The sequence below is a fragment of the Serratia sp. K1WW1 genome (assembly GCF_055790865.1).
This window is the reverse complement of record NZ_CM147697.1, coordinates 1,035,665-1,093,335: the sequence shown is the minus strand read 5'-3', so window position 1 is coordinate 1,093,335 and position 57,671 is coordinate 1,035,665. Positions and strand designations below refer to the sequence as shown.

Here is a 57,671-nt window from a genome sequence, read left to right as displayed (position 1 = left end):
ACCTTCGCCGGTTTGTCGACGATCACGTCAAAGCCAAAGGTTTCGGCACGGGTACGCACCACGTCCAGCGTTTGTGGGTGCACATCGTCAGCCACAAAGAAGCGGTTGGCGTCTTTCAGTTTGCTGGCACGTTTGGCCAACGCCATCGCTTCTGCGGCAGCGGTAGCTTCATCCAGCAAGGAAGCAGAGGCCAGATCCAGCCCGGTCAGATCGAGGGTCAACGTCTGGAAGTTGAGCAGCGCCTCAAGGCGGCCTTGCGACACTTCCGGCTGATAAGGGGTATAAGCGGTGTACCAGCCTGGGTTTTCCAGCATGTTGCGCAGGATCACCGGCGGCGTCAGCACCGCGCTGTAGCCCATACCGATATAGGATTTGTAGCGCTGATTCTGTGAGGCAATCGCCTTCAGTTCGGCCAGCGCCTGATGTTCCGTGGCCGCATCGCCTACCGGCGGAGGCCCTGGCAGTTGGATATCGGCTGGCACAATCTGTTGGATCAGCGCGCTGAGCGAGCGAGCGCCCACGGCTTCCAGCATCTGCTGCTGTTGCTCTGCGGAAGAGCCGATGTGGCGCTCGATGAACGCTTCGCTGTGTTCAAGTTGGCTGAGTGTCTGAGTCATTGCTACAAATTCCTGAATGCTTGCGGGGTACGGGATATAGCCTGAACTGCAAAACGCCCCACAGGGTGGTGGGGCGTGATAGTGATTATTCGTCGATGGAGGCTTGGTAAGCACCTGCATCCAGCAGCTTGTCCAGTTCTGCCGCATCGGATGCCTTGATGCGGAACAGCCAACCTTCGCCGTATGGCTCGCTGTTGACCAGCTCCGGGGAGCTTTCCAGTTCGCCGTTCACCGCGATGATCTCACCGCTGATTGGCGCGTAAATATCGGAAGCGGCCTTGACCGACTCTGCGACGGCACAGTCATCACCCGCGGAAACCGTGGTGCCGACTTCCGGCAGATCGACAAACACCATATCGCCCAGCAGTTCCTGCGCGTGTTCGGTGATACCAACAACGTATTCGCCGTTGCCTGCGTCACGCACCCACTCATGGGAGGTGGCGTATTTCAATTCTGTTGGCACATTGCTCATTGGCCTGCTACTCCTTCGAAGAATAAAAACTAATTGATCAGTGACTTACCGGCACGTACAAAACCTGGCTTACAGACTTTCACTGGCATTTCACGGTTGCGGATCTGTACGATAGCCTGCTCACCGATACCGGCCGGAACCCTTGCCAGCGCAATGCTGAAGCCCAGGGTCGGTGAGAAAGAACCGCTGGTGATCACCCCAACCTGGGGTTGACCGTTCGCATCGGTGAAATGTACCGGCAGCTCATTACGTAATACGCCTTTTTCCGTCATGATCAAGCCGACCAGTTGTTCGGTGCCTTTTTCGCGCTGCTGTTCCAACGCTTCACGGCCGATAAACTGGCGATCCTGCGGTTCCCAGGCAACGGTCCAGCCCATATTGGCGGCTAACGGTGAAACGCCTTCGTCCATTTCCTGGCCGTAGAGGTTCATACCGGCTTCCAGGCGCAGAGTATCGCGGGCACCCAGACCTGCAGGTTTCACCCCGGCTGCCAGCAGTTTCTGCCAGAAATCCACCACCTGCTCTTTCGGAAGGGCAATTTCATAGCCCGCTTCGCCGGTATAGCCGGTGGTAGCAATAAACAGATCCCCCGCCTGCACGCCGAAGAACGGCTTCATGCCTTCCACTGCCTGCTTCTGTTCTGGGGTAAATAAGGTGGCGGCGCGCTCTTTGGCCTGTGGGCCTTGCACCGCAACCAGCGCCAGATCGTCACGCACCGTCAGCTCAACGTTGTACGGAGCCGCATGCTGTTCGATCCAGGCCAGATCCTTTTCGCGGGTGGCGGAGTTCACCACCAGGCGGAAATAGTCTTCGGTAAAGAAATAGACGATCAGATCGTCGATCACGCCGCCGGAGGCATTCAGCATGCCGGTATACAGCGCTTTACCAGATTGAGTGAGTTTGGCGACATCGTTCGCCAGCAGGTAACGCAGGAATTCACGGGTACGAGCACCGCGCAGATCCACGATGGTCATATGGGAGACATCGAACATGCCGGCATCCTGACGCACGGCGTGGTGTTCATCAATCTGGGAGCCATAGTGCAGCGGCATCATCCAGCCATGAAAATCAACCATGCGCGCACCGCACGCCACGTGCTGGTCGTACAGTGGGGTTTGCTTTGCCATCTTTTCCCTCTTTCCACTCAAGTAGCCGAAGACAGGGTGTTATTACGCAATAAGGCGGGTGTAGCTCGCGGGCCTGATTGCGCGAAACACGCTGGCTGCTCAACACAAGTTGCCTCGCCAATGATCAACGACGCAAACGATACCTTTGCCCTGACGTTAACACCGAACGCCCCTATTAACCATAAGTTAAAATAGGTTCGACCGGGTTCAGGGTCGGTAAAATGCCGCGTTAGTTTGCAGAGTTTTTCACTGGAAAAATGCGCTTTGAGGCACAAAATTAACAATTAAAGCGGCAAAAATCCGAAGTTATATAACAAACAGAGGCTGGGATGGAGAATTTCGGTTTTTGATAACCGACCATGGAATTAGAAAAAGTAATGAGAAATTCTGCCTGAAATTAGAATTTCTCAAACGAAGAGAGGTATAAGGGAAATTGATGATGGGTAAACATGCAGATTAGTGGGCGCAGCATGCCGCGCCCCATAATGAGGTTTGTCAGCCCCAAGCTGACTAGGCGAGCCAGTCCGGCAGATCGTTAAGCCCCATGGCCTGACGCACCAGCTTCGGCTTCACGCCCGGCAGGCTGTCGGCCAGCCTTAAGCCCACGTCACGCAGCAGTTTTTTTGCCGGGTTATGGCCTGCAAACAGTTCGCGGAACCCTTGCATACTCGCCAGCATCACTGCGGCACCGTGCTTGCGGCGGCGCTCGTAACGGCGCAGATACAGATGTTGGCCGATATCCTTGCCCTGACGTTGCAGGCGTTTCAGCTCGGATATCAGCTCGGCGGCGTCCATAAATCCCAGGTTTACGCCCTGCCCGGCCAGCGGATGCACGGTATGTGCCGCATCCCCCACCAGCGCCAGACGATGGGCAGCAAAGCTGCGGGCATATCGCCCGGTAAGCGGGAAGGTCAGACGCTCGCTTTCGAGCTGGCAGTTGCCCAGACGCATATCGAAGGTCATCGCCAGTTCGCGGTTAAAGGCTTCCGGTTCCAGCTGTTGCAGCCGTTCAGCTTCTTCTGGCGCAACCGACCAGACGATCGAACTCAAATGTGGATCGCTAAACGGCAGGAAGGCCAGGATCCCTTCGCCATGAAACACCTGGCGGGCCGTGGCCAAATGGGGCTCTTCGGTGCGAATGGTGGCCACCAGCGCGCTGTGGCGGTAGTCCCAGAAGGTCAGCGGGATATCGGCGTGTTGGCGCAGCCAGGAGTTGGCTCCGTCGGCACCGATCACCAGCCGGGCGGTTAACATGCGGCCATCTTCCAACGTGACGAAGGCGTCGTTTTCCCCCCAAGCCACCTGTTTCAGCGCGGCCGGAGCGAGCAGCGTTACGTCGGCCAAGGTGGCCGCCTTATGCCACAACGCCTGCTGGATCACCTCGTTTTCAATGATATGGCCGAGGTGGCTGAAACCACATTCGTCGCCGCGAAACGCGATCTTGCCGAAGCTGTCACGATCCCAGACTTCCATCGCGTTATACGGGCTGGCGCGCAGGTTGCGGATCTCATCCCACACGCCAATGCTTTGCAGCAAGCGCTCGCTGGCGGCGTTAATGGCAGATACGCGCAACGCTGGTTGTTCTGGCAGCGGCGATAATTCCGGCTGCCGTTGTTCCAGCACCGCGACGCGCAGGCCACTGCCCTGCAAGCCGCAGGCCAGTGCCAATCCCACCATACCGCCACCGGCGATAATCACATCAAATGATTGCATGCTGCTTGAGTTCCTTAAATTTGCCCCTCACCCCAACCCTCTCCCACAGGGAGAGGGAGCTGATTTGGTGACTTTTATCAAAATATTGCCCCACATCGGCAAGGCAGGTAAGGCAAAAATTAGTGTTCATCCCAATTTAGGCCCAACCCTATCCCACTAGGGAGAGGGAGCTGATTTGGTGACTTTTATCAAAATATTGCCCCACATCGGCAAGGCAGGTAAGGCAATAATTAGTGTTCATCCCAACGTCGGCCTAACTCTATCCCACTAGGGAGAGGGAGCTGATTTGGTGACTTTTATCAAAATATTGCCCCACATCGGCAAGGCAGGTAAGGCAAAAATTAGTGTTCATCCCAACTTCGGCCTAACTCTATCCCACTAGGGAGAGGGAGCTGATTTGGTGACTTTTTCAAAATATTGCCCCACTTCGGCAAGGCAGGTAAGGCAAAAAATAGTGTTCATCCCAACTTCGGCCCAACCCTCTCCCAAAGGAGGGGGAGTTGGTACGGTGACAACAGTCAACATTCTGGCCGACTTCAGCAACATAGCTAAGGGAAAAATTAGCGTTCAACCCAACCTAACGTGCGTTTGGCAAAGGCATCGCGCATGGACGGTAGCTGCTCCATTGCCATCAGCCCCAGATTACGCCCGACTACCAGCGGCGCGTAGCTATTGGCAAACAGGCGGATCAATCCGTCGGTGACGCCGATGGTCGCCTGCTGATCCTGTTGCCGACGTTGCTGATACTGGCTCAATAGCGCATAGGCACCCAGATCGGTGCCAGCCTGTGCGGCTTCTGCCAAGGTTTCTGCCAGCGACATCACGTCTCGCAAACCCAGATTGAATCCCTGCCCGGCGATCGGATGCAGCGTTTGTGCCGCGTTGCCAACCAGCGCCAGACGGTGGCTAACGTGCTGATTGGCCCTCAGCAGGCTAAGGGGATAACTGTGGCGCTTACCCGCCTTCAGCATCTTGCCCAAGCGCCAGCCGAACGCCTGTTGCAGCTCACTGAGAAAACGCTCGTCACTCCAGCTATCGACCTGCTGACGAGTCTCCCGCGCGTGGCACCACACCAGCGAGCTACGCCCGCCAGACATCGGCAACAGCGCCAACGGCCCGTAGCGGGTGAAACGTTCAAACGCCCGCCCTTGCGGAGCCTCGGCAGTCGAAACGTTGGCAATGGTGGCAAACTGCGGGTAATCACTCTGCTGCCACTGGATATTGCAGGCCTGCGCCAGCGCCGAACGTGAACCGTCTGCCGCCACCAGCAACTGGCCCGTCAGGTGCTGCCCGTTATCCAACTGCACTTCAGCGCGATCGGCGGTGCGCAGCACGTCGACCACTTTGGCCGGACAATGCAGGGTAACCCCAGGGGCCTTCGCCAGCAGAGCAAACAACCGCTGCCCAGCGTCGTGCAGTTCAATCACCTGCCCCAACGCCTCCACCTGATAGTCCTGCGCGTGCAGGTTCACAAAACCGGCATGCCCACGATCGCTGACGTGGACGTGAGTGATCGCCGTGGCACAGTCCCGTAGCGCAGCCCAAACGCCGATGCGCGCCAGCTGTTGGCAGGTTCCCTGCGCCAGAGCGATAGCCCGTGCATCAAAGCCAGGATGCGCACGATCGTCTGGCCGAGTGGCCTCCACCAGATCGACGGCCACCTTGCCCTGAGTCAGTGATGAAATCGCCAGCGCCAACGTAGCCCCTGCCATCCCACCGCCCACAATGATTACGCTCATGTTATCTGGCCGCCGCCATCAGGGCTTCAATCTCGTCCGCATCCTTCACCACGCTGGCAGTCAAATTCTCATTGCCGTCTTGGGTGATCAGGATGTCATCCTCGATGCGAATACCGATACCGCGATATTCCTGCGGCACATCGGCATCCGGTGCGATATACAGGCCAGGTTCAACCGTCAACACCATACCAGGCTCCAGCACGCGATCGCGGCTCGCTGAGCCATAGTGGCCCACGTCATGCACATCCAGCCCCAACCAATGGCTCAGGCCGTGCATAAAGAACTGGCGGTGTGCCTGCTCGGCAAACAGCTGTTCCACGTCGCCCTTCATGACGCCCAGCTCAACCAACCCGGCGATCATGATGCGAACGACCTGATCGTTAACTTCGCGAATGCTGATACCCGGTTTAAACATTTCCAGCGCCTTGTTGATCGACGCCAGCACGATGTCATATACCTCACGCTGCGGCTTGCTGAACTTGCCGTTAACCGGGAAGGTGCGGGTGATATCGCCGGCATAACCACGATATTCACAACCGGCATCAATCAGCACCAAATCGCCGTCACGCATTTCACATTCGTTTTCGGTGTAATGCAGGATACAGCCATTTTCGCCGCTACCGACGATGGTGTTGTAAGACGGGAAGCGGGCACCCAAGCGGTTAAACTCGTGCAGGATCTCCCCTTCGAGCTGATATTCGAACATGCCCGGGCGGCACTTTTCCATCGCGCGGGTATGCGCCATGGCGCTGATCTCACCGGCGCGGCGCATAACAGCAACTTCTTCTGCCGATTTGAACAGGCGCATGTCATGCAGCCACGGGCGATAATCCGTCAGGGTTGCAGGGGCTTCCAGGTTCTGACGGAAGCCTTTACGCAGTTTATCCAGCGCGCCAAACAGAATTTCATCGGCATAGGCATATTGCCCCTGCGCGTGATACACCACGTCCAGGCCGTTGAGCAGCAGGTGCAGTTGATCGTTGATTTCGTCGAAGGCCAGCGCGCGGTCTACCCCCAGCTTGGCCGGAGCAGCGTCTTGCCCCAAACGGCGACCAAACCAGATTTCTGCCGTCAGATCGCGTACGCGGTTGAACAGCACACTGTGGTTATGAGTTTCATCACTCTTCACCAGGATCAACACCGCTTCCGGCTCGTTGAAACCGGTCAGATACCAGAAATCACTGTTCTGACGATAAGGATATTCAGAGTCTGCACTACGCGTCGCTTCCGGTGCGGCGAAAATCACTGCCGCGCTGGCCGGAGCCATCTGTGCCAACAAAGCCTGACGGCGTTTATGGAATTCCTGCTGGGTCATCACATCTCCTGAAATCGGTTTATGCCACCTGCTGAACGCAGTCAGTAGGGGTTATCAGCGCTCTCGGCCAACGGACGGATCCAATGGTCAGTGCAACGTCGGCCTTTTATTTTCCGGGGCCGTCGGTTTCTGGCGGGTAAATTCAGTATGGCAAAGCAGCGCAGCAACGCGCACGTACTCCACCACTTCTTCCAGCGACTGTTCCAGTTCTTCCTGGTCTTCGCCTTCGTCATAGCCCAGTTGAGCGATATTACGCAGATCGTCGATCGCCTCGCCCACTTCATCTTTCACCTGCGCCAGCTTCGGCTGCATCATGCCCAGTCCCAACAGGAAGTGGTTTACCCACCCCGCCAAGGCATCCGCACGGTCAAACACGCTGACGGTTTCGCCTTCCGGCATCATCAGTTGGAACATGAATTCGTCATCTTCCAGCGTATCACGGGTGATTTCATGCAGCTGCTGTAACGGTTGGCTCAACGCCTGCGGGAAGGCAATGCCTTCGTTGGTCAGATCAAACACCAGGGTCTGCCAGCTGGCGTCACGGTTGCCACCGCACAGCAGGCCACTGATCAAACCGTGCATCTCGGCTGCGGTCAAAGCAACCGCCTGCTGGTTAAGAGCCACGGTCAAAGATTGGTAACTTGGAAATGTATTCTGTATAGACATGCGCATTCGTCATCGTTGGCAGGATAAGTTCGTGTTATGCTACCACCAAGGTCCGTTGGTATACCAGTTGAGGCAACACCTCAGTGGCTAGTTATAATCAGCGCAGTCCGGGCAAACGTACGGTAAATACGCATTTTGCAACCGTTTTTTGTCTGGTAATGTTAGGCGCGGTAGATTACAACCAGGTACTGAAAAAGTGTTGAATCTTGGTACCCAGGTATATATAGTGACGCCCGCTTCGGTAGCCCGGCAATGGCTGACCGGTGCTGGCGCGAAATTTAGGCAGGAAGGTGGCATGTCTGCACAACCGGTAGATATTCAAATTTTTGGCCGCTCGTTAAGAGTCAATTGCCCGCCAGAACAACAAGATGCGTTGAACATGGCAGCAGAAGATCTTAACCAACGGTTGCAAGATCTTAAAGTTCGCACTAGAGTCACAAATACAGAGCAACTCGTATTTATCGCGGCATTGAACGTCTGTCACGAACTTGCTCAAGAACGCTTGAAAACGCGTGACTATGCGGCCAATATGGAACAACGAATTCGTATGCTGCAACAGACCATTGAACAAGCGCTGCTTGAACAGGGTCGCATCTCTGAACGTCAGGATGCACAATTCGAATAACTTAAGTTGCTGGAGTTGAAGGCTCCGGCAATGAGTGAAAAATTTCTCTGAGATGTTTGCCAGCGGGCCAGTCCCCTGAGCCGATATTTAGTACCAACAGAATGTGATGATCCATGATCGGTGTGCATGCTCGGCCCGTCCGAGAAGCCTTAAGATTGTGACAGCACGTTCACCTTGAACCATGGGTTCAAGGGTTACAGCCTGCGACGGCATCTCGGAGATCCCTTCACCTGCGTTTTCAGTGTGTTAACTCACCACTACTGGCGAATCTCACACTATGTCTTTGCAACCTCAGTTCGCTCATCAACGCCAACTCATCCGTAACGAAATACGCCAACGACGCCGTGCCTTAACGCCCGTTCAACAGCATGATTTTGCCCAGCAAATGGCCAGCAATATTGCGCGACATCCCCGCATTCAGGCAGCCAGACACATTGCGGCGTTTCTCTCTTTTGATGGCGAACTAGATACAGGCCCTCTGATCGAGCGGCTGTGGCAACTGGGTAAACAGGTTTATCTGCCGGTGTTACATCCCTTCAGCCCCGGTAACCTGTTGTTCCTGCATTACACCGCGCAAACGCCACTGGTTAGCAACCGCTTCAAAATCCTTGAGCCAGCGCTCGATGTCCGCCACGTCTTGCCGGTGTCACTGTTGGATGTGGTATTGACGCCGCTGGTCGCCTTCGATTCGGCAGGGCAACGTCTGGGGATGGGCGGCGGATTTTACGATCGCACCTTGCAGAACTGGCAGCACGCAGGCCCCTATCCGATGGGGGTTGCGCACGATTGCCAACAGGTTAGTGCTTTGCCGGTGGAGCAATGGGATATCCCTCTGCCAGAGATTATCACCCCGTCACAAAGCTGGGCCTGGCCAGTCTGCGCATAGCAAAAGGCCGGATTGCTCCGGCCTTGATGTTTTCCGTCGGTTACCGATTACAGCAGTAAGCGGGCGCGGATGGTCCCTTCAATCGCTTTCATGCGTTGCAACGCCACTTCGGCACGTTCGGTTTCCGCTTCGATATCGATAACCACGTAGCCGATTTCCGAGCTGGTCTGCAGGTACTGGGCCGCGATGTTCACCCCTTCTTCGGCGAAGATCTGGTTAATCTGCGTCAGGATGCCTGGGCGGTTTTCATGAATGTGCAGCAAACGGCTGGCATTCGGGCCATGAGCTGGCAGCGACACCTCTGGGAAGTTGACCGCAGACAGCGTTGAGCCGTTATCGGAATACTTCGCCAGCTTGCCAGCTACTTCATCACCGATGTTCTCCTGCGCTTCCTGGGTTGAACCGCCGATATGCGGCGTCAACAGCACGTTATCGAACTCGCACAGTGGAGAATTGAACGGATCGCTGTTGGTTGCCGGCTCTTCCGGGAACACGTCGATGGCCGCACCGGCCAGATGGTCGCTCGCCAAGGCGTTACACAGTGCCGGGATATCCACCACGGTGCCGCGTGAAGCGTTGATCAGGATCGCACCTGGCTTCATCAGCGCCAGCTCTTCGGTACCGATCATGTTCCTGGTCGACAGCGTTTCCGGCACGTGCAGCGTGACTACGTCGCTCATATTGAGCAGATCGGACAGATGGCGCACCTGTTGGGCATTACCCAGCGGCAGCTTGTTCTCGATGTCGTAGAAGAACACCTTCATCCCCAGGCCTTCCGCCAGGATGCCGAGCTGAGTCCCGATATGGCCGTAGCCGATGATCCCCAGCTTCTTGCCCCGCGCTTCATACGAGCCCACGGCCAGTTTCTGCCACTGGCCACGGTGTGCCTTGGCGTTAGCCGTTGGGATCCCGCGCAGCATCAACAGCAGCTCACCCAGCACCATTTCGGCCACGGATCGAGTATTGGAGAAAGGTGCGTTAAACACCGGAATGCCGCGTTTGGTCGCCGCTTTCAAATCAACCTGGTTGGTGCCGATACAGAAACAGCCCACCGCGACCAGCTTTTCTGCGGCCGCGAAAACTTCCTCGGACAGATGCGTACGCGATCGGATACCCACGAAGTGTGCATCACGGATCGATGCCTTCAGCGCTTCGGTGTCTAACGCACCTTTGTGATATTCGATGTTGCTATATCCGGCAGCACGCAGGTTATCTACGGTGCTCTGATGAACCCCTTCTACCAACAGGAACTTAATCCTGTCTTTCTCCAATGATACTTTTGCCATTTACCCGACCCTATGTTCAGACTTCAGAAGCGGCTGTTTTCCCCTTTATACCCGTCGTCTTTCAAGCTGCAGCGTTGTTACCTGCACTATCTCACCCCAGTCACTTACAAAAACGTAAGCTCCTGGGGATGAAATAGCTTGTCGCCTAGCTGCAACTTGAAATCCATAGGGTATAATTTCGAAATTACCGCCAGACCGGCAGCAACCCAAAATCAACAGCACGTCCCTCCAACATAACAAAAATAACGCGCCCGGCAATACAAACGATTGCCTGCCCGTTAGCACAAGGCTCAGCGATGTCGGTGCTTTCTGGTGGAAAATGCCATTGGGAAAGATTTAGGCAGAAGCTTAACGGAGGTTATTAACGGAATGTGACATATGTCACCAAATTCGTCGATTTTGAGAAAAGATATTTTAAGACAAGAATTATGCGTGGTGGGCCGTTAGCCCGTAAAAAGCGGCGAACCGGCTGAGGCTTTGTCAGCAGGCTCGCCGGTTTCATGGCCAGATTATCTGACCACTTTTTTTACGCCATCCGGCGTGCCGACCAGTGCAACGTCCGCGCCACGGTTGGCAAACAGACCCACGGTAACCACACCAGCGATGCTGTTGATCTTATTTTCCAGCGCGATAGCGTCAAGGATTTCCAGGTTGTGCACGTCCAGGATCACGTTGCCGTTATCGGTTAACACGTTCTGGCGGTATTCCGGCAGGCCGCCCAGCTTGACCAACTCACGCGCCACGTAGGAGCGGGCCATCGGGATCACTTCTACCGGCAGCGGGAATTTACCCAGCACATCAACCTGCTTGGTGGAGTCGACAATGCAGATAAACTGGCGGGCAATGGCAGCAATGATCTTCTCGCGGGTCAGAGCTGCACCACCGCCTTTGATCATCTGCATGTGGCCGTTGATTTCATCGGCACCGTCCACGTAGATATCCAACGAATCCACTTCATTGCTATCGAAAACGTGGATCCCCAGGCTTTTCAGCTTGGCGGTCGACGCGTCTGAGCTGGAAACCGCGCCTTCGATCTGGTGTTTGATCGAACCCAACGCATCGATAAAGTGAGCCGCGGTAGAGCCGGTGCCCACGCCCACGATAGTGCCAGGCTTCACGTATTCCAATGCCGCCCAGCCTACCGCTTTTTTCAGTTCATCCTGAGTCATGATGTGTTCATTGCCTATATACGAAAACGTGTGCGTATTATAGGGTAAATCACTGACGGCAACTTAGGCTAAAACGCACTTATTTAACCTGACGCACATTTCTGCCCCTCCCTACGACGCCCGCGCTGAAAAGAGCGGCGGGATTTTTTCACCGGAGAAAGTGCAAAAATGTGGCATAGTGCCTGAATCAATTTACTAAAAGGGATCTTCTCTCCGATGAAACGCCCAGACTATAGAACGCTGCAAGCGCTGGACGCGGTGATCCGTGAGCGTGGCTTTGAGCGCGCGGCACAAAAACTTTGCATCACCCAATCGGCGGTATCCCAGCGCATCAAACAGTTGGAAAACCTGTTCGGCCAACCGCTACTGGTACGCACCGTGCCACCGCGCCCAACCGAGCAGGGTCAAAAACTGCTGGCCTTGCTGCATCAGGTCGAGCTGCTGGAAGAGGAGTGGTTAGGGAATGACAATGGGGTCGATACGCCGCTGTTGCTGTCACTGGCGGTCAACGCCGACAGCCTGGCAACCTGGCTGTTACCGGCGCTAAAACCGGTGCTGGCCGATTCCCCAGTGCGCCTGAATTTGCAGGTGGAAGACGAAACCCGCACGCAGGAACGCCTGCGCCGGGGGGAAGTGGTGGGTGCGGTGAGTATCCAGCCGCAGCCGCTGCCGAGCTGCCTGGTCGATCGGTTGGGCGCGCTGGACTATCTGTTCGTCGCCTCAAAAGCCTTTGCCGATCGCTACTTCCCCAACGGGGTGACTCGTTCTGCCCTGCTGAAGGCACCGGCGGTGGCATTCGATCATCTCGATGATATGCATCAGGCGTTTTTACAGCAGAACTTCGATCTCTCGCCGGGCAGCGTTCCCTGCCATATCGTTAACTCGTCAGAGGCGTTTGTTCAGTTGGCACGGCAAGGCACTACCTGCTGTATGATCCCGCATTTGCAGATTGAGAGAGAGCTGGATAGCGGAGAACTGATCGACCTGACACCGGGCCTGTTCCAGCGCCGTATGCTGTTCTGGCACCGCTTTGCACCGGAGAGCCGCATGATGCGTAAGGTCACCGATGCGCTGCTGTCTCACGGGCATCAGGTATTAAGGCAGGATTAAAGGCGCGGCATAACACCGCGCCCCGGCAAGAGATTGCTTACTGCGCGGCGTTGGTTTTCAGCTCGAATACCACGTCCACCTGATCGTCAAAGTGAATGCTTTGCTGTTCGTAAGTCTGAGCGGCATCGCTTTCCGGTGCCGCAGAAGCGGCCTTAAACATGCGCGCAACCGGCATCGGCTGGTAGTTGGCTACGTGATAGCGAATGCTGTACACCGGCCCCAGCTTGGCCTGAAAGCCCTGCGCCAATGAGGCGGCTTGCTGAGTGGCGTTTTCAATCGCTTTCTGACGCGCCTGCTCGCGATAAACCTCTGGCTTGGCCACCCCAAGCTCAACCGCACGAATTTCGTTCAAACCCGATTTCAGCGCACCGTCCAACAGTTCGTTGAGCTTATCCAACTGGCGCAAGGTCACCTGCACCTGGCGCACGGCCTGGTAGCCCTTCAGCTGCGATTCACCGGTTTTCAGATAGTCATATTCTGGCTGAGTCCGCAGGTTGGCCGCATTGATATCTTTCTTTTCAATGCCGTTTTTTTGCAGGAAGTCGAAATACTGCGCTACGCGCTCATCAACCTGTTTTTTCGCCTGGGCGGCATCTTTGGCAGAGACGCTGACTTCGATCGCCAGGGTGGCAATATCCGGGGTGGCGTCCACGCTGGCCGTACCGGAAGTGACCACGTGCGGCCCTTCAGGTACTTCTGCTGCCTGCAGCGCCAGAGGTAACGTGCCTAATCCAATCATTGCGGCCATGGCCAATGCTTTAAGCTTCACAGTGTCTCCTTGAATGACTAAATGCTTACCTTCAAAGCTAACACATCCCACGGCCTCTTAAATTCGGATTAGTGACAAAAAGCTATAAATTAGCGCCATGCCACGCCAGTTGCAGTGCAATGACCCACATCACCAGCCCGACCAGAACGTTGATAATCCGTTGTGCCGTTTGAGTTCTCAGCCACGGAGCCAGCCACGAGGCCAGCAATGCCAGGGCAAAGAACCAGACAACCGAAGCGCTGACCGCGCCAAGGGCAAACCAGGAACGAATGTCTGGCGTCAGTTGCCCTCCCAGGCTGCCGAGCACCACAAAGGTATCGAGGTACACATGCGGGTTCAGCCAGGTAACGGCCAACATGGTCACCACAATGCGCCAGCGGCTTTGCTTCATCTCTTGCGCCGCTGCCAGCTCCAGATGTTGGCTAAACGCGGTGCGGAAAGCCCCCCAGCCGTACCACAGCAGGAAAGCAACGCCGCCCCAGGTCACCAGCGCCAATAGCATAGGTGAACTGCTGAGCAAGGCGCTACCGCCAAAAATACCGGCGCAAATCAGAACGATGTCGCTCAACGCGCACAGCGAGGCGGTCATCAGATGATAATGGCGGCGGATCCCCTGGTTCATCACAAACACGTTTTGTGGGCCAAGCGGCAGGATCATCGCGGCGCTCAAGGCAAAGCCTTGCAGATAGATGGCTAACATGGTGTTCCTTCTGGAAATATCAGCGCCGGTCAAGCGGCGTGTGCTGTTCAACACGCGCATCATACGAAGACAAAATTATTAGGGGAAATGGATATTTCTAATCAGGCATCAGTAATATTAATGCTCAATCGTGACGGCGATGATCGATCCACTCTTCAATCTGGATCGGGAAGACATCCGGTGCCTTTCTCAACATCCGCCGCACCAGATCCAGCACGGTATGTTGCGATAGCGCCTCTTCCATACGTTGCTGGGCAATATTCATCACCTGGCGCACGCCGCAGATACCTTCACAGGCCCAATCAGGAGCGGGTTCATCAAAGACGGCCAAGCGTTGGCGGATCTCTTTGCAGTCGAAGATCGCCTTTTCACCGTCGATAGCTGCCACGATATCCAGCACGGTGATCTGATCGGCCGGTTTGGCCAGCCGGAAGCCGCCGCCCTTACCCTCGCTGCTTTCAACCAACTTCGCCTTGGAAAACTTGGTGAATATCTTGGCCAGGTAGTCATAAGGCACGCCCTGCAATTCGGCGATTTCACGCACGCTCATCTCACGCCCTTCGCCTTTGCTATCGACCATACACATCAGGCTATGGATGCCATACTCCACCCCGGAACTGTAGAACGCCATGTTTTCTCCGCACGATTAACTCTGAGTTAAATAGTAATTTCTTCCCCTCAACGATGCAATGCCAGCTGACACCCACACCAAATAAAATTAAAAAAACATAAAATTCAAACAATTAAATTAAACCTGTCAACGATTAAGTGTAAAAGGCTTGATGATCTTAACTGCGATCAATATAGTCGTAGTTAAAGATTGAGCCAATTTACAGATGAAACAACAGCGGAGTGACTGCATGAAACAACAAATTCTTATCCTGGGTGCCGGTTTTGCAGGGATGTGGGCGGCATTGAGCGCGGCGCGATTAACCGATCTCCACGATCGTCACGATATCGAGATCACCGTGCTGTCCCCTCAGGCAGAGCTGCGTATTCGCCCCCGTTTCTATGAGTCCGAGGTGGAAAACTACGCCGCTCCGCTGCTGCCATTATTCGCAGTAACCGGAGTAAAATTCATCGCCGGGGTTGCCAGTGAGATTGATAGCGCCAGCCAGCAGGTTTGGTACCACAACGAGCAGGACCAACTGACTGCCGTACGTTACGATCGCCTGATCATGGCGACCGGTAGCCACATCGCTCATGCCTTGCCTGGAGCACAGCAGTACGCCTTCGACGTTGATCAAATGGAGAACGCAGCCCGCCTGGAGCAGCATCTTGCTGCGTTGGCCGAGCAGCCTGAGAGCGCCGCACGTAATACCGTCATCGTTTGTGGCGGCGGCTTTACCGGTATTGAAGTGGCCACCGAAATGCCTGCACGCTTACGGGCGATCCTAGGTGACTCTGCTGCAATTCGTGTGATTGTCGTCGATCGCAGCCCGGTGGCGGGAGGCCGTTACAGCGAGCAACTACGCGACGTGATTAGCCAAGCCTCGGTAGAGTTGGGCGTCGAGTGGCGGCTGAATAGCGAGATTAAGGCCATTGACGAGAGCGGGCTGACGCTGAAAAACGGCGAACATATCGCCTCCAGCACCGTGATTTTAACCGTGGGCGTACAGGCCAGCCCGTTAACCCGGCAAATCCCGGGTGAGCGCGATCCGCAAGGCAGGCTGCACGTCGATCAGCACTTAAGAGTAATTGGGCAGAACGCGGTTTATGCGACCGGCGATGTCGCCTTCGCCAGTACTGACGATCAAGGCAATCACGCCCTGATGACCTGCCAGCACGCCATTATGTTAGGGCGCTTTGTCGGCCATAACGTCGCCGCCGATCTGATCGGTATTGAACCCTTGCCCTACCGCCAGGTGAATTACGTTACCTGTCTGGATCTTGGAGCATGGGGCGCGGTCTACAGCGAAGGTTGGGATCAGGTGGTGAAATTCACCAAAGAAGAGGGAAAGAAAATCAAAGTCTCCATTACCAACGAGTTGATCTATCCCCCACAGGCAGAACGTGAAGTGGCCTTTGCCGCCGCCGATCCGTTAGCCCCGTTTGTTTGAGCCCTCACCCCAACCCTCTCCCACAGGGAGAGGGAGCTGCCCGGAGCGCTTAGTGGGGAGCGTGCTGCTTCGGTAAGTAGGGATTAAGAAAACTAACGTGGCGGATTTTCGGAGAAATATCAGCGGACTCGATCGGTCCCCTGTGGGAGAGGGAGCTGTTAAGCCCTGCTCTCTTGGAAGTAAAAAGGTCATCTCAGCAAACTCGATCACCCATTCACCCGAGGTGCATCACCGAGTTTTCAAACCCACTCGATCGGTCCCCTCTCCCTGTGGGAGAGGGTTAGGGTGAGGGGCCACATTACTCCGGCTGCTCTGCCGCTTTCGCTACATGGCGCACATGCACATCCATCTGCGGGAATGGAATACCGATCTGGTGGGCATCCAGCTGACGCTTGAAGTTTTCCATCAGATCAAAGTACACGTTCCAGTACTCGGCATTGGTGGTCCAGGAGCGGGTCACAAAGTTCAGTGAAGAAGGTGCCATTTCATTGAGGCGAACCGTCACGCCTTTGTCGTGCATGATGCGCTTATCTGCCGCGATCACGTCGCCCAACACTTTCTTCACCAGATCGATATCAGCGTCATAGGCCACACCGACCACGATATCCACACGGCGGTTTGGCTCACGGGAATAGTTGATGATATTGCCCGCGATGATTTTACCGTTCGGCACCACAATGGTTTTGTTATCTGAGGTACGCAGCGTGGTGGAGAAGATCTGTACCTGATCTACCGTACCAGAAACGCCACCTAGATCGACAAACTCCCCAGCCCGCAGCGGACGGAAGGCCACCAGCAGCACACCGGCCGCAAAGTTGGAAAGTGAACCTTGTAGTGCCAGACCCACAGCCAAGCCAGCGGCACCCAGCACCGCAATCACAGAGGTGGTCTGAACACCAACGCGCCCCAGCACCGCAATAAAGGTAAACGCCAAGATGCTGTAACGCGCCATCGCAGCCAGGAAATCCGCCACGGTGGCATCGATGCCACGCAGCTTCATCACGCGGCTGAGCGCATTGCTAACAATGCGAGCCACCACCGAACCAATAATGAAAATCACGATCGCGGCAACAATATTCACCGCATACTGGATCAGCATATCCTGATGAGTGACTAGCCAACTGCTGGCATTGTTAATACCTTCTACTACGTTTAGTTCTTCCATTCTGACGTCCTACTTGAAATCCCCTAAGGGAAAAATGAGCAAAATATACTGACGAAACAATATCAGTAAGAAAACCACCGGCTAAGGGTAACCAACATTTTAACGTCGTGCCAACTGCCACAGGAAAAATCCCGCGCCACCGAAAAAAGTCGCTAGAAAGCTCTTAGATACAGCGGAATATACAAATATACAGCGGACTGCCAACGAGCGTTACTTTAACAAGGAGATGTTACGGCAACGCACAGAAATATCCTAAAAAAATGCCAGTAACCTTAAGTCACCAGCATTCATTATCACGCGGGTATGAGTAAGCCATGCTACCGAGACAGGGTGCCATTATTCCGGTTGTTCGGGCGATTTCTCTACGTGGCGCACATGCACATCCATTTGCGGATAGGGAATACCAATCTTGTGGGCATCTAACTGACGCTTAAAGTTTTCCATCAGGTCAAAATAGACGTTCCAATACTCCGCATTGGTGGTCCAGGAGCGAGTCACAAAATTCAGCGAGGACGGAGCCATTTCGTTTAAACGTACGGTGACACCTTTGTCGTGCATGATGCGCTTATCGCCCGCAATCACGTCACCCAGCACTTTTTTCACTACATCAATATCGGCGTCATAGGCCACTCCGACTACAATATCTACTCGGCGGTTGGGTTCACGGGAATAGTTGATGATATTGCCAGCGATGATTTTTCCATTGGGCACCATAATGGTTTTGTTATCGGAAGTACGCAGAGTGGTAGAGAAAATATGCACCTGGTAGACCGTACCAGCTACACTCCCCAGATCGACATACTCACCTGCGCGCATCGGGCGAAACACCACTAACACTACCCCAGCGGCAAAGTTGGACAGTGACCCTTGTAGCGCCAAGCCAATCGCCAACCCTGCGGCCCCCAGCACCGCAATCAATGAGGTGGTCTGCACGCCCACACGCCCCAATACGGCAATGAAGGTGAAGACCAGAATGCTGTAACGCACCATCGCTGCCAAGAAGTCAGAAACGGTGACATCAATACCGCGCAGCCTCATTACACGAGTGAGCATATTGCTGACAACACGGGCTATGATCGAACCAATAATGAAAATAACAAGCGCAGTAACGATGTTAACCGCATAACGAATCAACAGATCCTGATGATCTATCAACCAACTGCCGGCATGATTAATGCCTTCTACAACGTTGAGATCTTCCATTCATATATTCCTACTTTATTTCCCCCAAATAGCGGGAATAGGCGAAATAAACTGACACTGAATGCCAGTCAGAAAACCGCAGCTTAAGGGTATGCAACATTTCAGCCCGACGCCAATCGCCATAGGAAAAAACTCCTGTGCTATAACCACATAGCAATTCCCTTGAATGGCACGTGAACAGCGTCAGCCAGGTCAACTATGATGAAACTAGCCATCCTGGCAAAATAAACGACAAGGAACGCGCAGTGATCGACCTTCCCCTCTCAATCAAACACTATTGGCAAGTGCGCCCCAGATTATTGATTTCGGTAGGTGCTGGGCTTGTGTGTGTCGGGCTGCTTCCTGCTCATCTCCCATGGCTGCAACGTTTGATCGTTGGTTGGAACGTGATGGCATGGATCTATTTATTGTGCCTTTGGCATCTGATGCTGGGCTGCACGCCACAACGGACCCGGCAATTGGCACGCAAGCAGGACGAGAGTGCCCGCCAGGTATTGGCGATGGTCACTTTGGGCTGCGTGGTGAGCATTCTGGCCATCCTGTTTGAATTGAGCACCGCCAAACACGTCAGCGGCACGTTGAAAACGCTGCACCTGGCCCTGACCGGCTCCACACTGGTAGTTTCCTGGCTGCTGTTACCCACGGCATTCACCATGCACTACGCCCACCTGTTTTACCGCCAGCGGGCCAATACGGAGGAGTTACCGCTATTGTTCCCCGGCAAGCTGACGGAGCCAAACTATTGGGATTTCGCCTATTTCTCCTTCACCATTGCCGTGGCTTCACAAACCGCAGACGTGGCCGTGGGCACCGCAGACGTGCGTAAAATCACCCTGCTGCAATCGGTGATCGCTTTTGTCTTCAATATCTTGATCCTGGGGCTGTCGATTAACGTCGGGGCGGGATTATTGGGGTAGCTGACTGGGTTAATGGGTGCCTGGATAGCTTTGCACAAAAAAGAAAAGGCTCCCGAGGGAGCCTTTTAGCGACATGAACGGAGGGACGATATTACAGCACGTCTACCGCGTTCAGTTCTTTGAATGCCAGTTCCAGACGGGTGATCATGGAAGTCTGGGCAGCACGAGTCCATACGCGTGGATCGTAGTATTTCTTGTTCGGCTTGTCGGCACCTTCTGGGTTACCCAGTTGGCCCTGCAGATAGCCTTCGTTCTTTTTGTAGTAGTTCAGGATACCTTCCCAAGTTGCCCACTGGGTGTCGGTATCGATGTTCATTTTCACTACGCCGTAGCTGACCGCTTCTTTGATTTCTGCTGCGGTAGAACCTGAACCACCGTGGAACACGAAGTTCAACGCATTGTGCGGCAGGTTGTGTTTCTTGGAAACATAGTCCTGAGAATCACGCAGAATGGTTGGGGTCAGTTTCACGTTGCCTGGCTTGTAAACACCGTGTACGTTGCCGAAAGAGGCAGCGATGGTGAAGCGCGGGCTGATAGCGTTCAGTTTTTCGTACGCGTAATCAACGTCTTGTGGCTGAGTGTACAGGGAAGAAGCGTCCATGTGGCTGTTGTCTACGCCATCTTCTTCACCGCCGGTGCAGCCCAGTTCGATTTCCAGGGTCATACCGATCTTCGCCATGCGGGTCAGGTATTTGCTGCAAATTTCGATGTTTTCTTCCAGTGACTCTTCAGACAGGTCGATCATGTGTGAAGAGAACAGTGGCTTACCGGTCGCCGCAAAGTGCTTCTCACCCGCGTCCAACAGGCCGTCTAACCATGGCAGCAGTTTCTTCGCGCAGTGGTCGGTGTGCAGGATCACTGGCACGCCGTAATGCTCAGCCATCTGATGCACGTGATGTGCGCCAGAGATTGCGCCCAGGATCGCAGCACCTTGTGGCACGTCAGTTTTGATGCCTTTACCCGCGATAAAGCCAGCACCGCCGTTAGAGAACTGAACGATCACTGGAGCACGCACCTTGGCTGCTGTTTCCAGCACTGCGTTGATGGAGTCGGTACCCACGCAGTTTACCGCTGGCAGTGCAAAGTTGTTCTCTTTGGCAACTGCGAAGACTTTCTGCACGTCATCACCTGTGATGACACCTGGTTTTACGAAATCAAAAATTTTAGACATTAGACGTTGTCCTGTTTCGTTGGCCGTATACCCGTCGTCTTGCAAGCTACAGCCCGCAAGCTAGTGGTAGCGATGGATAAATAGCGATTTTTTACCCCCACAGCCAAGCTGGGGGAGCATAAACAAACGGGCGGCTTGCGCCCCCCGTTATCTGAATTACTGCTTAGCGCGCTCTTCCAGCATCACTACTGCAGGCAGAGGTTTCCCTTCAACGAATTCCAGGAAGGCGCCGCCGCCGGTAGAGATGTAGGAAATTTTGTCAGCGATACCGAACAGATCGATAGCTGCCAGAGTGTCGCCGCCACCTGCAATGGAGAAGGCTTCGCTATCTGCGATAGCGCGTGCAACGATTTCGGTGCCCCGACGGAAGTTAGGGAACTCGAATACGCCAACCGGGCCATTCCACAGAATGGTTTTGGCGTTCTTCAGGATAACGGCCAGACGCTCGGCAGAGACGTCGCCCATATCCAGAATTTGCTCGTTGTCCTGGATCTCGTTGGCCTGCTTCACAGTGGCCACTGCGGTTTCAGAGAACTCGGTCGCTACGCGTACGTCGGTTGGCACCGGAATATCGCAGGTTTCCAACAGTTTTTGCGCGTTCGGGATCAGATCCGGTTCGTACAGGGACTGCCCAACGTTATTCCCTTGCGCCGCCACGAAGGTGTTAGCGATGCCGCCACCAACGATCAGCTGATCGGCGATCTTGGACAGAGAATCCAGCACGGTCAGTTTGGTAGAAACTTTAGAACCACCAACGATAGCCACCATTGGGCGAGCCGGGTTACCCAGCGCTTTGCCCAGGGCTTCCAGTTCTGCAGACAGCAGCGGGCCTGCACAGGCAACCGGAGCAAATTTGCCCACGCCATGTGTAGAAGCCTGTGCACGGTGTGCGGTACCAAAGGCGTCCATCACATACACGTCGCACAGCGCAGCATATTTCTTGGACAGCACTTCGTCGTCTTTCTTCTCGCCTTTGTTGAAGCGAACGTTTTCCAGAACAACCAGTTCACCTTCTGCAACGTCAACGCCTTCCAGATAATCCTTCGCCAGACGGACTGGGGATTTCAGATGCTCTTTCAGGTAGTTGACCACTGGCAGCAGGGAGAACTCTTCGTTGTACTCGCCTTCGGTAGGACGACCCAGATGGGAAGTTACCATCACGCGGGCGCCTTGTTTCAGCGCAGCTTCGATAGTTGGCAGGGAGGCACGGATACGCGCATCTGAAGTCACTTTGCCGTCTTTCACTGGTACGTTCAGATCGGAACGGATCAGAACGCGTTTACCCGCCAGATCCAGATCGGACATCTTAATTACAGACATGGTGAACCCTCTTTGTTGATTCTCTATAAAGTTGCCTGAGCGACGCATCAACACCACGTTGATAGCGCCTTACTAGAAACCGCTTGCGGCCATTGCCCGTGTTGTATCCAACATCCTGTTGGCAAAGCCCCATTCGTTGTCACACCAGACCAAGGTCTTGATCAGGTGCTGTCCGCTGACCCGGGTTTGCGTCCCATCAACGATGGCGCTGTGCGGGTCATGGTTAAAATCAATCGAGACTAATGGTAGTTCTGTATAGTCAACTATACCACGAAATGATCCCTGTGCCGCCTTTTGCAACAGCTGGTTTACCTCTGTGACCAACACCTTCGAGCTTACGCTGACGCTAAGATCGATGGCCGTTACGTTGATCGTCGGCACCCGCACGGAGATCGCTTCGAAACGATCGCAAAACTGCGGGAAGATGCGCGTAATGCCCGCTGCCAGCTTGGTGTCGACCGGAATAATCGACTGGCTCGCCGCGCGGGTACGCCGCAAATCCTGATGATAGGCGTCTATCACCGGCTGATCGTTCATCGAAGAGTGAATGGTGGTTACCGTGCCGGACTCAATGCTGTAGGCATCGTCCAGCAGCTTGATAATCGGAATAATGCAGTTGGTGGTACAGGAGGCGTTGGACACGATGCGGTGTTCGCCACGCAACGTTTGGTGGTTAACCCCAAACACGATGGTCGCATCCAGATCGTTACCGCCCGGATGGGCAAACAGCACCTTTTTAGCTCCTGCCGCCAGATGAGCTTCGCCATCTGTCCTGCTGCCGTACACACCGCTGCAATCCAGCACCACATCTACGCCCAGTTCGCCCCAAGGCAACTGGGCCAACTCAGGTTGATGTAACAGCCGGATGCTGTCATCCCCCACGCTCAACACGTCACATTCCTGGCGCACATCCCAGGCAAAGCGGCCGTGGCTGGAGTCATATTTCAGCAGGTGGGCCATCCCCTCGGCATGTGCCAGTTCGTTGATGGCGACGACGGAAATTTCGGCGCGTCGTCCCGATTCGTACAGTGCGCGTAAAACGCTGCGGCCAATACGGCCAAAGCCGTTTATCGCTATGCGGATGGTCATGCTACTCCCTGAAAAAGGGCGCTCCCTGACGGTGGTGTTCCACTTCAAGGATCGCGCAGACTGATTATCTCGCCTAGAGTACTTTAGCGTACTGCCTGCTGTGAATCGCTGCTTTGCATTATTCGTCAAACCCCGTTGCTCATCGCAACCGCTCACTCTGCATTTCCACTAACAACAGTGATAACTGAAACGCTTCAGCCGAGCATAAACCAAAGTTTTGCCAAAAGGAACAGGTGCAATGCGCTGCCTGTCATGTCGAGGGGACTTTGCGAAAATAAAATGATCTAGCGCACATTTTTACCCTCAGCCCCCGCTAGCCAAATTGAGTTCGAATGCGCAAATGACTTGCCGCTAACGCCAAGACCACCATAATAGACCCTGCGTTTGTTAGGTGAAGCAAATGCTGATGGGTCTAACTCTCTTTCTTTTGTGGTTAATGTTATTTACAAGGAACCAAAATGAGTGAAATCAAAGTAGTCGCCCTGATCAAAGCCATGCCGGAACACCGTGCTGCGGTAGACAAAGCGGTACGCGCCATGGTCGCCCCGAGCCGTTCCGAGCCGGGCTGTATCCAATATGATTTGCATGAAGAGCAGGGCCATCCGGGCGCTTTCGTATTTATCGAACGCTGGACTTCTGAGCAAGCGCTGAAAGAGCACATGGCAATGTCTTACCACGATGCCTTCCTGGCCGAATTGGAAGGGAAACTGGTCAGTCTGGAAGTGAAAAAACTGACTCAGCTGTAATCGTATCGATGAGGGGCGCTGCCTGATGCGCCCCTTTACGTTGCCTCACCCTCTATTCATAAGACAGCGTGTAATGCAGCAAACGCGCAAAATTCCCTGGCTGAACCGTACCGGTTTTTACCATATAGGCAGAATAGAGCAGCACGTTATCCCCGCCCTGGATCTTCTGCCCGCCAGAATTTTGGCCAAAATTCAGCCGATGACCAGCACCGTCGAGCAGGCTTAGTCCCACCCCACTAACGCCGTCAACCGGGATCACCGCCCCAACTGCCCCCTTGCCGGTTTTATCAAACAGGGTTTTGACGATCTTATCTGCGGTATTACAACCATACAGACGGATAGTGAACGGTACCGGGGTAGATTGCCCTTTGGTATCCAGCTCTGCGGTAGATATCTCCCCCAGGTAAACCGTCTGATTGTCATCACCCACCACAATATTGCAGGTGGCAATCGTGATACGGCCTTTGAAAATCGTCCTGCTACTCGCCACCAATTCAGCCTGCGCCATATTAGCCAGTGATGCGCAGAGCAATAGTAAATAAATCCATATTTTCATCATCTACTCCAAATAACGAGGAACCAAAGGCCCCTCGTTCGCAATCAAGGCATCTTGACTTCAAAAATCAATACCTGGCTATATTCTCCATCCTTGATCCTTTTCAGATCATTAGTGGTAGCCGCAATCTCGGCGCGGATCCTTTTGGTTTCGCTCATACTCGAAATATTGGCGATAAATGACGGGTAGGTATGATTGAACTGTAGATAACTACCTTTATCCAGATCAAAGAGTTTCAAGCCAATCCCCTGTGGCGAACCACTGGAATGATTAATGCCCCAAAAGGTACTGCTGATAGAATACCCCCCCTCAGTTTTAATCGTGCCAGGCAAGTTATAGGTGCTACCAATGCAGGTCTGTGACTGAACCGGACCCTTGGTGGCGGTTAACGTAAAGTCTTCCATTCTGACTCTGTTACGGCTCAAATCGTCAGACGAGATCGGCTGAAATTCGACAACGCCAGGGGTGGTGATGGTCAACGTGCACGCCGGGATCGGCGGTTTAATCGGCCCTGCTCCACCACCGCCACTGGACGGTCTGCAACCACTCATATCCGAATTCATCAACCCACAGATACTCGGAACACCGGTGTTATAGCCGTAATAGCTCGAACTTGGATCGTCTCTGCTGGTATGTATCCAGATATCGCCTAACAAATTAATGCCATCAAAGTTAGGGATTGGGCCATAATCAACCTTGCTCTTGATCGGCCGCACCGTAAAGGTGAACGTGAGCGTCTTGTAATATCGCGGCCAACCAGTATCCACACTGAAACAGTCTTTCGTGCAGGGCGCCAAGGTGCCATCGGACCAATTTCTGATGGTTCCCTCCCCAATATTCTCCAAACCGGTTAGGGAGAGTGAACCCGCACCTGTAATACGCATGGTCAAATTTTGGTAGTAAGTGGGTTTATAGGTGAATGCCTTCTCAAAAGAAAACCTGATTGGCCCGGCCTCATTCCCCACATTAATACACCTTACGGCGGCCGAGGCGGTTACCGTATAAGTGCGGTTGGGGATATTCCAATAGTAGCGATAAGAGCAGTCCCCTTCTTTATCACAGTCGTACTTCTCACTTTTCCATTCTATAAAGGGTTCTATAACATCACGGAAGCTGCCACTCGTTAGCCTGACAAACTTGCCGTTCAGGTCTGTCCAATCGCAGACCATCATATCCCCAGACGCCAACGCCGTATTTATCAGGGAGCAAAGTGCCAACAAGACTACCGTCAGCAAATATTTTATCTTCCTCTGTAAGGTAGAAAATCGACATTTTTCCATCATGATTTATCCCGCACACAGGTTGTCGCCGTACAGCTGTAATTCAGCGGCTGATAGGCACCATAATCATTGATATATTTGAGCGCTATCTTCTGCGTTTGCGGCTTAATGCCAGGCAGCGTGACTTCACTTTTCGGTCTGAGAGTAATAGCTTCATCTTCTGCCAACAGCGTACGTTTCCCCGCCATCACCTCAGGCAGAATGACAAAAAACGGTGTGGGATTGACCAGCTTCAAACCTTGGCTGCCAGGCTCCAGGCGGACCTCTTCCTGCCACACCTTCTCGGCCAACGGCTTCAGGGAGGCTGGGCGATAAAAGACTTTAACCTTGATGCGCAGCGCTAGTTGGATCGCATTGGCCTTATCCGACTTGGGTGGGATCTCCTGCAAAACGAAGAAAAACAGCGACTCCCGGTCCTGCGGTAGGCTGGCGGCCCCCTCAAGGGGAGTTACGCGTATCTGCACGGTGCTGTCTTTCTCTACCCGCTGCAATGGTGGGAGCGCGGTTAATGGCGAGCTGATTTTCTCACCCGCTTCATTCTCCAGCCAGGTTTGTGCCAGATAGGGCAATGTTTTACTGTGGTTGATGACATTTACCGGAGATGACTTCTCATCTCCTAATAGAATGACTCGGGTCCGGTCAATAGAAATTGCCGCCTGTGCCGTACCGGCAAACAGAAACAGCAGCCCGCTGACCAAGCCAGCGGAAAGTGATTTATGCATCATTGTGAAGTTCCTTGAGAGGATGAATCAATACGGCAAACGATCGGCAAAGCAGAAGATAAAGAAAGCCCTTGGGCTGGAAGAGTAAACAGGCAACGCTGGCCGTCGCTATCCAGCACGCTCAGATGAGCCTGCGCACCAATGCCGGAAATATAGGTTTCACCATTTTCGCCGACCACGCCGACCTGACGCCGATCCCGGTTTTCTTCCACCGTGCTACCAAAAGGAATGGCCCGGCCTTGCGGGTCAGTCAATTTAATCAATGCCTTGATGCCGCGATAGACGTTCAACTTGCGATAACCGATCGCCCCCTCGGTCAATACCATTTGAATATTAGGGTTGGTGCTCTCGACATCATCGGGTAACAGGTTGGTATCGATGGTGTAGTTGGTGCGGTAATAGTCAGGCACGTTGTTGATCACCGCGATACCGTTGGCATTGGTTGGCACCGCGTTGTTATTCCCCCGGCCACCGACATAAACGCCCCCAATCCCGCCGGTATCAACCATCAAGCGGGTATTGCCAGCATAGCCATCACGGTGTACAGCAGTGCCGTGCTCGGTAGCGGTAATACCCGATTTGATACTGCCCCCCAAATAGTAGTCTTTGCTGCTCATAGAGGTGTTTAACGTCGCGGTATATGCATCGCGGTTCATCGCCATATTGCCATTCAGATTGCTGTTGCTCAGAGATCCCGAAGAACTACTGCCGATTGACCAGGTATTTTCAAGGTCTGAATTATTGGTGTAAGTGGCACTTGGAGAAACGTTGCCATTGCTGACCCGCATCGCAGTACTGAGATAAGATTGCGAGCTTAGCGGTATGCTCAAGCTGAAATACACGGTGTTGTTATTTTTCTGCTCTTGCGACACAAAGCTGGTTTTATACTCAGTACGGTTAAGCGAGACGTAGGCATTGACGTTTTTCAGGCTACCAATATCAAAAGATTTGGCGACGCTCAGGCCATAGCTGTTGCTATCAGAAACGTCCTGCCAATAGGTTTGACGGTTATAGATGGCGTTGACCGATATCCCTAAATCACGGAAGTTCTTGCTGGCAACCAGGTTATAACTTTCCTTGTTGGTGGAGGTGAAATCAGGTGACACCTTCATCGCCACAAAGTTATCTAACGAGAGATAGTTCTTCTCTGAGAAGCGGTAACCGGCAAAGGTGATCTGGCTGTCGATACTGTCGAACACTTTGGAATAATTAAAACGGTAGCTCTCGCCCTTCAGGGTTTGATGATCCAACTGAGAACTGGCGTGCGTCATATCGACGGATATCGCCCCCAAAGTATTCATGTCATAGCCAATACCCCCGTTGAGGGCGTAATAATTCTCATCCGTTAGCAATACGCCACCAAACGCCGAGCCGCCGGAGAAAACACCAACGGAAGCCTCACCGGTCGCCAATAACGGTTTGATCGAACCATTGGTCTGGTTCATTTGCCCCACCATTCCTTTATAACGAATATGGCCTGAGCGGGTAAGAAAAGGCACGTTCGACGTTTCTATGGTAGAAACCCGTTCTTCGCCATTTTCCTCACGGATGGTCATTTTTAACTGGCCAGAGGTAGCATCTGTGAGATCCTGGATAACGAATTCACCTGGTGGAACCATCTTTTCATAGATAATGCTGTCACCGCGCGTTACGGTGATACGGGCATTACTATTGGCAACGCCTGTCAATTGCGGGGCGTAGCCACGTAGCGCCGGAGGCAACATACGGTCATCGCTGACGACCGCCACCCCAGTGTAATTGATCGAATCAAAAACGTCGGATTGGAGATAGTTTTTACCGATCGTCAGATTCGCCCCTGCCTCTTTCAGTGCACGAGCGGCATAAACGGTCGTCGTGGTTAATTGGCGTTGATCATCGCCATAACCACTGCTGTACAACGACGCCTGGTAGTTACTTCTCAAGCGCCAGCCTTGATAATTCGCACCAAGAGTACCGTAACTGGAAAACGCACTATTGCTGGTATTACGGCCCTGATACTTATTGCCGCTCAACGTGTAGTCAAACAACACGCCGGGAATACCATCGTCCCACTGTGCCGGTGGCGTCCAGTCCGGATCGCTGTACTTGAGCAACGCCTGGGGAATGCTCACCAATAGCTCGCTCTTGCCGCGATCGATACGGGCAGTGATCCCTTTATAACCAGCAATCAAAAGGCAATTCGCTTTGCCAGGCGCAGCACGTTTGATAAGTTCTGCCAATGGCGATTCTTTAAAGCCGAATTGATCTATCGTCTTAGAGGTAAAACAGATCTGGCTCTTGCCATCCAGAGTGATAACGCTAAAGCTATCACTGGTGATAACCCGATCGTTGACTTTTAAAGACAGGGGATAAATCCCTTCAGGAATATAATCAGGGCGAGAAAAGTTACTCAGATTAATATTGTTATTATCACGCAATTCAAGCGCTCTGGTTTCAAACTCAATGTTATCACCATCGGCTCTGGCCGAGTCCACCGCGATAAGGCAAAGAATAACGGTAGAAATAAATGAGTATTTCTTCTTATCATCCATAATTATATTAACCCATTAAGGCAACAACGTGGAACGGGGCCTGTCAGTGAATGCCCTCTCTAAATAGGAGACAGCACCAAATTACCTTTCTCTGCGGTAATTTGGCACTGGGGTATTACTCTAAAGTGCTAAAGCTTAGAGATAGGTCAGAGAGAAGTTGGTCATCGCATCGTAGGTACCAGCCACAATATCCTGGCCATCCAACGCCACAACCTGAGCGGAGAATTGCAGGGTGTTATCCCCAGAACGCAGGCTGTAGTTGTCTGAGACAGCACCGATTTTGATGTGCTTGTTGGCCGCATCCAGCAAGCGAATTGCCACACCTTTGGCATCACCGCTTACGCCCAGGAAGCCGTTGGCAGCGCCGACAGACATACCGTCAAAGCGCACGTTAACCTTGGTTTCTGCCGTTGCCGCAGGATCAAAGCTGCAGCCAATCAGTTTGATTTTGAACTCTTTCGGTGCGCTGTAACCGACGGTCTTCAACTGTGCATCGGCAATTTGGCCCAGATTGATGTTCTGGTTGTCACCATCCTGGCCAGGAGCCAAGCCGCAAGGCGCTTGGATAACAGAGCCTTTAAACATGATTTCACCGTTCCCCTGAGAACCCGGAGGAACATCAGCGAAGGTGTAACCTGATAACATTGCAGATGCCAGCGTGGTCAGAGCAAATGTGCGAAGTTTCATTTTCATTGCATAAATTCCTTGAGAAGTTTTCCTATACTATTGTTGCCGCCGCTCTTGAATATCGCATTACCTTATACGTTGAGGGCCTGGCCTAACGGCTGATGTCCCTCTGTCGGCGACCCGATAAATACTATGGACAAACCCCATAAACAGCAAATTAATCTAAAGATAAGCAAAATATTAGATTTTAAATCTAAAAAATTTACCTGATTAACATTAAAAACCAAGTTAAGTTAAATAATAGTCACCGGACAACATTTATAACTTACTCAAAATCAACAGGATCAGCAGTGAAAAATTAATTCTTAATTCACACTTGACTCGCTATGTACACTTAACTTAGATTTCTCCTAAATTTAAAAATCGAGATTATTCCTAATCAGAAAAATCATCACACAAACAGCAGTCAGGGCGTTGATTACCAAATGAAATACACCATAAACTTAATCGTTGTCTACGATCCAGAGCATCGAACACTCGCGTTAAATAATAATAATCAGACGGCGATTGAACTCTCAAAACCCTCTTGCCGCGTGCTTAATGAATTTATCAAAAACAGTGGGGATAACTTATCCCGTGACTCGTTACTGAAGAATGCGTGGGAGGATTATGGTTTTCCCCCTTCCAACGCCAGCTTGAACAACTGCATCAGTGATTTGAGGAAATCTTTTGTTAGCCTGGGGATAGAGAAACCCATCATTATAACCCTGCCTAGAGTAGGGTTTAGAATGGAGGCAGATATACATCCTGCTCCCAAACAAGAAGCCGATGCCAAAATAAAAAAAGTGGAGCCGGTGGCAACGAAACCAGAGAAAGTGGTGGTGGTTAAACAGACAGAAACCGTTAGCCCTCTGCCACTGGTCATGCCAGAAAAATTAATTAAAAAAACCATGGTAACCCCTATCGTTACTTTGGTGATTGTATTGGGTATCATCATCGGCCTGGGTTTACTACTTTGGCCACCAGTAACCCAGTTCAAGTTGATGGGTTCCTATAAACAATGTGATATTTATTCCATCAGAAAAGACCCCGTCCCCGGCTCAGAGTTCAGGGCAAAAAAGATATTGGAGTCAGAAAAACTGGATTGCGACCTGGTCAGACAAGACATTTTTTATACTGAAGAGCGCCCCGATAACGAACTCTTGAAGATAACTTTTCTGGCCGCCTGTCAAAAAGACCCGACTGAAGGCGATTATCAGCATTGCAAAATATTTAAAACCGTTGAGTAAACTGAAATGAAAAAAATTATTGGCGCAGCGTTACTCTTTACCGTCCTATTGATTTGTCTGGTGTACTACACCACCCATCATCAAAGTAGAAAACCCTTCCGCTGTGACACTCAGCAAGTGTCGCTGCAGGTGAAAGCAAAAAGTAATATTGTGCTGAAGGCAAGTGCTACCATCCTATTTTCCTCATCAAAATCCGGCATGTTTTACATCACCGGTTCGGTCAAAGAAAATGACACCCGCTATCTGCTGGATCGCAACATCGCCTTCTCCATCACGCCATCAGAAATAAATAGGGGTAATAATGTCCAATTCACTCATGAACAAGTCCATCCCGCCGACAACACGCCGGACAACATTTGGCGAAATTATGTCATGCCGGAGATTGAACTCGTTGATGTTTATACGGAAGTCGTGCCATTATTCCACAACGCATTATTAATTCGGGGGTTCAGCAATCCGTTCCTGGTCTGCATAAAGCAGGACTAACACTGCATATTAATCCCGCCACTTAGCCTCCCCATTCTTGAGCGGTAAATGGCATAGTATAAAAGTCTAATGCTATGCCATGAAAAACTACACTAACCCAGCAACCGGCCAGAAAAGATTAAATCCTCAAGATTAAAAACCAATATATTGAGCTTAAGTCAGTTAATTTGGCACATCAAAATAATTTATATAACATATTATGCAGAAAAGTTATCCCCCATAGCTAACGCATTGCTTTTATAGCACCCACACGATCTTCGCGGTAGTTGCTGAAAACGACACAACATTAAATGGAGTTTGACCATGAAGGACAAGGTATCCATCTCATTAAACGATCACAATAGTTACTTCTTAGCGGGTCTGCAGTACGCACTGATTGAATACTTTACCGATATACGCACTCCAGTTGACTTTTTTAGCGGTTACTCCAATAAGAGGCCAGACATCATTTTTCAGGCGCTGTATCAGGGTGAAAAAACCGACATCTGTCGGCGCCTGCCTGCTGACGCACCTCAACCGCTCTATTTTGTGATACGTGATAAAGCTGAAAGGCAGTTTACTCCGCCTATCCGCTGCATCGCCAAGAGTAGTACGCTATACCGTAACCAAAGTATCGACGACATACTGGGGAGGGTAAAACTGGCCATGCAGTTCAACTCTCTGCCACAAGAAAGGGCGCAGCGTTGCCCAGCCTGCCATCGCCAAAGCCTGAGCGAACGGGAACGCCAGGTTTTGTATTATCTGCGGCAAGGGATGAGCCAGTCTCAGGCGGCGTGTATTCTGCAACTGAAAGTGAAAACCGTGCACTCACATAAACGCTCAGCAATGCATAAACTGAACTTCACCCGCAACAGTGAATTGTTTCACTGGCTGCTGCACAGCGGTTTAACTTTAAACCTGAGCCAGTAATTGCAAGCGGGTCAGGTAGTTGCACTGCTGAGTGCATCTCTTTGTCCGCAGGGCGATCTCTGCGCCCTGCGTTATCAACCCCTAGCTATACCTTGGGGAAAATCCACAGATGTTCGGCGGGCAGAGACAGCGTACACATCTCTTGGCCACGGACTTCTGTACCATAGGCGCGAACCACAAAATCTTCCGCCACAGTACGGAACAAATACTCCCAACGATCACCCAGGTACATGCTGGTCAGCAGGGGTAACGCGATCTGATTGCCTTGCGGATCTTCCCCCAAGCGAACGCGCTCAACGCGGATCACCGCCGTTGCTTCCTGCCCGGTGGTTAACCCAGCCCCGGCCTTGCCCCACAGCACCCAGTCTTTACCTTCGATCCGCGCGTTGCCTTCACGGATCTCCGTCACCTTGCCAAACAGACGGTTGTTGCTGCCCATAAATTCGGCGGTGAACAGCGTGGCTGGCGAGCCATACATTTCCTGTGGCGTGCCCTGCTGTTCAATCTTGCCGTTATTGAGCAGCAAGATGCGGTCGGAAATCGCCATCGCTTCGTTCTGGTCGTGGGTTACCATCAGCGCAGAAAGGCCCAGTTTGATGATCAGCTCACGCAGGAACACCCGTGCTTCCTCGCGCAGCTTGGCGTCCAGGTTAGATAGCGGTTCATCCAGCAAGATCACCGGCGGGTTATAGACCAGCGCACGGCCAATCGCCACGCGCTGCTGCTGACCACCGGAGAGCTGATGGGGATGACGCTTACCCAACTGCCCCAGACCGAGCTGTTCGAGTACCGCTTGTACACGCTGAGTAACTTCCGCCGCAGGCGTTTTGCGTAATTTCAGCGGATAGGCCACGTTATCAAACACGGTTTTGTGGGGCCATAACGCATAGGATTGAAACACCAGGCCCAGATTACGTTCTTCCGCCGGGATCTCGCTGCGCGCCGTGCCGTCATAGACGGTATTGTTGCCAATGACGATTTTCCCCTGGGTGGGTTTTTCCAACCCGGCTACCGCGCGCAGCAAGGTGGTTTTACCACTGCCCGACGGCCCGAGTAGTGAAACCACCTCCCCCCGTTTGAGCTGCATGGAAACGCCCTTCAATACCGGGTTATCGCCGTAGGTCAGGTGCAGGTTATCTACCGAAAGCTCAATCATGTATTTTCACTCCAAATCGCAGGGCAATCCCTAGTCCTAACACGACCAGAAGGATGTTAATAAAAGAGAGCGCGGCGACAATATCAATCGCCCCCGCCGCCCACAGGGAAACCAACATGGAACCTATGGTTTCCGTACCCGGTGACAGCAGATAGACCCCGGTGGAATATTCCCGTTCGAAGATCAGGAACATCAGCAGCCAGGAGCCAATCAGGCCATAGCGGGAGAGCGGGATCGTCACATGGCGCGTGATCTGGCCACGAGAGGCACCGGTACTACGTGCGGCTTCTTCCAATTCTGGCGCAACCTGCAACAGCGTTGACGAGATTAGCCGTAAGCCATAAGCCATCCACACCACGGTATAAGCCAGCCAGACGCTGAAGATGGTGCTGCGCAGGGAGCGTAGCCACACCACCAGGTTTTCGCGTAGCCATTCGGCGATCGGCAGCGCGGAGAGCCATCCGGCTTTTAGCGACTTATCCAGCCACATCGGCAGGAACAAGAACACCCACAGGAATGCCAAACCTGCCAGCAAGCCAGGCACCGCGCGCGGTACCAGCACGCTGTAATCCAGAAAACGGGTCACGCCGTCAGGTTTACGGTGCATCGCAATGCCGATAAACAGATAACACACCACCGCCAGCGCACCACCGAATACCCCGATCGCCATCGAGTTGACAATCGCCCGCAGCAGGTTGGGTTGCTGCCAAATGGTGCGGAAGGTGTTGATCGACAGCTCATCCCAAATGGAAACCCCGACGCCCCAGTTGGAGATAAAGGCACGCAGCACCACGCCCACCAGCGGAACACCGATGGTAACGGTAAGCCACAAGACCACCACGCCACCGGCGACCCAGCGCCATTTACCCAAGGGCAACGCACGGGCCTGTGAGGCTTTTCCCTTGACCGTGACAAAGCGGTTGGCGGTACGCATCAGACGCCGTTGCAGCATCACCAGCGGAATGGTAATGCAGATCAACACCACCGCCACCGCCGCCATCAGATGGTAAGACGGCGTGCCCAGCTTGTTGGTCAGTTGATACAGGTAAGTCGCCAGCACCAGGTTGCCTTCCGGATCGCCCAGCACCAGCATCAGCCCAAACACTTCCAGCCCCAGGAAGAACAGCAACACGCTGGCATACAGGATCGACGGGCGTACCATAGGCAAGCTGACGGCGGTCATCACCTGTAGCGGAGAAGCCCCTGCGGTGCGGGCTGCCTCTTCGACATCCGAGCCGACGCTGCGCAGCGCCGATGAAATATAGAGATAAGCGTGGGGAACGTGCGTCAGCCCGGCGATCACCACGATGCTGCCCATCGCATAGATATTCCAGGGCACAAAACCCAGCAAGGATTCCGCCCACAGCGAGAAGAAACCGACCGGCCCGGCGGCCACCACGTAGCCAAAGCCCAACACCATCGGCGAGACGAAGATCGGCACCAGGATCAGCGGTTCAATAAAGCGGCGGCCCGGCAGATCGGTTCTTACCATCAAGAACGCCAGCACACCGCCTAACGGAATGGAGATGACCACCAGACCAAATGCCAGAATAAACCCACTTTTCAGCGCTTTGTAGAAATCCGGGTCGGTAAAGATAAAGCGGAATGCCTCAAGGCTGAACACCTTGGAAGGCGAGAAAAACGGTGCGGAAAGGAAGCTTTGGATCACGATAAACGACAGTGGTACATAGATAACCAGCGCGGTTATCAGCACCACCAAGCCGCGCGGCAGACTCTGCCACTTGTTGCGCAATGCTTTCATAGACTGTCCCGATGGTGATATCCCCTGCATCCTGAGATGCACCGGGGTAGAGTTCCCTGTTCATGCTGAAGGAGAACGCAGGAGAGTGTAGCTCTGTGCATTTCCCCTCACCCTAACCCTCTCCCACAGGGAGAGGGGACTGAATGTGCCACAACTCAATCACGGCACCCGCCCCAAGCATTAATCCTGTTACAGATTAACTTCTCTCCCACATGGAGAGGGGACTGAATGTGCCACCTTTTCACTTCTGAGACTGAACATGACACCGAACGGGTTTCCTCTCCTTTTTGAGGAGAAGGACTAGATTTGCCCGTGCCACAGATTGGCTTCTGAACCCACCTACAACACCGTACCAGCTCCCTCTCCCTGTGGGAGAGGGTTGGGGTGAGGGGGCCTCCCGTCATCACTTCGCGGCGGCGGTACGCCACTGTTTGATGTAGTCCAGGCGTTTGGCAGGTTCCAGATATTCCAGCAGGCTTTCGTCCACCGGGATCGGTTTCAACGCCTTGCCCAACATCTGCGTCATGCCATCGATGTCGTTCTTGCCTTCGATATCGTTGCGGATGGAGGGGATATCCGCCTTGTTGGCCAGGATGTTCTGCCCTTGCTCAGACAGCACGTAGTTCACCCACAGTTTGGCCGCGTTGCTGTTGGCCGCTTCCTGGCTGATAAAGGTCACGCGTGACAACACCAGCGTGTAGTCTTTGGGATACGAGATACCGAGTGAAGGATCGGTTTTGGCTCGCGCCTCGGCATAGGACCCCAGGATATTAAAGCCAATCAGGTTTTCGCCTGACGAGACCCTTTCCATCATGGTGCCGGTGGAAGACTGCACGGCCAAACCGCCCTTGGCGATATCGGCCAAGGTAGCGAAGTAGTTTGGATCGGCCTTGAAGTCTTGCACCGAGAGCATGAAGCCCAGGCCCGACTTCTCAATGTCATAGGTAGTGACTTTCTTTTTGAATTTATCCGGCTGGCTGGCAATCAGCTTAGCCAGCGCAGCATGGGAGTCTGGCACCTCACCCTGCGGGATCAGGCGCTTGTTGTAGATAAACACCACCGGCTCATAAGTCGTGCCATAGGCCTTATCTTTCCACACGGCCCATTTAGGCAGTTGCCCCAGCTCTGGCGAGGCATATTCCAGCGCATAGTCGGTGGCCAGCTTCAGCGCGGTATCCATGGAAGAACTCCACACCACGTCACCACTGGTGCCCCCAGCCGCCTGCTCGCTGATATAGCGGTTATACAGCTCGGTGCTGTTCATATCGTTGTATTCGACTTTGATGCCAGGATACAGCGCTTCAAATCCCTGGATCAGTGGCCCCGCGGCTTTGGTATCCGTGGTGGAATAAACCACCACCTTGCCTTCTTTTTTCGCCGCATCGACAATCTTTTGATAATCGGCCGGGTAGCCTGCCGGGAACTGGGCGAAAGCCGGAGCAGAGATCAAGACGGCCGCTGTCGCCATGGATACGCCAATCTTCAAAAACATATCATTAACTCCTGGTTACATTTGTAAAACCAAAAATTAACATATCGCCAATGACAGGGGTTAAGCAACGCCGTTAATTCGCTATGTTGCTGTTTTGTGATGGTGGGCAATTTTTCGACAGCTTCAGCCATGATTATCCAATCATTAAGGATTTCTTAATGTTGCCTGGGCTGTGGACGGAGAGAGGTGGTTGGCGGGGAGTCAAAAAATAAGGGGCGAATATTCGCCCCTCGTACAGTTAAAGCTCAGTCGTTATTTCAACAGCGCGTTAGCCTTGGCTACCACATTGTCGACGGTGAAGCCGAACTCTTTGAACAACAGCTCTGCCGGAGCAGACTCACCGAAGGTGGTCATGCCCACGATAGCGCCGTTCAGGCCAACATACTTGTACCAGTAATCCGCGATACCCGCTTCCACCGCTACGCGAGCAGAAACTGCCGCTGGCAGCACAGATTCACGGTAGGCCGCGTCCTGCTTGTCGAAGGCGTCAGTAGACGGCATGGATACTACGCGCACTTTACGCCCTTCGGCGGTCAGCTTGTCGGCAGCTTCAACGGTGATGCCCACTTCAGAACCGGTCGCAATCAGGATCACGTCCGGCGTACCTGCGCAGCCTTTCAGCACATAGCCACCGCGATAAACGTTCGCCAACTGCTCGGCGGTACGTGGCTGCTGAGTCAGGTTCTGACGGGAGAACACCAGCGTGGTCGGGCCATCATTGCGCTCGATGCCGTACTGCCAGGCAACAGCCGACTCAACCTGGTCACAAGGGCGCCAGGTGCTCATGTTCGGGGTCACACGCAGGCTGGCCAACTGCTCAACCGGCTGGTGCGTCGGGCCATCTTCACCCAGACCGATAGAGTCGTGGGTGTAGACGAACACGTTGCGGATTTTCATCAGCGCAGCCATACGCACCGCGTTACGGGCATATTCCACGAACATCAGGAAGGTTGCAGAGTACGGCAGGAAACCACCGTGCAGCGCGATACCGTTGGTGATGGCGGTCATGCCGAATTCGCGCACGCCGTAATGGATGTAGTTACCTGCCAGATCGTCACCCAGAGACTTGGAGCCGGACCACATGGTCAGGTTGCTTGGTGCCAGGTCCGCAGAACCGCCGAGGAATTCAGGCAGCAGTTTGCCGAAGGCTTCCAGTGAGTTCTGTGATGCCTTACGGCTGGCGATGTTGGCTGGGTTAGCCTGCAACTGCTCAACGAATTTCTTCGCTTCCGCTTTCCAGTTGGCTGGCAGTTCACCGCTGGTGCGGCGTTTGAACTCTGCGGCCAGTTCCGGGAAGGCTTTGGTATAAGCGGCCAGTTTCTCGTTCCAGGCGGCTTCTTTAGCCTTACCAGCTTCTTTGGCATCCCACTGGGCATAAATGTCCTGCGGGATTTCGAAGGCGGCGTATTTCCAGCCCAGAGCTTCACGGGTAGCCGCAACTTCGGCTGCGCCCAGTGGAGCACCGTGGGAATCATGGGTGCCTGCTTTGTGTGGTGAACCGAAGCCAATCACGGTTTTGCACATCAGCAGGGAAGGTTTGTCAGTGACCTTATGGGCTTCTTCGATCGCGGCTTTGATAGAGTCGCTGTTGTGGCCGTCAACGCCACGCACCACGTGCCAGCCATAGGCTTCGAAACGCTTGGCGGTATCGTCGGTGAACCAGCCTTCTACGTGGCCGTCGATGGAGATACCGTTGTCATCATAGAACGCAGTCAGTTTGCCCAGCTTCATGGTACCAGCCAGGGAACAAACTTCGTGAGAGATGCCTTCCATCATGCAACCATCGCCCATAAAGGCATAGGTGTGGTGGTCAACAATGTCGTGGCCCGGGCGGTTGAACTGAGCGGCCAGCGTACGTTCGGCAATGGCGAAACCGATCGCGTTGGCGATCCCCTGGCCCAGCGGACCGGTGGTGGTTTCTACGCCTGGGGTATAACCATATTCTGGGTGACCCGGAGTTTTGGAATGCAGCTGGCGGAAGTTTTCCAGCTCGCTCATCGGCAGATCGTAACCGGTGAGGTGCAACAGGCTATAAATCAGCATTGAGCCATGGCCGTTAGACAGCACGAAGCGGTCACGGTCAGCCCAGTGCGGGTTGGTAGGGTTGTGGTTCAGGTAGTCACGCCACAGGACTTCGGCGATATCAGCCATGCCCATAGGGGCGCCCGGGTGGCCGGAATTTGCTTTTTGAACGGCGTCCATACTGAGTGCGCGGATGGCGTTGGCAAGCTCTTTACGAGAGGACATGTTTTACTCCAGGTCGGATTAAAAAAGCGATCAAGATTTCTATTTTCTCAGACTCGGCATTGAAACAGCAATCCCTAATACCGAATGAGAGCGAGTTCATCACTAATGCGCACGTTCGGGACACATTTCGGAATATAGCTATTTCGGCCAAGCCTGCCGTACACTAGGCTATGCGCAGAATAATGGCAGCAGATCCCCCCTTAACTATCACAGGACGATAGAACGATGAAAATCCGTACTTCTTTGATTGCACTGAGCATTACTGCTTTATTGAGCGGCTGTCAAAACCTTAATACCGATACCCTACTACAATCCGGCGCCCAGGCCTACCAGGCGGCGACGCTGAGCGATAGCGACGTCAAGGCACTCAGTGATAAATCCTGTGCAGAGATGGATAGCAAGGAGCAAATCGCGCCAGCAAGCAGCGACTATACCAAGCGCCTGAACAAGATTGCCGCCGCGTTGGGGGATAACATCAACGGTACCCCTGCAAACTACAAGGTTTACGTGACCAAAGACGTCAATGCCTGGGCGATGGCCAACGGCTGTATCCGCGTCTACAGCGGCCTGATGGACATGATGGATGATAACGAAGTCGAAGGCGTGCTGGGCCATGAAATGGGCCACGTTGCGCTGGGCCACACTCGTAAAGCCATGCAGGTCGCTTATGGGACAGTGGCATTACGTACCGCAGCATCTTCAGCTGGCGGCGTAGCAGCCTCACTGTCTCAGTCGCAGTTGGCCGATCTGGGCGAAAAACTGGTCAATGCCCAGTTCTCACAAAAACAGGAAAGTGAAGCGGATGATTACTCGTTCGATCTGCTGAAGAAACGCGGCATCAATCCAGAAGGTCTGGCTACCAGTTTCGATAAACTGGCGAAATTAGACGGTGGTCATGAAAGCAGCATGTTTGACAGCCACCCAACTTCCGAAGCCCGTGCCAAGCACATTCGCGATCGCATCGCCGCCGGTAAGTAACGCTATGTTCCCTCTCTTGGGAGTACGTCTCTAGAGAGGGAACCGAGTAAGCAATCAGTACAGCTTCTGCGGTGGGCCAGCGAAGGTCAACGGCCCAACGCTTTTCATATCAACCTCTACCACCGATGGCCCAGGGTAATTAATCGCCTCCGCCAGCACGCCGCCAAACTGCGCAGCATCGCTTACTTTCCAGGCTTTCAGCCCCATCGCCTCTGCTACCTGGCAGAACGCCGGAGTATGCAGTTCGTTATAATACTGGCGTCCAGAGAAATACTTGTCCTGAATGCCACGCATCACGCCATAGCCGCCGTCGTTCATGATCAGCAAGGTGATATTGGCCTGTTCCTGCGCCATGGTTGCCAGTTCCCCCAGGCCCAGCGCCAAACCGCCGTCCCCAACCAGGCCAACCACCTTACGCTGCGGGTTGGCAATTGCCGTGCCGATCGCCATCGGTAACCCCATGCCGATCGCCCCGGCCAGCGAGTGAATATTGCATAAAGGCGAGATGGCCCGGAACAGGCGGCTACCCCACACGCTGCCAGAAACGGTGATATCACGCACCAGCAGACCATCCTGCGGCAACGCGGCGGCGATGGCATCGTTCAGTTTGGCGTATTCACCAGACTGCTGGCGCAGTGCCGTTTCGGCCAACTCAACCGCACGGCCAATCTCCGCATCCCACTCGGCATTCACCTTCTCGCCGGGTGCCAGGCGTGCAGCCAGCGCACTCAGTAAGGCGGAACAGTCGCCATAAACCTGCTCATCCGCCAGATAATTGCGGTTGGCTGCTGCCGGATCGATATCAATCTGTACCAACGGGCGCGGCAGTGGGAGTGACCAGGTACGAGTTTCGTTACTACGCAGGCGGGAACCGGCCACCAGCGTCAAATCACACTGCGTCAGGATCGCCTCAACGCTTGGTGAGTTGTGGAAGGCCCGCAGGCTGCGCGGATGGCTATCCGGTAAAATCCCACGCCCATGGGTGCTGGAGATCACTACCACACCGGCATCCGCCAACTGTTTCACCGCCTCACGACAGGCCAGCGCACCACCACCAACCCACAGCAACGGACGTTTGGCACGCTTCACCTGTTGGTAAAGACGTTCAACCGCAGCTTCATCCGCAGCAGACAGAGCTGGAGGCAGTACCACCTTCCCTACCAGGCTGGCGGGGACCAGGCTGTTCTGAATATCGATCGGGATCTCTACCGCTACCGGGCCACAAGGCACTGTCTGCGCATCCAGAATGGCGCGTTGGATCACCGCGACCGCCTGCTCCGGCGAGTTCACCCGGTAAGCCTGCTTCGAACAGGCGCGCAGGAAGCCCAGTTGATCCTTGGTTTCATGGATAAACCCGGCATCGGCGTCCAGATAGGCTTTCTCTACCTGGCCGGTGATATGCAACAGCGGCGTATTGGCATTCAGCGCTTCAATCATCGCACCGACGGCGTTACCCGCTCCGGCACCGGTACTTGTCAGCGCCACACCCAAGCCAGAAAAGCGCCCGTGGGCATCGGCCATGGTTACAGCACCTGCCTCACCGCGCGCCGGTACAAAACGGATCGCACCACGCTGCCCAACGGCATCGGCAATCGGCAGATTATGGATCGAGATGATGCCGTACATTGCCGCCACCTCGTACTGTTCCAACGTTCGGGCTATCGCCTCACCAACCGTAATTTTTTCGCTCATCATCTGCCTTCTTATTGTCTTCAATCTTTACCCGTCGTCTTTCAAGCTGTAGCGTTGTTATCTGCACTCGCTCACCCCAGTCACTTACTAAAAGTAAGCTCCTGGGGATGAACGAGCTGGTCGCCTAGCTACAACTTGAAATCCATAGGGTAAACAGGGAGTTCTAACCGCGAGTTAATTACTCCAACAGTTAGGTTGGTTGTTAAGGGAGAGATACAAACTCTTTTGCTGCATATAGGCCTGGATGCCATGCAGGCCCTTTTCGCGTCCCAGGCCGCTTTGTTTAAAGCCGCCAAACGGTGTGGAAATCGAGAATGTCTTGTAGGTATTGATCCAGACGGTGCCGGTTTCCAGCTGTTCCGCCAGCGCCATCGAGCGGGCAAAATCACGGCTCCAGATCCCGGCAGCCAGGCCATAGATCGAGTCGTTGGCCTGTTCGATCAGCTGCTGTTCATCATCAAACGGCATCACCACCAGCACCGGACCAAAGATCTCTTCCTGGCAGGTGCGGGCACTGTTACTCAGCCCTTCAATAATGGTCGGCAGGTAATAGCTACCCTGGGACAACTGTGGATCGGCAGGAGCTTCACCGCCAATGAGCACCCGGCCCCCTTCCTGCTGGGCCAAGGCCACGTAGTCCGCCACGCTCTGGCGATGCTTGTCGCTGATCAGCGGGCCGAGGTGGACACCGGCTTGCAGCGGGTTACCAATACGCAGTCCGGCGGTCAGCTCGCATAAACGGGCCAACAGCGGCTGATACAGCGAGCGGTGCACAAACAGCCGTGAACCAGCGATACATGCCTGCCCGGCCGAGCTGAAAATGCCATAACAAATACCACGTGCCGCCTGTTCCAGATCCGCATCTTCCAGCACGATGGTGGGCGACTTGCCCCCCAACTCTAACGATGTAGGGATCAGTTTTTCTGCGGCAATATGCGCCAAATGACGGCCAGTGGAGGTCCCGCCGGTGAAGGAGATCTTTTTCACCAACGGATGGCGAGCCAAGGCTTCACCAATCACCGAGCCCTTGCCCGGCAATACGCTGAGCAAGCCAGCAGGCAAGCCTGCCTGTTCAAACAGTTCGGCCAGTTTCAGCGCCATTAACGGCGTAGCCTCTGCCGGTTTCAGTACCACCGCATTCCCTGCCGCCAGCGCCGGAGCCACCTTCTGCATTTCACTGGCAATCGGTGAGTTCCACGGCGTGATCGCCGCTATCACGCCCAACGGCTGATACTGGCTTAGCGTCATCGCATCACGGTTACGCTGGGTGGGAAGCTCTCCCTCCAACACCTCGCAAGCGGCAGCAAAATAGCGAGCCGTGGCCGCCGCACTCATGACCAGACCACGGGTTTCCGCCAGCGGTTTGCCATTGTCACGGGTTTGCAGCTGCGCCAGGGCTTCCACTTGTTCAGTAATCAAATCGCTGACGCGATGCAGGATCGCCGCGCGCTGATGCGGCACCAATCCACGCCAGCTAGGATCGCGCCAGGCTTTTTCTGCCGCCGCAACCGCCTCATTCACATCCTCGACGTTGGCCGCTCGCAGGCGAGCATTCACGCTGCCATCCGCCGGGAAAACCGAACTCATCTCTTCGCCGCGCCCTTCGCACCAGCGGCCGGCAAGAAAAATCTTTAACGTTTCCATGCTTTGCTCCTGCCATTCAGGCAATAAAACCGCCGTCCACCAAACTGCGGCAGGCTTGTACCGCACTCAGCGCCGCCAGCGTTGACGTTTTCGGGTTGCTGGCCAGCGGGGTGCCGCACAGCTCAATCTGGAACTCGCCAAACTGACCACACACCTGTAAGCGGTGAGTATTACGTTGAGTATGCGGATCTACCTGTAAGCGTACCCGCGTGGCGTCCATCCCCAAGCCATGCAGCGCAATGGTGGCCGCTACGTTGGCGTTGGCTGGGAACATGCTTGCGGCTTCCCGGGCAGAACCTTCAAAGAACACCTGCGCTTCGCTGACGGCATCCAGATTAATCAGTTTTTCCGCCGGGCTGCCGCGCCAACTGGCCGGACTTTTGCTGGACTGATAGGTCACGCTGTCCAGCCCGCCCTCCCGCGCCGAGGCCAGGCCATCCATCCCTGCCACCGCACCAGACAGCACGATCAGCCGCCCTTGGTAGCGTGTGCAGGCCTGCTGCAAACGCAGTTGCAATGCAGCATCGGCCAGGGCGCCAGTAGAGATCACCGCCAGCCGCCAACCACGTTTAACGATGCCCTCACCAAACTCGGCGACCGCCTGCTGGCTGGCACACTCCAGCACCAAATCGGGTTGCTCGGTACACTGGTCAGGGTGGGTCAGCGCCTGCACCTGTCCGGCAAACGCGGCGTCGATCTCGGCATGATGCGTTTCCCGTGCCACGATCCAACCGACTGCCACGCCCTCCGGCAGGCGCGCCAGCACCTCTTTTGCCATCGCGCCATAGCCAATCATCATGATCTTCTTCATCTTTTCAGTCCCGTCAGAGATGGCGATTGAAACCGCCGGAAACGTCCAGCGCCGCACCGGTGGTAAAGGAGGCCAGGGGGGAGGCTAAAAACAGCAGCGCCCGTGCAGGTTCCTGCGGTTTACCCAAACGCCCCATCGGGATGCCACGCCGCTCGGCAATCGCCGCCGTCCACTGTTCCCAGCTTTGTTGTTGATCCTGGCGTTCGGCAAAGCGCCGCCGCCATTGGCCCGACTCCACCATGCCCAGCAGGATGGAATTGACGCGAACCCCTTTGCTCACCAGCTCTTTCGATAAGGTCAGCGTCATGTTGAGCAACGCGGCACGGGCTGCCGAGGTGGCAATCATGTGCTCTTCCGGCTGTAGAGCCAACAGTGAGTTAACGCAGGTAATGGAGGCGATATCCGAGCGCTCCAACGCCGGTAAAAAGGCCTGCACCGGGTTGATCACCCCGAACAGTTTCAGCTCTGCCTCATGCAACCAGGCTTCACGCGGTGTCTGATCGAAATGCGCCACAAACCCCTGCCCGGCGTTGTTGATCAACATATCCACTGCGCCAAAATGCGTGCTGACCTGCTCGGCAAACTTGGCAACCTGCTCGGCGTCGAGCACGTCGCAGCGTAACGCCAGGATCTCCGCCTGCGGGAACTCTTTACGCAGGCTGGCCTCGGCGCTGGCCAGTTTGTCCTGATTGCGGCCACAGAAAGCGACTTTCGCCCCTTCGGCCAGCAGCAGACGCAGCGTTTCAAAACCGATCCCCGAGGATCCTCCGGTGACCACCGCCACTCGCCGTTCAATCTGAAAATTCATGGTTGGATTGCCCCCGTAAAGTCCTGCAAATAGCGGTTAAACAGCGCTGGCGCATCGAGATAGCTGGCATGCCCCGCCGCATCAATCAGACGCATTGTCGCATCATGCTGTTGCGCCAACGTTGCGGCCCCCTGCGGTGGCGTGATGCGATCGACACTGCCACACCACACCTGTAGCGGGCCGCGATAGCGCAACAGGTAGCAGTTGATATCGTCATTGGCCAGCATCCAGGCGGCGCTGAGAAAACCGGCCGGATCAAGTTGCTGCATGCCGCTGCGTACCCAGGCAATATCCTGTGGATCCGCATATTCACGTAACAGTGCCGCCGCACGCTGTTCGCCGTAGCCCTGCGGGCCAAGCGTTTCGATCATCTGTTTGCGTTGGCCGTATACCTGCTGGCGTTTTTCCAACGGTGCGGTGGCATAGCCCTGAGCCGGATCGGCCAGTACCAGTCCACTCAACCCATCCGGGTTGGCAGCGGCAAAGGCACTGCCGATCAACGCACCGAGCGAATGCCCTACGATCAGCGGCTGTTGTAACTGCAACTCGGCGATCAACGCCGCCAGCGCGTTGGCATAAGCGGCAGCATCTGGCTGTGCCTGTGCCAGCGCTGCGCTTCCGCCATAACCCGGAGCATCCCAGGCAATCAGGCGGTGGCCGTCGGTCAGGGCGCGATCGCTGAACTGCTTCACCCACGAAGCAGAACCGGAACTGATGCCATGCAGCAGCACTACTGCCCGGCCATGCCCGGCTTCGCGCCAACTCAGCCGCTGGCCTCCACAATCCGCCTGCTGGCGTTCCGGTAAGCCGTTCATCAGTTACGCTTCACTTTCGACAACGGATGATCGGCCGGGTAAGTCGGGGTTTCCGGCTTGGCAGTACCGAGCATCACGCACATCAGCGCTTCCTCTTCACCGTGATTGAACAGACCGCGATAAACCCCCGCCGGGACAGAAATCAGATCGCGCTCTTTCAGGATGGTTTCGTAATACTCTTCACCGTCCTGGATCATCAGCGTGATTTTGCCTTTGAGCATAAAGAACACTTCTTCAACGTCGTCATGCAGGTGCAATGGCCCCTCACATTTAGACGGCAGCACCATGGTGGAGAAGGTAAAGTTCCCCGCCGGAATGGTGTTGGTGTCGCTGACTACGCCGGTGGCACCAGTGCCGATATAGCGCATCTGCGCACGGCGGTACTTCGGATCGTAATCGGCCTGGAACTTCAGCGCGTTCCAGTCATATTTACGGCCTTCAAAACGGGCGATACGCGATTCCACCCAGTTTTCCATCGTCAGATCCTGCGGCTTGATGCCGGCTTTATTCTCAACCTGGGACATGTTGTCTCTCCTTCGTTGCATCAATACTTATTCAGTAACGGCAGCAGAATGGCGCAGCCGACAAAGGCCATCACCACCAGGAACAGCAAACCGTTATCCATATTGCCGGTGGCGGCGATCAGCGCCCCCATCAGCACCGGTGCCAATGCGCCGGCAAAATTACCCAATCCGTTAAATACCCCGCCAGCGGTGGCGCTCACCCGGCTGCTGGTAGCCTTGGCCAACAGCGCAAAGATATTTGGCGCACCGGCTCCCCACATAAAGGTGCTGAAGGACATGGCGGCGATCACGCTGTAGGTGCCCTGCATATACAGAACGACACCCAAACCGATCCCGGCACCGCACAGCGAGATGAAACAGGCCAACGCGCGGCGATCCATTTTGTCCGACAGCCAGGCCCCCACCACCTCGCCAAGCAACATGGCAATAAACGGCAGTGATGACAGGTATCCCGCGTGCTCCAGATGAATGCCTTTGCCTTCGATCAGATAGCTCGGCAGCCAGCCGTTCATGCCCCACAGGTAGGTGAGAAACGCGATGTTAAACAGGCAAATCATCCAGAAATGCGGGGTACTGAACAGTTCGCGGCGCAGCTGTTTACGCTCGGCAACGGCCGGTTTACTGGTGGTGCTGGCCGCCGGACGTGCCACGTTAAGGTGACGCATACCAAACAGCACCAACAACATCACCGGCACGGTCAGAAACGCCATAAAGAAGAAGGTGGTTTCCCAGTTAAAGCGGCTGAGAATGAACAGCGTGACCGGGAAGCCCAGCGCAGCGCCAATCGGGGTCCCCAGCAGCCACAGCATGGTGGCACGCGCCTGGAGACGTTGCGGAAAAGCCTGGCGCACGATGGCATAGGCCATTGGCAACAGCGGCCCTTCGGCGATGCCCAGCAGGATACGCAGCGTCATCATGGTGTGATAAGAGCGCGTCATCCCCATCAGCACCATCAGTACGCCCCAGGTCACCATCATGCCAATCAGCACTTTGACCGGATTGAGCCGATCGCCAATGCCGCTCAACAGCATCGAAGAGAAGCCGTAGGAGAACAAAAAGGCGCTCATCAGCAGCCCGAGCCGGGTGGGATCAAAGCCGATGCCCATCGCCTGCTGAAACTCGTGGTCAGAAAACAGCGCGGCAATGCTGATCTTGTCGAAAAACGCCAGCAACACGCAGGCAAACAGGGCTGCCGGCACCGACCAACGCACGCTGGTTGGCGAATTTTCGGCAACAGCATCCCCCACCCGACCGCTGCGGGCGTCAATATCTTGCGTAGTCATAAAACGCTCCCTTTGGGTCGGGCGTTATTTCAACGCCATCAGAGAAAATTCCACATCCGCCAGTTGCTGCGGATCCAGTACCCGGCCGCTGGCCAGCCAGCGTTTACCCAGCTTGATGGTGCGCGCGTCGTTAAACGCCACCAGTTGCACCAGTTGCCGATCGGCATTCAGGGTGAAGAACAGTTGTGACTGCGGCGTACAGCGCACTATCTGGTGAACGCCGCCGGTAGGGACGCCAAGAATTTGGATATTGGCGTCGTATTGATCCGACCACAGCCAGGCAACATCATCGTAAGGTGCGGCAAACGCATCCAACATCGCGCAAGCGGTGCTGATTGCCTGATTCTGTGCGTAGGCCCAGGATTGCAGACACAGGCCGAGGGTGGGATGGCGCGCAACATCGCCTGCAGCAAAAATGGCTGGATGGCTGGTGCGCCCTTGCCCATCGACGACGATCCCGCCCTCAAGCTTTAGCCCAGCGCTGTGGGCAAGTTCCAGATTCAGTTCAACGCCAATGCCAACAACCACCAGGTCGAAGGGCTGCGCAGCACTGCTGGCGCTGCCAATCCAGGCTTCACCCTCGCGATCTTCAAGCGTGATTTCGCCGCAGTCGCAATGCACGGTGACGCCTTGCTGTTGATGCAGTTCCAACAACGCCTGGGAAACGCTGGCTCCTACGCTGCGCATACACAACGCGGGTTGGCGCTCAAACACCGTCACGTCAACACCCAGCTTGCGGGCCGAGGCGGCAATCTCCAGCCCGATCCAGCCACCACCAACAATCGCCAGCTTTTGGCATTGCTGTAAGCCCTGGCGCAAGCGTGCCGCATCATCCCAGGAACGCAGGGTCATCACTCGCGGGTGCTTGGCCCAGTTGGCATCAGGCAGGCGTGGTCGGCCACCGGTCGCAATCAGCAGCTGATCGAACTGCAGCTGGCTGCCGTCGCTGAGCGTGACGATTTGCTGCTGCCCGTCGATGGCTTCGGCACGTAGCGGGCGGTACCAGTCGATATTCATCCCGGCAACCACCTCTTCACTGAACAGGCGGCAGAGTGGCGCATTACCATCCAGCAGCGCCGCCTTGGAGAGCGGTGGGCGTTCGTAAAAATCATAAGGCTCGTCACTGATCACCGACAATCGGCCGCTATAACCGCGATCGCGCAGCGTTTTCGCTGCCCAGCCACCGGCCTGGCCGCCGCCGATAATGACAATTCCTGCACGGGTTGGTTGACTCATACCGCCCCCGGCTTCTTATGTTGGCGGCGGGTATCGTGATCGATACCGCCTTCGACCGCCCATTCGGTAAACGACACCAGCGAATGCTCCAGCTCACGCGGCTGCCAGTTTTCCGTCAGGTAGTCATCATTGGTGTAATACTCAAAGGCACCGCCGGTCGGGCTGTTGACGTACCAAAAATAGGCTGAGGAGATCGGGTGGCGGCCTGGGCCTATAAAGGTGCTCCACTGCTCTTTATTCATCGCGATGCCGCCGCCGATCACTTCATGGATATCGCGTACGGTGAAGGCGACATGGTTCAGGCCCCGTGGGCGGTTAGGCAGTTTCAGCAGGAACAGGTTGTGATGGCCACCGCGTGCCTGGGTGCGCAGGAAGACGGCGCGATCGATATAGCGGTCGGAAACCTGGAAACCGAGCAGATCGCAGTAGAAGCGTTCGGTAGCAGCCAAATCCTCAACGAAGAACACTACGTGGCCAATATTGACCGGCTCGGCTTTGGCATAAACCGGGCTAGGCTGGTCGATGCGGCGTACATCGCCCCATTGGTTGATCGGCGAAACGGGCAGCTCCACCGGTTGCTGCGCCGTAACGGCAAAACGCAGCGTCATACCGTTGGGATCGCGGCATTCCAACTCTTCGCCGACGTGGCGAAAGCCTGGCATCTGCGCCAACAGGGGTTGCAACGCAGCCAGCGCCGCAGGGCTTTCAACTGCCCAGGTCATACGGCGCAAGGTAGAACCCGCTTCAAACGCGGCCGGTAAGACCTCGCTGTCTTGCGGATACAGCACCACGCTAGCCCCGCTCAACGTGGTAAATTCACGGCGCGGTTCGCCCCAATGCTGTAGCGTCGGTTGCAGACCGAAGTCCTGCATAAACTTTTCGCACGTTGGCAGATCTTCAACGCCAAATTCCAGCTTTTCGATTCCGGTTATGCTCATTATTGTGCCTCACGTTCTCGCTGAATGCGTTTTTCAGGCATGATCGACCCCGGCCCATGAAGCTCATGAAGCTCATGAAGCTCATGAGTCTTATCCCTGCCTGAGTGATTGGTAGTGGCCGAATAGCTTCGCCCAAATTACAAAGCGTTCGGCCGGTTAGCCGACGTTAGCCTGCGGTGGCGCGCCCAGCAGGCCTGAAATTTTCACTGCGGCGTCCCGGACTTCCATGCGCAACCGCTCGCGATCCGCCTTTGGGATCTCATCGGACGGCACCATAATGCTGACCACCGCTTCCACCCGCTGCTCGCGGTTAAAGATCGGATAGACGATCGAGGAAATGCCGTGGCGGTAGAAGGATTCGCCAATCACATAGCCACGGGCCTTATCCTGCTGCACCATCTGCCACAGCGCTTCGCGATTGGCCGGTGTCCCTGGAGCCGCATCGGGCAAGGCTTCATGCGGGAACAGGCGTTCAAACTCTTCCCGGCTGGTGCTAGTCAGCAGCATCCGGCCAAGCGAGGTACGGTGCACCGGTAAACGGGTACCCACGCTGACCTGATTGATCTGCGAGCCAGCCGCGCTGACGCGGGCGATATAGATCACGTCATGCCCATCGCGGATCGCCAGATGGCTGCTGCATTGGCTACGATCGCGCAGCTGCTCGATCACCGGTTGGCCAGCCTGGGCCACGTCCAACGAGGCGATATACTCAAAGCCCAGGCGCAGCACTTTGATCCCCAACGCAAAGGTGTTGGTGCGCGGATTGCGCTCCAAAAAGCCCAGATGCTCCAGCGTTTGCACCACGCGGTAGGCAGTTGCCTTTGGCATATCGACCAGGCGATGTAATTCTGCAAAGGTCATTTCCTTATGCTGCTCGCCAAAGGCCAGCAGCAGTTGTAACCCGCGATCCAGCCCCGGGATCAGATATTTACACGCTTGATCGTCTGCCATGTGCTGCTCCTAAATGTTTGCCTGTCCGTCAGGCGGTCAGTTAAACACGAAACCACCGTTGACCGGTATCAGTTGGCCGGTGACAAAATCCGCCAGCGGCGACAGCAGATAGAGCACGCTACCGGTCACATCGTCCGGATGCTGTGCGCCTGCCAGTGCCCGGCCTTGCTCGTAAAGCTGATGCCGTTCGGCAGGGACGTATTCGGTGGCTTCAACGCGCGTCAGGCCCGGTGCAATGGCGTTGACGCAGATGCCCTGCGGCCCCAGCTCACGCGCCATGGAGCGGGTCATCGAGATGATCGCCCCTTTGCTCGCCACATAGGCCATCAGTTTCGGCGCGCCCCACAAGGCGGTATCCGAGGCAACATTGACGATTTTGGCGTGCGGCGTTTGGGCTAATAATGGCACCGCCGCCTGACTCACCAACCAGGTCCCTCGTACGTTGACCTGCATGACCTTGTCCCACAGCTCAATGTCGTATTCCATCATGGTTTTGCCACCGACACCGGTTGCCATCGCGGCGTTGTTCACCAGCCCGTCGATCGCGCCGCCCTTGGCAATCGCACTGAACGCCGCAGTGATGGATTGTGGTGAAGCCAGATCGATAACCTGAGCTTCAACCTGTGCCCCCTGCTCACGCAGGCTGGCGGCGCTGTCCTGCAACTCCTCCGCCAGGATATCGCACATCACCACGCTGGCCCCGGCCTGAGCCACCGCAGCGGCAAAGCTGCGCCCCAGCCCACGCGCCGCTCCGGTGACTACGATACGTTTTCCTGCCAGCAAGCCGCTCACTGTGCCGCCTCCAGCTCGCTGAGCGTTGCCAGCTGCTTTTGTGCCTCTTTCTGCATCATACGGCGCAGGCGGGAGAGACCCACGTCATGCTGATACAGGTATTCACGACCGCGCGCGTTCGGTGCCATGTTCTCCAGCACGATGCGATCCTGCTCCAGTACGTCCCAGTGCAGTTCTTCAAGACGGTTGCGGTACATAAAGCGCCATGCGTCACGCTGCCAGTCTTTCACTTTGCGGATACGCCAGAAGAATACCCGGCAGTGGTCTTTATCTTCCGGCACCACCATCCCGATGATCCAGAAGTGGCCGCCCGGCCCAAAACGCTTTTTGTAAGGGATCGACAGGCGCATCCAATAGGCACCGCTGCTGCCAAATTCGACCCAGTCGAAGTTCACGCCAATCTGGCCGTTCTTTTTAAAGATGAAACCGCTGTCGGTCGGTTCCAGCGCCATATCGGCCTTGCGATCCCCTTCCGCCATCGAATGCGATGAGGAGTGCAGGTAGGTGCCATGCATCGGATCCATCACGTTTTCCAATGCGTATTGATAGTTGCAGTCCCAGCTGGCGGTACACAGGAAGTTGCTATAGTTGGCCTCATCAGCGAGTTCCTGCGGGAAGCTCAGTTCGGCAGGCTGTTCGTCGGCAGTAACGCCGAAATACAGGAACACCGCACCGTAAGCCTCTTTTGCCGGGTAGGATTTCAGGCATTTCTGCCCTACCAGCGGGCAACGGTCCACCGCTGGCACATCTTTAACCTCGCCATCGCCACCCACTTCAACGCCGTGATACCAGCAGGCAATGCGATCGCCAAGGTTCCAGCCCATCGACAGGCGCGCGCCACGATGCGGGCAACGATCTTCCAGCGCGTGGATCGCCCCTTGTTTATCGCGCCACACCACGATCTGTTGTTCAAGACGGGTGATGCCCACCGGGTTGTTACCCACTTCCCAACTGGCCAATACCGGATACCACATACCGCGCAGGCCCTGATCCAGATAGTCTTGTACCGTCTGCGCGGAGGATGCTGTGTTTGCTGTCATTGTCCTTCTCCCTGTGCGGCTCAGAAACCGTTGACGTGTAGGAATTCGCGGAACGTGGCTTCATTCCATGGCTGACCACTGCGATCGAACAGGCGACGCTGATTGAGCGCGCTGACGATCTGTTCCAGCTCCTCAGCCCCTTGCTCGAAGATCTCTTCCAGCGCGGCTACCAGCGAGGTTTCAAACCCATCAGGCACGCGTGCCCGGGTTTGCCAGATCACATTCTGAAACTGGCCGGGTTGGTGGATTTGGCCGTTGCCGCCCTCACGCGCCGGGATCACCTGTTGGGTATCCGGCAGCCAAGGGTTGAAATCGGTAATGTGCTGCATGCTTATTCCTCCGCGATAAAGGTGATTTGGATTTGATTGTCGATCACCCGGGTAGGGTAGGTTTGCAGATCACGGCCACCGGGTTCGCGCAGGCATTGGCCGCTACGCACATCGAACACCGCTTCGTGCAGTGGACATTCCACTTTTCCGTCATCAACAAACCCTTGGCTGAGCAAGGCATAGGCATGCGGGCAAACGTCTTCCAGCGCGTAATATTGACCGTCGATCAAATAGACGCCGACCTCTTTTCCCTCAATATTGGCGGAGAAAGGAAAATCTTCTTTAACTTGAGACACTTCGCACACGTTCTTCCAGCTCATTGCTTCTGTCCTCTATCTGATTGTTTCATATATGAAACTCAGTTTCTTATTTAATACAGTCACTATAGGTATGGCGAATCTTTCGTCAAGCCAGCAAAGGGAAGAATGTTAATGATTGGTTATTTTAAAGTTACAACTGCGGAGTGGATCACGAAAAAATGCACTGGGGGTGAAAACAAAGCAAAACGGCCCCAGTCATCAAGACTGAGGCCGTTTAATCCGTAGTGATTGGCAGAAAACGCCGACTTAGCGCCCTTTCTTTTTGCGCCCTGGCTGAGCAAAACGCTTACGCGCTGGTGCTTGACTGCCCGCTTTATCTGCGGATTTCTGCCCGCCGCTCGACGGTTTTTTCACCGCAGGCTTGGGCTTGGCCGCTTTCTTGGTCGGTTTGGCCTCTGAGGACGAGTCCTCGATCAACTTAAACAACTCAACCAGTTCGTCGTCCGTCAGATCGCGCCATTCCCCTAACGGCAGCCCAGACAGGCCCACGTTCATGATGCGGGTGCGCTCCAGCTTGGTCACCTCATATCCAAAATGTTCACACATGCGGCGGATCTGGCGGTTAAGCCCCTGCACCAGCACGATACGGAACACAAAGGGGGCTTCTTTCTTCACCTTGCATTTCTTGGTCACCGTGCCCAGCATCGGCACTCCGGCACCCAAACCACGAATAAAATCGTCGGTCACCGGTTTGTTAACCGTGACCAGATATTCCTTCTCGTGATCGTTACCGGCACGCAGGATCTTGTTCACCAGATCGCCGTGGTTGGTGAGGAAGATCAGCCCCTGCGAGTCTTTATCCAAGCGTCCGATCGGGAAGACACGGGTGCTGTGGTTGACGAAATCGACAATATTGTCTTTCTCACCGTCTTCGGTGGTGCTGACGATACCCACCGGCTTGTTCAGCGCAATAAAAATCAGGTTGTCTTCGTTACGGGGTTCAATAAGCTGCCCGTTAACCTTGACCACGTCGCCAGCGAATACCCGATCGCCGAGCGCCACGCGCTTACCGTTGATAAAAACATTGCCCTGTTCGATGTAACGATCGGCATCGCGACGCGAGCAGATGCCGCTCTCGCTAATATATTTGTTGAGGCGTATAGATGGTTTAGTCAGCACGGTTCCTCCGTAAACGCGAAATACACTTTATCTTCACGGCAATATTTTCATGATGGGGTGCGGGAGATTCGGGGCGCAGCATACAGCGCCCCTCCCCATCCAGCAATCTGACTATGCCTGCTTTTTGGACGCTTGCAGATACAACATTTCCAGGCCCAGCGTTGCCGCTGCCAGTGCGGTGATCTCAGACTGGTCGTAAGCCGGGGCCACTTCTACCACATCCATGCCGACAATGTTCAGCGATTGCATACCACGCACCAGTTTCAGGGCGCGATCGGAGGTCAGGCCGCCGATCACCGGGGTGCCGGTGCCAGGTGCGAACGCCGGATCCAGGCAGTCGATATCGAAGGTCAGATAAACCGGCATATCGCCAACGATCTGTTTGATCTGCGCCAGCAGATCGTCCACGCCACGATCGTTAACCTGAGCAGCATCCAGTACGGTGAAACCGTTGTCACGATCGAACTCGGTACGGATACCGATTTGCACGGAGTGATTGGGATCGATCAGGCCTTCGTTCGGCGCATGGAAGAACATGGTGCCGTGGTCAAACTTGCTGCCGTTGGCATAGGTGTCGGTATGGGCATCGAAATGCACCAGCGCCATTTTGCCAAAATGCTTGGCATGTGCGCGCAGCAGCGGCAGCGTAACGAAGTGGTCACCGCCGAAAGAGAGCATGCGCTTGCCAGCTGCCAGCAGTTTTTCTGCGTGCGCCTGCAGCTTGTCGCTCATATCCTGGGCATCACCAAAGTTGAATACCACGTCACCACAATCGACCACGTTCAGACGATCGCGCAGATCAAAGTTCCACGGCCAGCGCGCCCCTTCCCATGCCAGATTGGTAGAAACCTGGCGGATCGCCGCAGGGCCATGACGCCCACCGGCGCGGCCGGAGGTAGCCATATCAAAAGGAACACCGGTGATCACCCACTCTGCATCGCTATCGTAAGGCATAAAATTCAGCGGAAAGCGCAGGAAACCAAAGGCGTTGGACACTAAGGAATTATCGGGCTGATGGCCTAAGGTACTCATATTTACCCTCATTTTTCAACGGTTCGCCCGTAGCCGGACGCTTGGGCGGTAGCAAAAAAAAATCCCTCCCGCGTCGTTAGCCCGACGAGAAAGGGATTTATTCGATGTCTGTTTCAATGGGTAGATTATCGCCGCAATTGGTTCACTCTTCAAGGTGCCCGTTGTCAGCAGATGCAGAAGAAGGGGCAACCAGCCTTCCGGCGACGAGTTCGACCACTCGATCGGCAGAGGCTATCGTCTCTGGCCGGTGAGCGATCAGTAAGATGGTTAGACCCAGATTGCGCAAAGTGCTGCCGATCAGGACTTCATTGGTGACATCAAGATGGCTGGTTGCCTCGTCCAGGATCAGTAACCGTGGGCGTTTATATAATGCCCGGGCCAACAGCAGGCGCTGCTTTTGGCCCCCCGATAACGAATTACCCATTTCCCCAATCAACGTCTGGTAGCCCATCGGTAACGCGATGATATCCTCATGCAACTGTGCCAGTTGAGCACAGTGTTGCGCCCAGTCCAGATCGCTGTGTTGAGAGAAAAAGGTGATGTTGTCGAGTATTGCCCCACGGAATAGCCGATCCTCTTGCATCACCGCACCGATCATTTGGCGAACCTGCCGATAGCCCGCATGATGATGATCGATGCCAAACACCTGCAACCGCCCGGCCGTTGGCGGGTAAAGCCCCAGCAGGATCTTCGCCAGAGTGGTTTTCCCGCAGCCGGAGCGGCCTACCAACGCCACCACTTCCCCAGGCATGATACGCAACGCCGCTCCAGCCAGGATAGCGTTACCTCCCTGGCCGTAGCTGAAGGTGATATTTTCCAGTTCCACCACCGGGCGATCCTCTCTCTGCGCGGGGACGGCTAGAGATCCCGCCACCTGAGCGCCGCCCTCCTTCTGGGTCAGCACAATATCTGCCAGCCGTTCGTTATAGACATCCAGCATGCGCCAGGCAAATGCCTTATCGATCAGGCCATTGATACTGGCGGAAAAACGCCCTTGAAATGACATATACGCCACCAGCATGCCGATCGAAAACGAGCCCGACAGCACCGAATTGGCACCAAACCACAGTACCGCCGCGCTCACCAGGCTACCGATGATCTGGTTAATGATGTCGTAGCCGATGGCCAGCTTATGCTCACGCAGTTGGCTATTGCGTCTGGCGATATTCAGGTTACGCCAGGCCGATTCCCGCTGTGCCAGCGCCCCGTTAACCCGCAGGCTGAGCATGCCATGCAGCGTTTCCAGAAAGTGGCTTGATTCCAGGGTGCCCGCCGTCCAACTGTCTTCTGCCGCCCGGCGCAGGGTGCGAAACCATAACACACGTAATAAGCCATAAATCAGTGCTGCACCTAGCGCCAGCATGGATAACGGCACGCTGTAGAGCAACATCATGCCCAAGGTACCAACCACCAGCAATACGTCCAGCAGCGCCTCAAGGATGCTGGTGGTGAGCGTATCCTGAATGGTATCGACCGCATCAAACTTGGCGCTGACATTGCCAATGTCACGCTTCTCAAACCAGTCAATCGGCAGACGCAGCAGGTGATGGAACACGTTGGCCGTCCACTGCATATTGAAATTGACCGCCATGGTGATGGTGGCCCATTGCCGGGCCAGGCCAATCAACGTCTGGGTCGCACTCATCAACAGCATGGCAATGACAATCAGCACCAACAGGCTATCATCCAGCGCCACCAGGACTTCATCGATCACGATCTGATTGATCAGCGGGCTAAGCAAGGCCAAGACTTCCAACGCCAGGGCAAAGCAGAAAATGCGCGCCAGCGCAGCCTTCAACCCTACGGTTTTACCAACCAATTCGGTTAGCCGCACTTTCTTGCGTTCGTCACGCTGCTCAAAGTCATGGGTTGGCGTCAGTTCCAGCGCGACACCGGTAAAATGACGGTTAGCCTGTACCAACGACATGTTAACCGCCCCACGTGCCGGATCGTGCAGTTCTATCTCGTTGCCACGGACCCGTTTAAGCACCACAAAGTGGTTGAGATCCCAGTGCAAAATGCAGGGCACGGTCAGTTGGCTGAGCTCCTCCAGCTCTAAACGTACCGCACGACCTGTCAATTTCAGGATCTGAGCGCACTCCATCAAATGCACGAAAGTCATGCCCTGCGTCGAAACACTGAATCTTGCACGCAGGCTGGGCAGATCAATACGGTAACCGTGCCAACCGGCGACCATCGCCAGACAGGCTACCCCACACTCCGCCGACTCGGTTTGACGGATCAACGGCAAGCGGCGGCGCCAATGCAAATTCAGGTGCAAATGCTCGGTCCATTCCATGGCTATATTTTTCCTTGCAGGCTCCATAACGGTTCCAGCAGCCATTCGTACAGCCGCCGCTTGTCCAGCTCGATATCTGCGGCCACCACCATCCCGGTGCGCAGTAATTCCTGACGGCCATACACGGTCACGCTGGGT

54 protein-coding genes and 1 other RNA gene (2 of these 55 running past the window's edge) are annotated in these 57,671 nt (G+C 54.7%); 11 read left to right on the top strand and 44 right to left on the bottom strand.

All coding sequences use genetic code 11. The features are described 5' to 3' along the window. From gcvP to ACX9GU_RS04870, 7 genes are all read right to left on the bottom strand, one after another. A protein-coding gene (gene gcvP, locus ACX9GU_RS04900) for an aminomethyl-transferring glycine dehydrogenase (protein WP_473194019.1) crosses the window boundary here: on the bottom strand, positions 1-617 show its beginning. 2,263 nt of this gene lie to the left of the window's left edge; 617 of the gene's 2,880 nt are visible here — the first part of the coding sequence; its start codon is at positions 615-617; the stop codon falls past the left edge of the window. An 85-nt stretch (positions 618-702) separates the two neighbouring features. Next, positions 703-1,089, bottom strand: coding sequence for a glycine cleavage system protein GcvH (gene gcvH, locus ACX9GU_RS04895; protein WP_021806203.1), 387 nt, complete (start codon positions 1,087-1,089; stop codon positions 703-705). Between the two features lie 29 nt (positions 1,090-1,118). After that, complete coding sequence (gene gcvT / locus ACX9GU_RS04890) at positions 1,119-2,216, bottom strand: glycine cleavage system aminomethyltransferase GcvT (protein WP_473194018.1); 1,098 nt, start codon at positions 2,214-2,216, stop codon at positions 1,119-1,121. A 510-nt stretch (positions 2,217-2,726) separates the two neighbouring features. Next, on the bottom strand, positions 2,727-3,929 hold the full coding sequence (gene ubiI / locus ACX9GU_RS04885) for an FAD-dependent 2-octaprenylphenol hydroxylase (RefSeq protein ID WP_059201695.1): 1,203 nt from the start codon (positions 3,927-3,929) through the stop codon (positions 2,727-2,729). Between the two features lie 560 nt (positions 3,930-4,489). Then, positions 4,490-5,668 (bottom strand): 2-octaprenyl-6-methoxyphenyl hydroxylase, encoded by a 1,179-nt coding sequence (ubiH, locus tag ACX9GU_RS04880; protein WP_473194017.1) that lies wholly within the window; start codon positions 5,666-5,668, stop codon positions 4,490-4,492. 1 nt (position 5,669) lies between these two features. Then, a complete protein-coding gene (pepP, locus tag ACX9GU_RS04875; RefSeq protein WP_261461072.1) occupies positions 5,670-6,983 on the bottom strand; it encodes a Xaa-Pro aminopeptidase in 1,314 nt (437 codons plus the stop codon). An 87-nt stretch (positions 6,984-7,070) separates the two neighbouring features. Next, the gene (locus ACX9GU_RS04870) at positions 7,071-7,649 is read right to left on the bottom strand and encodes a YecA/YgfB family protein (protein ID WP_024486381.1); all 579 of its coding nucleotides are present in this window, start codon (positions 7,647-7,649) and stop codon (positions 7,071-7,073) included. Between the two features lie 295 nt (positions 7,650-7,944). Here ACX9GU_RS04870 and zapA point away from each other — a divergent pair, with 295 nt between their 5' ends. The 3 genes from zapA to ACX9GU_RS04855 all read left to right on the top strand — a co-directional run bounded on the left by zapA (position 7,945) and on the right by ACX9GU_RS04855 (position 9,160). Next, positions 7,945-8,274: a cell division protein ZapA gene (gene zapA, locus ACX9GU_RS04865; protein WP_021179791.1), complete on the top strand. Its 330-nt coding sequence runs from the start codon at positions 7,945-7,947 to the stop codon at positions 8,272-8,274. Between the two features lie 41 nt (positions 8,275-8,315). Further along, positions 8,316-8,499, top strand: a non-coding RNA gene (gene ssrS / locus ACX9GU_RS04860) — 6S RNA. A 52-nt stretch (positions 8,500-8,551) separates the two neighbouring features. After that, entirely contained in the window at positions 8,552-9,160 is a 609-nt protein-coding gene (locus tag ACX9GU_RS04855) for a 5-formyltetrahydrofolate cyclo-ligase (protein ID WP_473194016.1), read from the top strand. Positions 9,161-9,207: 47 nt separating this feature from the next. On the opposite strand, the gene serA is transcribed toward ACX9GU_RS04855, so the two are convergent. Together serA and rpiA are read right to left on the bottom strand one after the other, a co-directional pair. Beyond that, positions 9,208-10,446 carry a phosphoglycerate dehydrogenase gene (gene serA / locus ACX9GU_RS04850; protein ID WP_473194015.1) on the bottom strand — a complete coding sequence of 413 codons (1,239 nt, stop codon included), beginning with the start codon at positions 10,444-10,446 and terminating at the stop codon, positions 9,208-9,210. Between the two features lie 509 nt (positions 10,447-10,955). After that, positions 10,956-11,615, bottom strand: a complete 660-nt coding sequence (gene rpiA / locus ACX9GU_RS04845) for a ribose-5-phosphate isomerase RpiA (RefSeq protein ID WP_037375716.1) — start codon at positions 11,613-11,615, stop codon at positions 10,956-10,958. A gap of 216 nt (positions 11,616-11,831) precedes the next feature. On the opposite strand from rpiA, the gene ACX9GU_RS04840 reads away from it, so the two are divergent. Continuing rightward, positions 11,832-12,725, top strand: a complete 894-nt coding sequence (locus tag ACX9GU_RS04840; protein ID WP_473194014.1) for a LysR family transcriptional regulator ArgP — start codon at positions 11,832-11,834, stop codon at positions 12,723-12,725. A gap of 37 nt (positions 12,726-12,762) precedes the next feature. On the opposite strand, the gene ACX9GU_RS04835 is transcribed toward ACX9GU_RS04840, so the two are convergent. The 3 genes from ACX9GU_RS04835 to ACX9GU_RS04825 form a co-directional block, all read right to left on the bottom strand. After that, the gene (locus ACX9GU_RS04835; RefSeq protein WP_368438316.1) at positions 12,763-13,494 is read right to left on the bottom strand and encodes an oxidative stress defense protein; all 732 of its coding nucleotides are present in this window, start codon (positions 13,492-13,494) and stop codon (positions 12,763-12,765) included. An 82-nt stretch (positions 13,495-13,576) separates the two neighbouring features. Continuing rightward, a complete protein-coding gene (gene argO / locus ACX9GU_RS04830) occupies positions 13,577-14,194 on the bottom strand; it encodes an arginine exporter ArgO (protein ID WP_473194013.1) in 618 nt (205 codons plus the stop codon). Between the two features lie 124 nt (positions 14,195-14,318). After that, a complete protein-coding gene (locus tag ACX9GU_RS04825) occupies positions 14,319-14,825 on the bottom strand; it encodes an RrF2 family transcriptional regulator (protein WP_473194012.1) in 507 nt (168 codons plus the stop codon). Positions 14,826-15,054: 229 nt separating this feature from the next. Here ACX9GU_RS04825 and ACX9GU_RS04820 point away from each other — a divergent pair, with 229 nt between their 5' ends. Continuing rightward, positions 15,055-16,254, top strand: a complete 1,200-nt coding sequence (locus tag ACX9GU_RS04820; RefSeq protein ID WP_473194011.1) for an NAD(P)/FAD-dependent oxidoreductase — start codon at positions 15,055-15,057, stop codon at positions 16,252-16,254. A gap of 298 nt (positions 16,255-16,552) precedes the next feature. On the opposite strand, the gene mscS (ACX9GU_RS04815) is transcribed toward ACX9GU_RS04820, so the two are convergent. Further along, a complete protein-coding gene (gene mscS, locus ACX9GU_RS04815; protein WP_473194010.1) occupies positions 16,553-17,419 on the bottom strand; it encodes a small-conductance mechanosensitive channel MscS in 867 nt (288 codons plus the stop codon). A 336-nt stretch (positions 17,420-17,755) separates the two neighbouring features. Then, positions 17,756-18,622: a small-conductance mechanosensitive channel MscS gene (gene mscS / locus ACX9GU_RS04810; RefSeq protein ID WP_473194009.1), complete on the bottom strand. Its 867-nt coding sequence runs from the start codon at positions 18,620-18,622 to the stop codon at positions 17,756-17,758. 248 nt (positions 18,623-18,870) lie between these two features. Here mscS (ACX9GU_RS04810) and ACX9GU_RS04805 point away from each other — a divergent pair, with 248 nt between their 5' ends. Continuing rightward, entirely contained in the window at positions 18,871-19,539 is a 669-nt protein-coding gene (locus tag ACX9GU_RS04805) for a DUF1345 domain-containing protein (protein WP_473195113.1), read from the top strand. Between the two features lie 91 nt (positions 19,540-19,630). Here the strand turns inward: ACX9GU_RS04805 and fbaA are convergent, their stop codons facing one another. The 3 genes from fbaA to epd all read right to left on the bottom strand — a co-directional run bounded on the left by fbaA (position 19,631) and on the right by epd (position 23,119). Continuing rightward, positions 19,631-20,710: a class II fructose-bisphosphate aldolase gene (fbaA, locus tag ACX9GU_RS04800; protein WP_021179781.1), complete on the bottom strand. Its 1,080-nt coding sequence runs from the start codon at positions 20,708-20,710 to the stop codon at positions 19,631-19,633. A 156-nt stretch (positions 20,711-20,866) separates the two neighbouring features. Continuing rightward, positions 20,867-22,030, bottom strand: a complete 1,164-nt coding sequence (pgk, locus tag ACX9GU_RS04795) for a phosphoglycerate kinase (protein WP_024485678.1) — start codon at positions 22,028-22,030, stop codon at positions 20,867-20,869. Positions 22,031-22,102: 72 nt separating this feature from the next. Next, positions 22,103-23,119 (bottom strand): erythrose-4-phosphate dehydrogenase, encoded by a 1,017-nt coding sequence (gene epd / locus ACX9GU_RS04790; RefSeq protein ID WP_473194008.1) that lies wholly within the window; start codon positions 23,117-23,119, stop codon positions 22,103-22,105. Between the two features lie 458 nt (positions 23,120-23,577). On the opposite strand from epd, the gene ACX9GU_RS04785 reads away from it, so the two are divergent. Beyond that, a complete protein-coding gene (locus ACX9GU_RS04785; protein WP_021806219.1) occupies positions 23,578-23,865 on the top strand; it encodes a putative quinol monooxygenase in 288 nt (95 codons plus the stop codon). 52 nt (positions 23,866-23,917) lie between these two features. Here ACX9GU_RS04785 and ACX9GU_RS04780 read toward each other — a convergent pair whose 3' ends face one another. The 5 genes from ACX9GU_RS04780 to ACX9GU_RS04760 all read right to left on the bottom strand — a co-directional run bounded on the left by ACX9GU_RS04780 (position 23,918) and on the right by ACX9GU_RS04760 (position 29,647). After that, a complete protein-coding gene (locus tag ACX9GU_RS04780; RefSeq protein ID WP_473194007.1) occupies positions 23,918-24,424 on the bottom strand; it encodes a fimbrial protein in 507 nt (168 codons plus the stop codon). 41 nt (positions 24,425-24,465) lie between these two features. Beyond that, positions 24,466-25,704: a hypothetical protein gene (locus ACX9GU_RS04775; RefSeq protein ID WP_473194006.1), complete on the bottom strand. Its 1,239-nt coding sequence runs from the start codon at positions 25,702-25,704 to the stop codon at positions 24,466-24,468. Further along, a complete protein-coding gene (locus tag ACX9GU_RS04770; RefSeq protein WP_473194005.1) occupies positions 25,701-26,426 on the bottom strand; it encodes a fimbrial biogenesis chaperone in 726 nt (241 codons plus the stop codon). Before ACX9GU_RS04770 ends, ACX9GU_RS04775 begins: the two co-directional genes overlap by 4 nt. Beyond that, complete coding sequence (locus ACX9GU_RS04765) at positions 26,423-28,954, bottom strand: fimbria/pilus outer membrane usher protein (RefSeq protein ID WP_473194004.1); 2,532 nt, start codon at positions 28,952-28,954, stop codon at positions 26,423-26,425. Before ACX9GU_RS04765 ends, ACX9GU_RS04770 begins: the two co-directional genes overlap by 4 nt. Before the next feature lie 135 nt (positions 28,955-29,089). Further along, positions 29,090-29,647: a fimbrial protein gene (locus ACX9GU_RS04760; RefSeq protein WP_473194003.1), complete on the bottom strand. Its 558-nt coding sequence runs from the start codon at positions 29,645-29,647 to the stop codon at positions 29,090-29,092. Between the two features lie 419 nt (positions 29,648-30,066). Here ACX9GU_RS04760 and ACX9GU_RS04755 point away from each other — a divergent pair, with 419 nt between their 5' ends. The 3 genes from ACX9GU_RS04755 to ACX9GU_RS04745 all read left to right on the top strand — a co-directional run bounded on the left by ACX9GU_RS04755 (position 30,067) and on the right by ACX9GU_RS04745 (position 32,265). Further along, positions 30,067-30,870, top strand: a complete 804-nt coding sequence (locus tag ACX9GU_RS04755; RefSeq protein WP_473194002.1) for a winged helix-turn-helix domain-containing protein — start codon at positions 30,067-30,069, stop codon at positions 30,868-30,870. 6 nt (positions 30,871-30,876) lie between these two features. Continuing rightward, positions 30,877-31,356, top strand: coding sequence for a hypothetical protein (locus tag ACX9GU_RS04750; RefSeq protein ID WP_473194001.1), 480 nt, complete (start codon positions 30,877-30,879; stop codon positions 31,354-31,356). A gap of 303 nt (positions 31,357-31,659) precedes the next feature. Next, a complete protein-coding gene (locus tag ACX9GU_RS04745; protein WP_473194000.1) occupies positions 31,660-32,265 on the top strand; it encodes a helix-turn-helix transcriptional regulator in 606 nt (201 codons plus the stop codon). A gap of 85 nt (positions 32,266-32,350) precedes the next feature. Here the strand turns inward: ACX9GU_RS04745 and ACX9GU_RS04740 are convergent, their stop codons facing one another. From ACX9GU_RS04740 to tkt, 4 genes are all read right to left on the bottom strand, one after another. Continuing rightward, positions 32,351-33,421, bottom strand: a complete 1,071-nt coding sequence (locus tag ACX9GU_RS04740) for an ABC transporter ATP-binding protein (RefSeq protein ID WP_024485669.1) — start codon at positions 33,419-33,421, stop codon at positions 32,351-32,353. Further along, positions 33,414-35,183 carry an ABC transporter permease gene (locus ACX9GU_RS04735; RefSeq protein ID WP_473193999.1) on the bottom strand — a complete coding sequence of 590 codons (1,770 nt, stop codon included), beginning with the start codon at positions 35,181-35,183 and terminating at the stop codon, positions 33,414-33,416. The genes ACX9GU_RS04740 and ACX9GU_RS04735 overlap by 8 nt, the downstream gene beginning before the upstream one ends. Before the next feature lie 403 nt (positions 35,184-35,586). Further along, positions 35,587-36,651 carry an ABC transporter substrate-binding protein gene (locus ACX9GU_RS04730; protein WP_473195112.1) on the bottom strand — a complete coding sequence of 355 codons (1,065 nt, stop codon included), beginning with the start codon at positions 36,649-36,651 and terminating at the stop codon, positions 35,587-35,589. A 276-nt stretch (positions 36,652-36,927) separates the two neighbouring features. After that, on the bottom strand, positions 36,928-38,922 hold the full coding sequence (gene tkt / locus ACX9GU_RS04725; protein WP_473193998.1) for a transketolase: 1,995 nt from the start codon (positions 38,920-38,922) through the stop codon (positions 36,928-36,930). A 225-nt stretch (positions 38,923-39,147) separates the two neighbouring features. Between tkt and loiP the strand changes: the two genes are divergently transcribed. Next, positions 39,148-39,900 (top strand): metalloprotease LoiP, encoded by a 753-nt coding sequence (gene loiP, locus ACX9GU_RS04720; protein ID WP_021179773.1) that lies wholly within the window; start codon positions 39,148-39,150, stop codon positions 39,898-39,900. Between the two features lie 54 nt (positions 39,901-39,954). Here loiP and ACX9GU_RS04715 read toward each other — a convergent pair whose 3' ends face one another. The 18 genes from ACX9GU_RS04715 to ACX9GU_RS04630 all read right to left on the bottom strand — a co-directional run. Next, positions 39,955-41,592: a thiamine pyrophosphate-binding protein gene (locus ACX9GU_RS04715; RefSeq protein ID WP_473195111.1), complete on the bottom strand. Its 1,638-nt coding sequence runs from the start codon at positions 41,590-41,592 to the stop codon at positions 39,955-39,957. A gap of 174 nt (positions 41,593-41,766) precedes the next feature. Then, positions 41,767-43,236, bottom strand: a complete 1,470-nt coding sequence (locus tag ACX9GU_RS04710) for an aldehyde dehydrogenase (protein ID WP_473193997.1) — start codon at positions 43,234-43,236, stop codon at positions 41,767-41,769. Positions 43,237-43,252: 16 nt separating this feature from the next. Continuing rightward, the gene (locus ACX9GU_RS04705) at positions 43,253-44,047 is read right to left on the bottom strand and encodes an aspartate dehydrogenase (protein WP_473193996.1); all 795 of its coding nucleotides are present in this window, start codon (positions 44,045-44,047) and stop codon (positions 43,253-43,255) included. 13 nt (positions 44,048-44,060) lie between these two features. After that, entirely contained in the window at positions 44,061-44,855 is a 795-nt protein-coding gene (locus ACX9GU_RS04700) for an SDR family oxidoreductase (protein ID WP_473193995.1), read from the bottom strand. Continuing rightward, positions 44,852-45,670, bottom strand: coding sequence for an alpha/beta fold hydrolase (locus ACX9GU_RS04695; RefSeq protein WP_473193994.1), 819 nt, complete (start codon positions 45,668-45,670; stop codon positions 44,852-44,854). Before ACX9GU_RS04695 ends, ACX9GU_RS04700 begins: the two co-directional genes overlap by 4 nt. After that, positions 45,670-46,194, bottom strand: coding sequence for a cupin domain-containing protein (locus ACX9GU_RS04690; protein WP_021806228.1), 525 nt, complete (start codon positions 46,192-46,194; stop codon positions 45,670-45,672). The genes ACX9GU_RS04695 and ACX9GU_RS04690 overlap by 1 nt, the downstream gene beginning before the upstream one ends. Before the next feature lie 20 nt (positions 46,195-46,214). Continuing rightward, complete coding sequence (locus tag ACX9GU_RS04685; RefSeq protein ID WP_021806229.1) at positions 46,215-47,477, bottom strand: MFS transporter; 1,263 nt, start codon at positions 47,475-47,477, stop codon at positions 46,215-46,217. A gap of 24 nt (positions 47,478-47,501) precedes the next feature. After that, positions 47,502-48,713 carry an NAD(P)/FAD-dependent oxidoreductase gene (locus tag ACX9GU_RS04680; RefSeq protein WP_473193993.1) on the bottom strand — a complete coding sequence of 404 codons (1,212 nt, stop codon included), beginning with the start codon at positions 48,711-48,713 and terminating at the stop codon, positions 47,502-47,504. Beyond that, positions 48,710-49,651: a VOC family protein gene (locus tag ACX9GU_RS04675; RefSeq protein ID WP_021806231.1), complete on the bottom strand. Its 942-nt coding sequence runs from the start codon at positions 49,649-49,651 to the stop codon at positions 48,710-48,712. Before ACX9GU_RS04675 ends, ACX9GU_RS04680 begins: the two co-directional genes overlap by 4 nt. 156 nt (positions 49,652-49,807) lie before the next feature. Beyond that, entirely contained in the window at positions 49,808-50,602 is a 795-nt protein-coding gene (locus ACX9GU_RS04670; protein WP_021806232.1) for an IclR family transcriptional regulator, read from the bottom strand. A gap of 36 nt (positions 50,603-50,638) precedes the next feature. Next, positions 50,639-51,394 carry an SDR family oxidoreductase gene (locus tag ACX9GU_RS04665; RefSeq protein WP_059201723.1) on the bottom strand — a complete coding sequence of 252 codons (756 nt, stop codon included), beginning with the start codon at positions 51,392-51,394 and terminating at the stop codon, positions 50,639-50,641. Further along, on the bottom strand, positions 51,391-52,434 hold the full coding sequence (locus ACX9GU_RS04660) for an aromatic ring-hydroxylating oxygenase subunit alpha (RefSeq protein ID WP_021806234.1): 1,044 nt from the start codon (positions 52,432-52,434) through the stop codon (positions 51,391-51,393). Before ACX9GU_RS04660 ends, ACX9GU_RS04665 begins: the two co-directional genes overlap by 4 nt. Before the next feature lie 20 nt (positions 52,435-52,454). Further along, entirely contained in the window at positions 52,455-52,763 is a 309-nt protein-coding gene (locus tag ACX9GU_RS04655) for a recombinase-like helix-turn-helix domain-containing protein (protein WP_024484370.1), read from the bottom strand. A 2-nt stretch (positions 52,764-52,765) separates the two neighbouring features. Further along, the gene (locus ACX9GU_RS04650; RefSeq protein WP_021179759.1) at positions 52,766-53,083 is read right to left on the bottom strand and encodes a Rieske (2Fe-2S) protein; all 318 of its coding nucleotides are present in this window, start codon (positions 53,081-53,083) and stop codon (positions 52,766-52,768) included. A gap of 246 nt (positions 53,084-53,329) precedes the next feature. Beyond that, on the bottom strand, positions 53,330-54,202 hold the full coding sequence (gene rluF, locus ACX9GU_RS04645; RefSeq protein WP_473193992.1) for a 23S rRNA pseudouridine(2604) synthase RluF: 873 nt from the start codon (positions 54,200-54,202) through the stop codon (positions 53,330-53,332). A 111-nt stretch (positions 54,203-54,313) separates the two neighbouring features. Beyond that, positions 54,314-55,234 (bottom strand): agmatinase, encoded by a 921-nt coding sequence (gene speB / locus ACX9GU_RS04640; RefSeq protein WP_021179757.1) that lies wholly within the window; start codon positions 55,232-55,234, stop codon positions 54,314-54,316. Between the two features lie 142 nt (positions 55,235-55,376). Continuing rightward, entirely contained in the window at positions 55,377-57,533 is a 2,157-nt protein-coding gene (locus ACX9GU_RS04635) for a peptidase domain-containing ABC transporter (RefSeq protein ID WP_473193991.1), read from the bottom strand. 2 nt (positions 57,534-57,535) lie between these two features. Then, positions 57,536-57,671, bottom strand: the 3' portion of a protein-coding gene (locus ACX9GU_RS04630) for an HlyD family secretion protein (RefSeq protein ID WP_473193990.1). It continues 1,133 nt past the right edge of the window; 136 of the gene's 1,269 nt are visible here — the last part of the coding sequence; the start codon falls outside the window, past its right edge; it ends in the stop codon at positions 57,536-57,538.

Bases quoted from the DNA above. Each gene is read 5' to 3' on its own strand.
- gcvH (WP_021806203.1), bottom strand. From the start codon at position 1,089: ATGAGCAATGTGCCAACAGAATTGAAATACGCCACCTCCCATGAGTGG.
- gcvT (WP_473194018.1), bottom strand. From the start codon at position 2,216: ATGGCAAAGCAAACCCCACTGTACGACCAGCACGTGGCGTGCGGTGCG.
- ubiI (WP_059201695.1), bottom strand. From the start codon at position 3,929: ATGCAATCATTTGATGTGATTATCGCCGGTGGCGGTATGGTGGGATTG.
- ubiH (WP_473194017.1), bottom strand. From the start codon at position 5,668: ATGAGCGTAATCATTGTGGGCGGTGGGATGGCAGGGGCTACGTTGGCG.
- pepP (WP_261461072.1), bottom strand. From the start codon at position 6,983: ATGACCCAGCAGGAATTCCATAAACGCCGTCAGGCTTTGTTGGCACAG.
- ACX9GU_RS04870 (WP_024486381.1), bottom strand. From the start codon at position 7,649: ATGTCTATACAGAATACATTTCCAAGTTACCAATCTTTGACCGTGGCT.
- zapA (WP_021179791.1), top strand. From the start codon at position 7,945: ATGTCTGCACAACCGGTAGATATTCAAATTTTTGGCCGCTCGTTAAGA.
- ACX9GU_RS04855 (WP_473194016.1), top strand. From the start codon at position 8,552: ATGTCTTTGCAACCTCAGTTCGCTCATCAACGCCAACTCATCCGTAAC.
- serA (WP_473194015.1), bottom strand. From the start codon at position 10,446: ATGGCAAAAGTATCATTGGAGAAAGACAGGATTAAGTTCCTGTTGGTA.
- rpiA (WP_037375716.1), bottom strand. From the start codon at position 11,615: ATGACTCAGGATGAACTGAAAAAAGCGGTAGGCTGGGCGGCATTGGAA.
- ACX9GU_RS04840 (WP_473194014.1), top strand. From the start codon at position 11,832: ATGAAACGCCCAGACTATAGAACGCTGCAAGCGCTGGACGCGGTGATC.
- argO (WP_473194013.1), bottom strand. From the start codon at position 14,194: ATGTTAGCCATCTATCTGCAAGGCTTTGCCTTGAGCGCCGCGATGATC.
- ACX9GU_RS04825 (WP_473194012.1), bottom strand. From the start codon at position 14,825: ATGGCGTTCTACAGTTCCGGGGTGGAGTATGGCATCCATAGCCTGATG.
- ACX9GU_RS04820 (WP_473194011.1), top strand. From the start codon at position 15,055: ATGAAACAACAAATTCTTATCCTGGGTGCCGGTTTTGCAGGGATGTGG.
- mscS (WP_473194010.1), bottom strand. From the start codon at position 17,419: ATGGAAGAACTAAACGTAGTAGAAGGTATTAACAATGCCAGCAGTTGG.
- mscS (WP_473194009.1), bottom strand. From the start codon at position 18,622: ATGGAAGATCTCAACGTTGTAGAAGGCATTAATCATGCCGGCAGTTGG.
- fbaA (WP_021179781.1), bottom strand. From the start codon at position 20,710: ATGTCTAAAATTTTTGATTTCGTAAAACCAGGTGTCATCACAGGTGAT.
- pgk (WP_024485678.1), bottom strand. From the start codon at position 22,030: ATGTCTGTAATTAAGATGTCCGATCTGGATCTGGCGGGTAAACGCGTT.
- epd (WP_473194008.1), bottom strand. From the start codon at position 23,119: ATGACCATCCGCATAGCGATAAACGGCTTTGGCCGTATTGGCCGCAGC.
- ACX9GU_RS04785 (WP_021806219.1), top strand. From the start codon at position 23,578: ATGAGTGAAATCAAAGTAGTCGCCCTGATCAAAGCCATGCCGGAACAC.
- ACX9GU_RS04780 (WP_473194007.1), bottom strand. From the start codon at position 24,424: ATGATGAAAATATGGATTTATTTACTATTGCTCTGCGCATCACTGGCT.
- ACX9GU_RS04775 (WP_473194006.1), bottom strand. From the start codon at position 25,704: ATGATGGAAAAATGTCGATTTTCTACCTTACAGAGGAAGATAAAATAT.
- ACX9GU_RS04770 (WP_473194005.1), bottom strand. From the start codon at position 26,426: ATGATGCATAAATCACTTTCCGCTGGCTTGGTCAGCGGGCTGCTGTTT.
- ACX9GU_RS04765 (WP_473194004.1), bottom strand. From the start codon at position 28,954: ATGGATGATAAGAAGAAATACTCATTTATTTCTACCGTTATTCTTTGC.
- ACX9GU_RS04760 (WP_473194003.1), bottom strand. From the start codon at position 29,647: ATGAAAATGAAACTTCGCACATTTGCTCTGACCACGCTGGCATCTGCA.
- ACX9GU_RS04755 (WP_473194002.1), top strand. From the start codon at position 30,067: ATGAAATACACCATAAACTTAATCGTTGTCTACGATCCAGAGCATCGA.
- ACX9GU_RS04750 (WP_473194001.1), top strand. From the start codon at position 30,877: ATGAAAAAAATTATTGGCGCAGCGTTACTCTTTACCGTCCTATTGATT.
- ACX9GU_RS04745 (WP_473194000.1), top strand. From the start codon at position 31,660: ATGAAGGACAAGGTATCCATCTCATTAAACGATCACAATAGTTACTTC.
- ACX9GU_RS04740 (WP_024485669.1), bottom strand. From the start codon at position 33,421: ATGATTGAGCTTTCGGTAGATAACCTGCACCTGACCTACGGCGATAAC.
- ACX9GU_RS04735 (WP_473193999.1), bottom strand. From the start codon at position 35,183: ATGAAAGCATTGCGCAACAAGTGGCAGAGTCTGCCGCGCGGCTTGGTG.
- ACX9GU_RS04730 (WP_473195112.1), bottom strand. From the start codon at position 36,651: ATGGCGACAGCGGCCGTCTTGATCTCTGCTCCGGCTTTCGCCCAGTTC.
- tkt (WP_473193998.1), bottom strand. From the start codon at position 38,922: ATGTCCTCTCGTAAAGAGCTTGCCAACGCCATCCGCGCACTCAGTATG.
- loiP (WP_021179773.1), top strand. From the start codon at position 39,148: ATGAAAATCCGTACTTCTTTGATTGCACTGAGCATTACTGCTTTATTG.
- ACX9GU_RS04715 (WP_473195111.1), bottom strand. From the start codon at position 41,592: ATGAGCGAAAAAATTACGGTTGGTGAGGCGATAGCCCGAACGTTGGAA.
- ACX9GU_RS04710 (WP_473193997.1), bottom strand. From the start codon at position 43,236: ATGGAAACGTTAAAGATTTTTCTTGCCGGCCGCTGGTGCGAAGGGCGC.
- ACX9GU_RS04705 (WP_473193996.1), bottom strand. From the start codon at position 44,047: ATGAAGAAGATCATGATGATTGGCTATGGCGCGATGGCAAAAGAGGTG.
- ACX9GU_RS04700 (WP_473193995.1), bottom strand. From the start codon at position 44,855: ATGAATTTTCAGATTGAACGGCGAGTGGCGGTGGTCACCGGAGGATCC.
- ACX9GU_RS04695 (WP_473193994.1), bottom strand. From the start codon at position 45,670: ATGAACGGCTTACCGGAACGCCAGCAGGCGGATTGTGGAGGCCAGCGG.
- ACX9GU_RS04690 (WP_021806228.1), bottom strand. From the start codon at position 46,194: ATGTCCCAGGTTGAGAATAAAGCCGGCATCAAGCCGCAGGATCTGACG.
- ACX9GU_RS04685 (WP_021806229.1), bottom strand. From the start codon at position 47,477: ATGACTACGCAAGATATTGACGCCCGCAGCGGTCGGGTGGGGGATGCT.
- ACX9GU_RS04680 (WP_473193993.1), bottom strand. From the start codon at position 48,713: ATGAGTCAACCAACCCGTGCAGGAATTGTCATTATCGGCGGCGGCCAG.
- ACX9GU_RS04675 (WP_021806231.1), bottom strand. From the start codon at position 49,651: ATGAGCATAACCGGAATCGAAAAGCTGGAATTTGGCGTTGAAGATCTG.
- ACX9GU_RS04670 (WP_021806232.1), bottom strand. From the start codon at position 50,602: ATGGCAGACGATCAAGCGTGTAAATATCTGATCCCGGGGCTGGATCGC.
- ACX9GU_RS04660 (WP_021806234.1), bottom strand. From the start codon at position 52,434: ATGACAGCAAACACAGCATCCTCCGCGCAGACGGTACAAGACTATCTG.
- ACX9GU_RS04655 (WP_024484370.1), bottom strand. From the start codon at position 52,763: ATGCAGCACATTACCGATTTCAACCCTTGGCTGCCGGATACCCAACAG.
- ACX9GU_RS04650 (WP_021179759.1), bottom strand. From the start codon at position 53,083: ATGAGCTGGAAGAACGTGTGCGAAGTGTCTCAAGTTAAAGAAGATTTT.
- speB (WP_021179757.1), bottom strand. From the start codon at position 55,234: ATGAGTACCTTAGGCCATCAGCCCGATAATTCCTTAGTGTCCAACGCC.
- ACX9GU_RS04635 (WP_473193991.1), bottom strand. From the start codon at position 57,533: ATGGAATGGACCGAGCATTTGCACCTGAATTTGCATTGGCGCCGCCGC.